The sequence below is a fragment of the Natronococcus sp. A-GB7 genome, from assembly GCF_029688865.1.
Lineage (GTDB): Archaea > Halobacteriota > Halobacteria > Halobacteriales > Natrialbaceae > Natronococcus.
On the sequence record NZ_JARUKV010000015.1, the window covers coordinates 54,220 to 109,392 of the forward strand.

Here is a 55,173-nt window from a genome sequence, read left to right on the forward strand (position 1 = left end):
GCGTGGGTCCATGTGTCACGATTCTCGTCGCTTCGGAATATCATTTTCGAATCGAAACCCCTTCCGTCGGTCATTCCTCTCGGTTCACCAGGAAGATCCCGAAGTAGATCGAGGCGACCGCACAGGCGACTCCCAGCAGGAAAATCAGGGTGAACGGCGACTCGAGCGAGAAGGCGTTCGCCTCGCCCGTCGCCCAGCCGACGAACCCGGTCACGACGAGTACGACGGCAGCGAGCCGAAGCGTGGTGAGGAGTTGCCGTACGTCCATGTCGGACGATAGCGGACCGCCGGTACATATCTTGTCACCGACGTGGGAACGTCGGCTATTTGACGGTCCGCCGGCTACCCGGTTTCATGATCGATCTGCGCTCGGACACCGTAACGAAACCCGACGACGAGATGCGGGACGCAGCTGCCGGGGCCGAGGTCGGGGACGACGTCTACGGCGAGGACCCGACGGTGAACGACCTCGAGGCCCGTGCGGCCGAACGGATCGGTACGGAGGCCGCGCTGTACGTACCGACGGGAACGATGGGCAACCAGATCGCCGCGCGGGTTCACACCGAGCGCGGCCAGGAGGTGCTCGCCGACCGTAAGAGCCACGTTGTCAAGTACGAACTCGGGGGGCTCGCCCAGCTCGCGGGACTGCAAGTGCGAATGCTCGACGCCGATCCGCGTGGCGTGCCGACGCCCGAGCAGGTCGACGCGAGCTACGTCGCGGAAGACCTGCACCGTCCGGGAACCGGCTTGCTCTGCCTCGAGAACACCCACAACGCCCGCGGCGGCCTCGCTATCGAACCCGAGAAGATCGAAGCCGCGGCCGACGCCGCACACGATCGCGACGTTCCGGTCCACGTCGACGGTGCGCGGATCTTCAACGCCGCGACGGCGCTCGACGTTCCGGTCACCGAGCTCACCGACCCCGTCGACTCGGTCATGTTCTGTCTCTCGAAGGGGCTCGGCGCCCCGGTCGGCTCGATGCTCGCAGGCCCCGAGGAGTTTATCGAACGGGCCCGCCGGGTACGCAAGCTGTTCGGCGGCGGGATGCGCCAGGCCGGGATCGTCGCCGCGCCCGGGCTGCGGGCCCTCGAGAACGTCGCGGACCTCGAGACGGACCACGAGAACGCTCGTCTGTTGGCCGACGGGCTCGGCGAGATCGAGGGGCTGGAGGTACAGCAGCCGGAGACGAACATCGTCCTCGTCGATGTCTCGGGGCTCGGCCTGGCGAGCGAGGGCGTCCTCGAGCGACTGGGCAAGGACGTTCGGGCGTCGGCGTTCGGCGAGACCACGCTGCGGTTCTGTACGCACCGCTGCGTCTCGCGAAACGACGTCGAGAACGCAGTCGAGCTGGTCGCCGAGCGCCTCGAGTAGCCTACCGTCCTTCCATCCCGTCTCGGAACTCGAGGATCGTCCGGCGCAACAGCAGGTAGGTGAAGAAGATCAGCGCGAGCAGGATCAGGACGATCGCGATGATGACCGGATCGTCGGGGACGAGACTAACCATACCCGAGCGGTACAGCGTCGGCCCGCAAAACCGTTTCGACGTTTTGTTACTTATACGATAGTGGAGAACTAAAGGTAGCTAAAATCGACCTTTCAGCTTGCATCGACTATATTGGACAGCGGTCCGTAGCGACGGTAGGCCTCGGTGCCCGATCGTCTGCCCGTCGGTCCGAGGCCGCTCCGGCCGACTTCCCTCCGCTGTGCCGGAGGCCCGTTCGGCGGCTCGCTGGACCATCGGACGGGCGATTCGCGGGGATCGCGACGCGATCCCGCTGGCGCCGATCACCCCGTCGGCGATCCCCTCTTTCGTTCTCACCGCTGAGTCGCGACGCTGATCGTCTCGAGGACGGTTCCGTCCGGTTGCCGAACCTCACCCGAGAGTCCATCGCCGTCGCGCTCGAGCACGGCGAAGCCCGGCCGATTCCCGCGGGGCTGGGCGTGGCTGCCGGGATTGAGCAGGATCACGTCGTCGGTTTCGACGACGGTCGGTCGGTGGCTGTGTCCCGAGACGACGACGTCGGCGTCCCGCGAGCGGCCGAACATCGCCAGCCCGGTCGCGCCGCCCTCGCGTCGGTGGGTGACGGCGAAGCGAACCCCCTCGGCCTCGACCGTGCGTGCCGTCGGCAGGCGGTCCCGGACCGCGGCGCTGTCGGCGTTGCCGTGGACGGCGAACAGCCGACCGCACTCGTCTCGAAAGGCCTCGAGCGCCGCCGTGCTGGTGAAGTCGCCGGCGTGGATCACCGTCTCGGCGTTCCGGGCGGCCTCGAGGGCTTCGCCCTCGAGTTCGTGGCCGTCGCTGCTGTGAGTGTCCGAGAAGATCGCGATCATAGCCGGGGTTCGGACCCGGGGATAACGTCGCTTTCGCCTTCCGGCGTTCAGCTCTCGTCCGTTCCGTCGTAGATCGCCACGATCGTCGATCCCGACGGACGATCGCCCAGCGTCGCCGACACCGTCGTCGCCTCGAGATCGACCGTCGACTCGAGGCGCTCCCAGCCCTCTTCGGTTTCGACGGCGATCCCGACGTCGGTCGGGCTCGTACCGGGCGGCAGCGCCGAGGGGTCGTAGACGAGCTCGATCCGGAACGCATCGACCGCTCGTAGCTCCTCGAGGCCGACGAACTCGACGGCATCCGCGAGTGCGGTTGCCGTCGGATCGCGGCTGCTGCGCTCGAGGCCGAACTCGTCGGGAACGACACCCGCGACGACCTCGGCGCGAGCGCCCGCGCGTTCGAGAGCGAACTCCTCGACGTCACCGGAATCGTAACCGGGGATGGCCATACTCGAGGCGAAGCCCTCGAGCGGTATGGCGCTGTAGCGCGCGCACGCCGGCTGTGGGTGTACCTCCCACGGCCCGGGTGCGTTCGGTGTCGCGATTCCGAAGCGGCCGCCGGGGTTGGAGACGAATCCTTTTATCGTAGCGGGAACCACTCACTATCGTGTCCGAGACAGCCGGGTACATGCGATTCTTCCCGTACGAGCAACCCTACGAGAACCAGCGCGAGGCGATGGACCGCATCTACAACGCGTTGGTTCGAGACCAGGACGTGCTGTTCGAGGGTGCCTGCGGGACCGGCAAGACCCTCTCCTCGCTGGTGCCCGCCCTCGAGGTTGCCCGCGAGCAGGACAAGACGGTCGTCATCACGACCAACGTCCACCAGCAGATGCGCCAGTTCGTCGCCGAGGCCCGTGAGATCACCCGCGAGGAGGACATCCACGCGATCGTGTTCAAGGGGAAAGGGTCGATGTGTCACATCGACGTCGGCTACGAGGAGTGCCAGACCCTGCGGGACAACACCCGGGCGGTGGTCGACGCCGAGCGCGACCGCGAACAGCTAGAGCGGCGCCAACGGGAGCTACTCGCCGAGAGCCAGGAGGGAAGCGACGGCTCCGCGGCGGACGCCCGCAGCGCGGTGATGGACGAACTCGAGAACATCGAGGACCGCCTCGAGGACCTGGAGGAACAGAACGTCTGTGACTACTACCGAAACAATCTCACGGAGGATACGGACGACTTCTTCGCCTGGCTGTTCGACGACGTCCGCACGCCCGAGGAGATCTACGAGTACGCCGAGCAACGCGAGTTCTGTGGCTACGAGCTCCTGAAGGAGGGGATCGAGGGCGTCGATCTGGTCGTCTGTAACTACCACCACCTGCTGGATTCGACGATCCGAGAGCAGTTCTTCCGGTGGCTGGGCCGGGACCCCGAAGACGTGATCGCGGTCTTCGACGAGGCCCACAACGTCGAGGACGCCGCTCGCGAGCACGCCACCCGGACCTGCTCGGAACGCACGTTCGACTCGGCGCTGGACGAACTCGCCGACAGCGACGACCCCCGGGCCGAGGACGCGACCAACGTCCTCTCGGCGTTTCACCGGGCGTTAGTCGAGACCTACGAGGACTCCTTCGGGTTCGGCGACCGGGAGGGGATCGGCGAGAACTGGACGGACGTTCCGATCGCCAACGAGGGTCGACGCGACGAGCTCACCCTCGAGTTCCTCCAGCGCTATTCGGGGCAGGGGATCGACGACGACCTCGAGGCCGCGATGGCGCTGGGCCAGGAGTTAGACGAGGAGTACGAGGAGGCCTACCGCGAGGGCGAGACGGCCACTCGAACGGAGTGCCAGACCCTGCAGGCGGCCGGGTTCGTCAGCGCGTGGATGGACGAGGGGACGAAGGAGGGGCTGTACCCCGTCGTTTCGGTCACTCGAGACGCGGGTACCGACGAAATCTACGGCCGCGCGGAGCTGTACACCTGCCTGCCTCGACAGGTCACCGGACGGCTGTTCGAGGAGGTCTCCGCGACGATCCTGATGAGCGCGACCCTGCAGCCCTTCGACGTCACGGAGGACGTGCTAGGACTCGAGGATCCGATCACGCTGGCCTACGGGCTCGAGTTCCCCGAGGAACACCGTCGCACGTACGCCGTCGAGACGCCGCCGCTCTTTTCGTCCGATCGGGACGACCCCGCGGTTCAGGAACAGGTCGCGGGGGCGATCGACGACGCGGTCCGGATGACCGCCGGCAACACGCTCGCCTTCTTCCCGAACTACGGTGAGGCCGAACGGTACGCAGACCGCCTCGAGCGCCGCGAGTCGGCGACGGTCTACCTCGACGAACCCGGCGTCGCCGTCGAGGAGCTCCGTCGGAAGTTCGTCAAGGACGACGACGCCGTCCTCTGTACCTCGCTATGGGGAACCCTCGCCGAGGGCGTGAGCTTCGACGGCGACGACGCGCGGACGGTGCTGGTCGTCGGCGTTCCCTACCCACACCTCGACGACCGGGCCGAGGCGGTCCAGGAGGCCTACGACGCCGCCTTCGAGGGAACCGACACTGGCTGGCGTTACGCCGTCGAGATCCCGACTGTCCGCAAGACCCGCCAAGCGCTCGGTCGGGTGCTCCGATCGCCGGAGGACATCGCGGTCCGCGCGCTGCTGGATCGGCGCTACTCGAGGGACGCAAAGTCGGACCTGGGCAAGTACAGCGTCAACGGAACCTTTCCCCACGAGGAACGCGAGGAGCTGCTCGATATCGAGCCTTCGAAGCTCAAGTTCGCGATGCGGAACTTCTACGGGGACCACGGGGCCTACGACGGCGACCCGCCCTCACCGTGATCGATGGAATCGTTCCGCCGTCGCTGTCGTCTACTCCCGTTCGAGTGTCACGTGGGCGGCGCCGTTCGTCACGGTGACGACGTGGTCGCCGCTCTCCTCGACCTCCACGTCGAAGCTCCCGCTGTCGGAAACAGAGCGGGCCTCGAGCGGTCCGTCGCCGATCTTCGCGACCTGGACGCTGACCGAGTCACCGTTCTCGACCCGTTCGACGTCGATCTCGACCGCCAGCTCCTCGCCCTCGTCGGCGCTGAACTCCGCAGTGTGTTCGTCCTCGAGCGTTTCGTCGATCTCGTCGTCGCCCACGAGATCGGTCGCGGCCGAACAGCCCGCGACCGAGACGGCGGCGGCGACGCCGAGCAGTGACCGTCGGTACATGCTCTACTACCTTCGTACAGTATTATATGTGCTTTCTGGGAGGAAAAATCCCGTCGGACGGCGGACTACGCCGATAGCACGACCCGGCTCACCGAGGGGCTATCCGTCCCGTCCCGGAACTCGAGTTCGCCGACGGTCCACTCGATCGGTTCGATCTCGCGGTCGGCTAGCCGTCTCGCGGTCGGTTCGTCGCCCCCGCGGGCCAGGGTAACGTGGGGGACGTAGTCCTCGCCCTCGAGTTCCGCGACGGTCCCGAACTCCTCGGCGAGGCGAGCGTGGATCGCCTCGAGCCCGGGGCTGTCGACGGCGAGGTAGACGACGGGCGCCGATCCAAGCGGCGGGTCGGTGAAGTAGTCGATTCCGGTGACGCGAGCCTCGACCGGGGAGATTCCCTCGAGGGCGCGGTGGGCGCGGTGTTGGAGCTGAGTGACGTGGTCGGCCTCGCCGAGGCGTTTGAGCAGACAGGAGTGATCCTCGCGAACGGTTTCGAACCCGATCAGCTCGGGGTAGAGGGCGTCCGCGAGCTCGCGGACGCGCCCGGGGACGGGAACGGTGACGCTGTACACGTTGCCGCGAGTACGAACGATCGCCGTATGAGTGTGGCGTTCGACGGCTCACCCTCGTCCCGCGGCCGTTTCCGTTCCCCGTACTCGAGGGTGACGACGGAACGGACGTCGCCGCCGTCGTCGGAAAGACCTATTTAGGCGGCTCTACCATCTTCTCGTAATGGATGTGCGGGGGCTCCGAGCCCTAGTGGTGCTCGTGGTGGTCGGATGCCTGCTCGTTCCGATGCCCGCCTCGGCCGTGGTGGCGGCCGACGGCGACGCCGGATCCCAACAGCAGGTGCTCCAGCAGACGGACGATGGACTACAGTTCGACGACGCTGACGAGATCCACATCGACATCGAGATCCACGAAAACGGGTCGGCAACGTTCTCCATCGACTACCGGTTCCCGATAAACACCGAAAACGAGTCGATCGAGGAGTGGGAACTCCTCCAGGACGATATCGAGTCGAACCCCGAGGGGTACATCGAACAGGAGGCCGAAGGCTGGAGCGAGGTCGTCGCCGACGGTGAGAACGCGACGGATCGCGAGATGGAGATCTCGAACTTCACCGTGATGACCGAGCAAAGTACCGCGCCACGTGATCTGGCCCACGTAAAGTACGAGTTCGAGTGGTCGTCGTTCGCCCACGTCGAACTCAACCGGATCGAGGCCGGCGACGCGCTGTCCGGGTTCACGCTGGTCGACGATACGACGCTCCAGCTCTTCTGGCCGGACACCTACTCCGCCTACGAGATCGATCCCGATTCGGACGACAGGGGAGACGGGTCGGTCTTCTGGGACGGCGGTGACACCGAGTTCGCCGACGATCAGCCGCGAGTCGTCCTGATCGAGGACACCGATTCCACCGGAGAGCCGACCGAGGCCGAGGAGGGGCCGGCGATGCCCTGGCTCGCGGTTCTCGGTGCCCTCGGTATGCTCACGCTGGCCGGCGCCGCCGGCTGGTGGTTCCGGTACGGACGGGAGTCGGACGCCGAAGGCGCCGGTCCAGTAGAGCCGTCGGAACCGACCGCCGGTTCCCAGCAGACCGGTCCGCCCGCGGAGCTGTTGAGCAACGAAGAGCGGGTGTTGCACCTGGTCGAGGACCGCGGCGGACGAATCAAACAACAGGAAGTCGTCGCCGAACTCGACTGGACGGAGGCCAAGACCAGCCAGGTCGTCGGCGGGCTTCGGGAGGACGGCGAGATCGAGGTCTTCCGCATCGGACGCGAGAACGTGCTCGCACTCCCCGACGAGGATATCGACGAGGAGTAGCCGAACCGCTACAATACTTGCCCACCGAGTAGGATTTAAGAGGGTGCGTTTTCATAGAGAGTGCTAATGAGCGGCTCCGCCGATAGCTCGGTTACCCTTTTTGCTACCGCTGGAGCCGCCACGCCGCGACGACCCCGACGACCGGGCCTTTGAGCCCGCACTATACCCTACCCCTCGTCCGGATCTGCTAAAAACCAAAAACTCCAGTTTTCCGCCGTAGCGTAGCCTATTGCTTTAATTTCTCAACCTAAGAACGACGAATTTAAGTCTATCCTCCCGCTCCACTCGAGTAGAACATGACACGCGTTGCACTCGCGTTCTCGGGGGGACTCGACACGACCGTCTGCGTCCCGCTGCTCGAGGAGGAGTACGGATACGACGACGTTATCGGCGTCACCGTCGACGTCGGCCAGCCGGAGTCGGAGTTCGAGGAAGCCGAGGAAACCGCGGAGGCGCTCGGGCTCGAACACTACGTCGTCGACGCCAAAGAGGAGTTCGCGGATCTCTGTTTCGAGAGCGTTCGCGCGAACGCGACCTATCAGGGCTACCCGCTGGGAACCGCGCTCGCCCGTCCGGTGATCGCCAGCGCCATCCTCGAGGTCGCCGAGGAACAGGGCTGTACGGGTATCGCCCACGGCTGTACGGGGAAAGGTAACGACCAGCTCCGCTTCGAGGCGATCTGGCGCGACTCCGACCTCGAAGTTATCGCCCCCGTGCGCGAACTCGGGCTCACACGCGAGTGGGAAAACGAGTACGCCGAGGAGAAGAACCTGCCCGTCGAGGGTGGCGGCGGCGGCAAGTGGTCGGTCGACACCAACCTCTGGAGCCGCTCGGTCGAGGGGTCGGAGCTCGAGGATCCGAGCTACGTTCCCGGCGAGGAGATCTACAACTGGACGCAGGCTCCCTCGGGCGACACCGAGGAGATCGAGATCGAGTTCGACGAGGGCTACCCGGTCGCCGTCGACGGCGAGGCGTACGAACCCGTCGAACTCATCCAGCACCTCAACGAGCTCGCGGGCGCCTACGGCGTCGGCCGCACGGACTCGATGGAGGACCGCATGCTCGGGCTGAAGGTCCGCGAGAACTACGAGCACCCCGCAGCGACGACGCTGCTCAACGCTCACGAGGCCCTCGAGGGGCTCGTCCTCACCCAGGAGGAGCGCGAGTTCAAGCAGCTGATCGACCAGAAGTGGTCGAAGAAGGGGTACGAGGGCCTCGTCGACGCGCCGCTGGTCGGCGCGCTCGAGGGCTTCATCGCCGAGACCCAGAACCGCGTCACCGGAACGGTGACGATCCGCTTCGAGGGCGGCCAGGCCCGCGCGGTCGGCCGCGACAGCGCGTACGCCGCCTACTCCGCCGAACACGCCTCGTTCAACACGGAGACGGTCGGCAAGATCAGCCAGGAGGACGCGACGGGCGTCGCGAAGTACCACGGCTTCCAGCGCCGTCTGGCAAACGAGTCGATCGCCGCGAACCAGGACGAGGAGGTCGAACTCGCGACCGACGGAGGCGAGGAGTAAGATGAGCGGAGAGGAAGCTCCCGACGCGGACGGGTCGGACGACGCAGGCGTCGTCCGACGGGATCGCTTCAGCGGCGGCCCCGCCCGGAGCTTCCTCTCCTCGCTTGCGGCCGACGAACGGATCTTCGAGGCCGACCTCGAGGTCGACCGCGCCCACGCCCTCATGCTCGCCGAGCAGGGAATCGTCGACGACGATACCGCCGGGGAGATCCTGACGGCGCTGGACGCGATCGAGGTCGACGGCCACGACTCCCTGCCCGACGGCGAGGACGTCCACGAGGCCATCGAGACTGCGGTCATCGAACGGATCGGCGAGGACGGCGGGAAGATGCATACCGCCCGCTCGCGCAACGACGAGGTCGCGACCTGCATCCGCTATCGCCTGCGCGAGGACGTCCTCGAGGCGATCGAGACGACGCTCGCGCTTCGCGAAGCGCTGCTCGACGTCGCCGACGAGGGCCGGGAGACGATCATGCCCGGCTACACGCACCTCCAGCCGGCCCAGCCGACGACCGTCGCTCACTGGGTGCTGTCCTACGAGGGGGCGGTCCGTCGCGACACCGAACGCCTGCTCGACGCCTACGGACGGATCAACGAGTCGCCACTGGGCGGTGCGGCGTTCGCGGGCACGACGTTCGATATCGACCGCGAGCGCACGGCCGACCTACTGGGCTTCAATGGAATCGTCGAGAACTCGATGGACGCCTCCTCGAGTCGGGACTTCCTGCTCGAGACGACCCAGGCGCTGTCGACCCACGCGACGACGCTGTCGGGGCTCGCCGAGGACCTGATCGTCTTCGCGAACCGCGGGTTCGTCGACCTCGCGGACGACTACTCGTCGACGTCGTCGATCATGCCCCAGAAGAAGAATCCCGACACGCTCGAGCTCGTCCGCGCGGTCGCGGGCGACGCTGCGGGCGGTGTTCAGGGGCTGACGACGACGCTGAAGGGGCTGCCCCGCGCGTACAATCGCGATCTCCAGCGGGCGACGACCCACGCCTGGGAGACCGTCGACGCCGTGACGGAGGCCGGCGAGGTCGCGGCGGGGGCGGTCGCGACGGCCGACTGGAACGAGGAGGCCCTCGCCGCGGAGGCCGGTGTGGGCTTTTCGACGGCGACCGGCGTCGCCGACCTGCTGGCGGCAAACGGGCTGCCGTTCCGAACGGCTCACGAGATGGTCGCCCATGCCGCGGAGAACGGCGGGGATTACGACGCGCTCGAGGCCGCCGCGGGGGACGTGCTGGGAGAGCCCCTCGAGTTGTTCGTCGACCCTGCCGCCGTCGAGGACGCCCTCGATCCCGAGGCGAGCGTGGCGAGTCGGGACTCGCGGGGCGGACCCGCCCCCGAGACGGTCGCCGACCAGCTCGAGTCGGCCCGCGAGGCGCTCACGGCCGACGAAACGACGCGCGCGGCGACCGACGAGGCGCTCGAGGACGCCCACGCGGCGCTTCGCGAGGAGGTGAATCGGTATGTCTAACGGGTTCGTTCCTCGAGGCCCGATTCGACCGGGCGTAGCGACCCCGCCGCCGTCCCCGCGAGGGGACAATATACAACCTGAATGATACGAGGGACAAAATCTGCCGGAAAACGACAGTCACACACCGTTAGTGTGTAGTGCAACTATTGTAATCTTTCTGTTAGGTTCGAAGGTTTTAAGGGTACTGCGCTCCCAGTTCGGAGTACAATGACAGAATGCGTCGAGTGTGGGGCGGAAGTGTCCCTGCACGACGATCTGGAAGTGGGAGAGATCGTTGACTGTACGACCTGCGGAGCCGAGTTGGAAGTCGTCGACACCGAGCCGCCAGTCCTCGAGCGAGCCCCGGAGCTCGAAGAGGACTGGGGTGAGTGACCTTGCAGATAGGAATACTCTACTCCCGGATCCGCAAGGACGAGAAGCTCCTCCTCTCGGAGCTGCGCGAGCGCGACCACGACGTCACGAAGATCGACGTCCGCAAGCAGACGTTCGACATCGGCGACGCCCCCGAGGAGTTCGCCGACCTCGACGTCGTCGTCGACCGCTGTCTGGCCACGAGCCGCAGCCTCTACGCAACGCAGTTTTTCGAGGCCTACGGCATCCCCGTGGTCAACAGCAACGAGACGGCCGAGATCTGCGCCGATAAAGTCAAAAACAGCCTCGCACTCGAGAAGGCCGGAGTCCCCACGCCCGCGACGAAGGTCGCGTTCACCAAGGAGACTGCCCTCGAGGCGATCGAGGAGTTTGGCTACCCGTGCGTGCTCAAACCCGTCGTCGGCTCCTGGGGTCGCCTGATGGCCAAGATCGACTCCCGCGACGCCGCGGAGGCGATCTTAGAGCACAAGGCGACGCTGGGCCACTACGAGCACAAGGTGTTCTACGTCCAGGAGTTCGTCGAGAAACCCGGACGGGACATCCGCGTCGTCGCGATCGACGGCGAACCCGTTGCGGGAATGGTTCGCTCGTCAGACCACTGGATCACGAACGCCGCAAAGGGTGCGGAGACGAACGTCTTCGAACCAGACGCTGACGCGAAAGAGCTGGTCCAGAAGGCCAGCGACGCCGTCGGCGGCGGACTGCTGGGCGTCGACCTCATGGAGACCGAGGACGGGTACACCGTCCACGAGGTCAACCACACCGTCGAGTTCAAGGCGCTCAACGACGCCGTCGACACCGACGTCGCCGGCGCGGTCGTCGACTGGCTCGAGGAGAAAGCCGCCGAGAACGACGGCAAGGAAGTCGAGGTGACGTTTTAATGGCCGTCGGCACCGACGCCAGCGCGGACGAATCCGCCGAGACCGTCACCGCCACGGTCATCGGCGGGAGCGGTTTTACCGGGGGAGAACTCCTCCGACTGCTCGCCGGCCACCCCAACTTCGATCTCGCGGAAGTGACGAGCCGCTCGAAGGCCGGCAAGAGCGTCGGCTCGGTTCACCCGCCGCTGCGGGGAACCGATCTGCGCTTTACGGAACCCGACGACCTCGAGAGCGTCGACGTCCTCTTTGCGGCGACGCCACACGGCGTCTCGATGGGACAGGTCGACGAGTTCTTCGAGGTCGCGGACACGGTCGTCGACCTCTCGGCGGACTTTCGGCTCGACACCGAGGAGCAGTACGACGAGTGGTACGACGGCCACACCGCACCCGAGTATCTCGAGAAGGCCGAGTACGCCCTGCCCGAGATCAACCGCGAGAACCTCCCCGGTGCGGAGCTGATCGCCGGCGGGGGCTGTAACGCAACCGCAACCATTCTCGGCCTCTACCCGCTGTTCGAGCACGGTATCCTCGAGGGCGGCGAGCAGGTCGTCGTCGACGTGAAGGTCGGCTCCTCCGAAGGGGGTGCCGGCGGGGGCGAGGCGTCCTCGCATCCGGAACGGTCCGGTGTCGTCCGTCCGTACGCGCCGACAGGCCACCGTCACGAGGCCGAGATCGAGCAGTTCCTCGACACGAGCGTCGCCTTCACCTGCCACGCCGTGGACATGATCCGCGGCGCCAGCGCGACGGGTCACGTCTTCCCGTCGGGACCGGTGTCGAAGGGCGACCTCTGGAAAGCGTACAGGGGGAGCTACGAGGACGAGCCGTTCGTCCGCATGGCCGCGGGCGGCTCCGGGGTCTATCGCTACCCCGAACCCAAATCGGTGGCGGGCACCAACCTCGCCGAGGTCGGTTTCGAACTCGATCCCTCGAACAAACGCATCGTCGTCTTCTCGGCGATCGACAACATGATGAAGGGATCGGCCGGGCAGGCGGTCCACGCCGCCAACATCGCGCTCGGTCTCGAGGAGACGGCCGGACTCGAGTTTACGGGGCTTCACCCCGTGGGGGCGCCCTGAGATGACTACGGTAGTTAAGGTCGGTGGCGCTCGCGCCGTCGACCCCGAGGGTGCGCTCGCGGACGTCGCCTCCCTCGTCGAGGACGGCGAGGACGTGGTCCTCACCCACGGCGGCTCGACGGCCGTCGACGAGACCCTCGAGGAGCTCGGGCAGGAACCCACCTACGTCGAGACGCCCGGCGGCGTCGTCGGTCGCTTTACCGACGAGGACACCATGGACGTCTTCAAGATGGTGATGCCGGGCAAGCTCAACACCGACCTCGTCGAGAGTCTCCAGAACGAGGGCGTAAACGCCGTCGGGCTCTCGGGGACGGACGGCAAGCTCCTCGAAGGGAAACGCAAGTCCGCCGTCCGGGTGAAGGAGGACGGCAAGAAGAAAATCAAGCGCGGCGACCACTCGGGGAAGATCGAATCGGTCAACGCCGACCTGCTCGAGACGATGCTCGAGGGCGGCTACACGCCCGTCGTCTCCGTCCCGATGCTGGGAAAGGAGAAGTCGAGCGGGTACACGGCCGTCAACGCCGACGCCGACCGGGCAGCCGCCGCGATCGCGGGCGCGCTCGAGGCCGACCTGGTCGTCCTCACCGACGTCTCGGGGATCTACGAGGACCCGGACGACGAGTCGACGCGGATCGACTCCGCGTCGACACCTGAGGAGTTCGAAGCCGTCGAGGACGCCGCCGAAGGGTTCATGACCAAGAAGGTGATGGCCGCGACGGAGGCCCTCGAGGGCGGCGCGTCCTCGGTGGTCGTCGCGTCCGCGAACGCGGACGCACCGATAACGAGCGCGCTCGAGGGCGAGGGGACGACTCTCGAGCCGGGTGCGCTCGCCGACGGCGAGGAGGTGGCACAGTGAGCGACCACGACTTTATCTCCGGCAGCAAACCGATCGGCATCGAACGCGGCGAGGGACCGTCCCTCTACACCGCCGACGGGACGGAGTACTTGGACGCTGGCGCGAGCTACGCCTGTACGCCGCTTGGCCACTCCCATCCCGCAGTCGTCGACGCGGTCCAGGAGCAGGTCGGCAAGCTGACGTTCGTCGACTCCTCGTTTCCCGTCCAGTCGCGCGAGGACGCCTACGCTGCGTTCGTCGCGGCGGCGCCCGACGATCTCGAGTCGGCCTGGTTCTGTAATTCGGGGACCGAGGCCAACGAGGCCGCGCTGAAGTTCGCCCGTTCTGCGACCGGCGAGTCGAAGATCATCGCGGCGACCCGCTCGTTCCACGGTCGGACGATGGGGTCGCTCGCGGCCACCTGGAAGGACAAGTACAAGAAGCCGTTCGAGCCCCTGGCCGGCGACGTGGAGTTCGTCCCGTACGGCGAAGGCAAGGAGCTCGCGGCCGCCGTCGACGACGAGACCGCGGCCGTCATTCTCGAGCCGATCCAGGGCGAGGGCGGGATCAACCTCCCGCCCGCGGGCTACCTCGAGACCGCTCGCCAACTGACCGAGGAGGCCGGTGCGGCGCTGATCTTCGACGAGGTCCAGACCGGGATGGGCCGCACGGGGTCGATGTGGGCCTGCCAGAACGCGGGCGTCACCCCCGACGTGCTCACCGCGGCGAAGGGCCTCGGTAACGGTCTGCCCGTCGGCGCCGTCGCAGTCCAGGACTGGATCGCCGACGGGGCGGCCTCGCACAACGCCACGTTCAGCGGCGGTCCGGTCGTTTCCGCCGCGGTCCACGCGACGATCTCGACGCTGGTCGAGGAGGAGTGGCCCGCCCACGCCGCCGAGGTCGGCGACTACCTCGTTGACGAGCTCGAGGCCGCTCTCGGCGACGCGGTCCGCGAGGTCCGCGGCGAGGGGCTACTCGTCGGGATCGAGCTGAAACGCGGCGCGAACCGCGTCGCCCGCGATCTGGCGATGAACCATCAGATCCTGGCGCTGCCGGCGGGTCGGACCGTCCTGCGTCTGCTCCCGCCGCTCGTGATCGACGAGGAGGAAGCGGATCGACTCGTGGACGCACTGGCCGACCTCGTCGCGCCCGAAGCCACTCCCGAATCATGAACGCGAGCGTGACCGAATCAGTCGAGGTATCGTCGGAGGACGCGCGGAACCTGCTGGTCGATCTCGTTTCGATCCCCTCGCCGACGGACGAGGAACGGAAAGCTGCCGAACGGCTCGTCGAGTTCTTCGCGGCCAACGGTCGCGAGGCCTGGATCGACGAGGTCGGCAACGTCCGCGCGCCCGCCGACGACGCGGTTCTCCTGACCTCCCACGTCGATACGGTTCCGGGAGAGATTCCGGTCGAGGTACGTCCCGCAGACGCCGAGGACGTCGAGGACGAGGTCGCCGAGGAGGAAGGCGAGGACGTCCTCTGGGGGCGCGGAAGCGTCGACGCTACGGGCCCGCTGGCCGCGATGGCGGTCGCCGCCGTCCGAACGGGCGTCTCCTTCGTCGGTGTCGTCGGCGAGGAGACCAGCTCCCGGGGTGCCCGTCACCTGGTCGTCGACCGCGAGGAACCCGACGCCGTCGTCAACGGCGAGCCAAGCGGCACGACCGGGATCACGCTGGGGTACCGGGGCTTTCTCTCCGGCACCTACGTCGCGACCAGCGAGTCGGGCCACACCTCCCGACCCGAACCCAACGCGATCCAGCACGCCACCGAGTGGTGGACCAACGTCGAGGCCGCCTTCGAACACGACGAGTACACGCCCGTCTTCGAACGGGTCACCGCCAAGCCGGTCGACATCGACGGCGGGATCAGCGAGGACGGCCTCTCCGTCGAGGCGACCCTCCAGGCCCAGCTGCGGATCCCCCCGTCCCTGGACGCCGAATCGGTCCGTGAAACGGCCGAGGCCGAACTCGAGATCGGCACCGTCTCCTGGGCCGAGCCGATCCCGCCGGTGATGGAGAGTCCTCGGACCGAGGTCGCCCGCGCGTTCCGCGCGGCGATCCGCAAGGAGGGCTGTGATCCGCGGCTGCTCCGGAAGACCGGCACCAGCGACATGAACCTCTACGCCGGCGCGTGGGGCTGTCCGATGGTGACGTACGGTCCGGGTAACTCCGAGCTGGACCACGCGCCCGGCGAACGCCTCTCGCTCGCCGAGTTCGACCGCTCGGTCGACGTGCTGACACGGGTCGCGACGACCCTCCGCGGAGGCGACGACTGATGTCGGCGTCCGACCCGCGGCACTTCCTCGAGATCGACGACCTCTCGCAATCGGAACTGCTGACCGTTCTCGACCGAGCCAGCGAGTACGAACGCGCCCAGGAGCGCGGCGAGGACCACGCCGATCTGGCGGGTCAGACGCTGGGGATGATCTTCCAGAAACCCAGCACCCGGACGCGCGTCTCCTTCGAGACCGGGATGACTCAGCTCGGCGGTCACGCGATCTTCCTCGGAGCTGACGACATCCAGCTCGGACGGGGCGAGCCCCTCAAGGATACCTCGAGAACGCTGTCGCGCTACGTTGACGTCGTGATGGCGCGGCTGTTCAGACACGAGAACGTCGAGGTGCTCGCGGAGTACGCGTCGGTTCCCGTCGTGAACGGGCTCACCAACGATGCCCACCCCTGCCAGACGCTCGCGGATCTGCTGACGATCCGTGAGGAGATGGACGGGTTCGACGGCGTCTCGGCGGCGTGGGTCGGCGACGGAAACAACGTCGCCCAGTCGTTCGTGATCGGCGCGGCGCTGGCCGACATCGACCTGACGGTCGCGACACCCGACGGATACGGCATCGACGATGCCGTTCTCGAGCGCGCTCGCGAACTCGGCGGCGATCCGACGACCACGACCGATCCCGTCGACGCGGTCACAGATGCGGACATCGTCTACACCGACGTCTGGACCAGCATGGGCCAGGAAGACGAGTACGACGTCCGGATGGACGCCTTCGAGGGGTTCCAGGTCAACGCGGACCTGCTCGAGGGCGCGAACGACGCCTCGGTGATGCACTGTCTGCCGGCCCACCGCGGCGAGGAGATCACCGACGACGTCATCGAGAGCGAGTGCTCGATCGTCTTCGACCAGGCCGAAAACCGGCTCCACGCCCAGAAGGCGCTGTTGAGCTGGCTGCTCGAGTGAGTCGTCGACCGCGAACGACGCAAGCGATCGCGTTTTTTGCCCAGTTCTTCTGTGCGAGGGGTCAGCTTCGCCGACTCGAGTGGAAAACGGGTGGGCCGTACGCATGGAAGACACTGCTGAGCTGGCTGCCCGAGTAGGCGGTTGTAGTGAGGGCCGGAACTGTTGAGGAATTGATGACTGTGACTGCTCTTGCCCCATCACTCGAGGGATTCCCGCTGCTTCGCCGCCTTCCCGAGACGGTCGGTGACGAACGACCGGCCGGCAGCGCTCACGCCAATCAGCCCACTTTTCTCCGTCGCCTCCCACGTTCCGGTAATGAGTCTCAGCCTCTCCGCCGAGGGCCCGACCGCTCCCGAGGCCGCGACCGACGGCGTCTGGCTCGAGTGTATCGACTGCGGCGAGACGTTTACCCCCTTCGAGGACGTCCGCTACACCTGCGACGCCTGCGACGGCCTGCTCGAGGTCCGCTACGCCGACCTCCCGACGTTCGACGACTTCGAGGGGCGGGGCGTGTGGCGCTATGCCGACGCCTTACCCCTCGAGTCGGGCGTCACGACCCAGGAGGGAGCGACGCCGCTGTACGAGGTCCCGCGACTCGAGGACGACCTTGGGCTCGAGGCGCTGCGGATCAAACACGAGGGGATGAACCCCACGGGCTCGTTCAAGGACCGCGGGATGACCGTCGGGGTAGCCGTCGCGAGAGAACTCGGCGTCGACCGACTCGCCTGCGCCTCGACGGGCAACACCAGCGCCGCGCTGGCGGCCTACGGCTCCCGCGGTGGAATGCAGACGCTCGTGCTCCTCCCGGCGGGCAAGGTCGCCGCGGGCAAGGTCGCCCAGGCGAGCCTCCACGGCGCCCGTATCCTCGAGGTCGACGGCAACTTCGACGCCTGTCTCGACATCGTCCAGGAGCTCGCGGCCGAGGGCGAGGCCTACCTGTTGAACTCGTTGAACCCCTTCCGGCTGGAGGGTCAGAAGACGATCGGCCTCGAGATCCTCGAGGCGTTCCGCGACGATTACGACGCGTTCCCGGATCGAATCGTTCTTCCGGTCGGTAACGCGGGCAACACCGCGGCGCTATACAAGGCGTTCCGCGAACTCCTCCAGGCCGGTGCGATCGACCGCGAGGACGTACCGAAGCTCACCGGCGTCCAGGCCGAGGGTGCCGCGCCGATGGTCGAAGCAGTCGAGAACGGCGCAGACGAGGTTCGGCGCTGGGACGACGTCGAGACGCGCGCCACGGCGATCCGGATCGGGAATCCGGTTAACGCCCCGAAGGCGCTGCCCGGGATCCGCGAGACCGGGGGGACGGCGATCGCCGTCTCCGACGAGGAGATCACCGAGGCCCAGCGCGACCTCGCCGGTGAAGGCATCGGCGTCGAGCCCGCCTCCGCGGCTTCGGTCGCCGGTCTGCGGAAACTCCGCACGGGGGGGATCGTTACCGAGGACGAACGAGTCGCCTGTCTCACGACCGGTCACCTGCTCAAGGACCCCGATGCGGCGGCTGCCGCCGGTGACGATCCCGAACCCGTCCCGGCGACGACCGAGGGCGTGCTCGAACATCTCGCGGGCGAGAGCGGCTCGGGACAGTAACTCCGCGGTCTTCGATCAGCCAGCCGCTGATCGGTTCGAACGAACGCCTAGTTGATTACAGCCATTTCTAGAGGGAATCTTATATTTTAAGTAGCAGGGCGCGACATAGTTTCTCCTAGTTGGTGAATATTACCAATAGCTGTAGACGATTCAAACGGGTGCTGTTCCGAGTGCGGCGGACGACTGCGGACGACGGAAACCGAGCTCATCTGTGAGGAGTGCGGCCTCGTCTCCGGAGAGGACGCGATCGACCGCGGACCCGAGTGGCGGACGTTCGACGACGGTCCCGACCGACGCCGAACCGGTGCACCGCTGACGCGGTCGCGCCACGACCGCGGACTCTCGACCGAGATCGGCTACGGAACCGGCTCCCGTTCCCGTCTGACCGGTCGTAAGCGACGCCAGATCGCTCGACTCCGTCGGGAACACAACCGAGCCCGGATCTCCACGAAGGCAGACCGAAATCAGGTGTACGGGTTCACTGAGATCAAACGGGTCAACGCGTTGCTCTCGCTGCCCGACTCCGTTAGAGAACAGGCCTGTTCGCTGTTCGAGTCGGCCCAGTCCGAGGGACTGCTCCAGGGCCGGTCGATCGAGGGGTTCGCTGCGGCCACAGTGTACGCTACCTGTCGGATCAACTCCTTCGCCAGAACGATCGACGAGATCGTCGCGGTCGCCCGAGCCGACGCAGCCGAACTCAAGGCCGCCTACGACGCATTGAACCGCGACCTCGAGCTACCGACGGGACCGATCGACCCGACGCAGTACCTGCCGCGGTTCGCCACGAAACTCGACCTCGAGACGACCGTCGAGAACCGGGCCCGCGAACACGCGACGACCCTGCTCGAGAACGGCGTCGTCGGCGGTCGGAACCCAAGCGGGGTCGCCGCAGCCTGTCTGTACAAGGCCGCCGACGAGCGCGAGGAGTGGCCGTCGGTAACCCAGGTCGACGCCGCCGACGTCGCCGACGTCGCGCCCGCGACGATCAGATCGACGGCTATCGATATCGACGAGCAGGAGGGGTAGCGGCCGTCGGCGTCACGTCGTCCGGAGCGTATCGGTGCTCGGCTCGTAGACCTCTCCCTTCTGTTTGAGCTTGTCGATCTCGTGTTCGGCCTTCGACTCGTCCATCCCGATCTCGTCGGCACGCTCGAGGACGATGTCGACCGGCGCACCCTCGTCGTACTCCTCCTCGATGTCGCTGATCAACCCCTTGATGTTCTTGATCCGGTCGCGCTGGGACTTCGAGGTGCCGGCCTCGACGATGTCGGCGTCGAACTCCCCCGTTTCGGGATCGACGCCGATATCCTGCAGACACGAGCGAACGATCTCGACGACCTGCTCGGCGTCTCGCTGCTCGACCGTATCGGAGAGCCGCACGCGGGCGCTGGCCTCCGAGAGCCGGACGAGCGCCTCGAGCTTTCGAGCCGTGACGGGAACGGGGGCGTCCTCGTCAGTCCCCTTCGAGCGCAGATCGACGTAGAAGTCCCGGATCGTCTCGCGGGCCTCCTCGGTCATCCGCGGGTGGCAGTTCTGTTTCGCGTAAGCGATGTACTTCCGGAGGAGTTCGGCGTCGATGACGGGGTCGACCTGCTCGGTCATCTCCTCGATCTCCTCTTCGCTGACCTCGAGGCTGGTCATCTCCTCGCGCTGGGTCGTCAGCTCCCCCGCGTAGTTGGTCGTGAGGATGTGCTCGGCGAGGTTCTTGTCCTTCTCCTCGTCGGGCTGGTCGGTGACGGTGAAGATGAGGTCGAACCGCGAGATCAGGGCCGGCTCGAGGTCGATCTGCTCGCCGATCGGTTCGTACTGGTCGAACCGGCCGTACTTGGGGTTCGCGGCGCCCAGCAGCGAGCAGCGGGACTTGAGCGTGGCATTGATCCCGGCCTTCGAGACCGAGATCTTCTGTTGCTCGAGGGCCTCGTGCATGGCCGAGCGGTCCTCCGATCGCATTTTATCGAGTTCGTCGACCGCCGCGATCCCCTGGTCGGCGAGGACGAGCGCGCCGGCCTCGAGGGTCCACTGCTGGCCGTCGCCGAAGTCGTCTCGGACCGCCGCGGCCGTGAGACCGGCCGAGGACGAACCTTTGCCCGAGGTGTAGACGGAGCGGGGAGCGATGTTTTGGATGTAACCCAGCATCTGCGATTTACCAGTACCCGGGTCTCCGATAAGGAGCATGTGCAGGTCGCCCCGAATCCGCGAGCCGTCGGGCAACTGCTTGGTTACACCCGAGAACAACTGCAAGATCATCGCGAGCTTCTCCTGCTCGTAGCCGTAGATCGAGGGCGCGATCGAGCCGACCATCTGCTCGTAGATGTCCTCGCTCGAGGAGAGCCGGACGATCTCGGCTTTGTCCTCCTCGGTGATGTCCATGTCCTCGAACTGCTCTTCGTCGATGTCGACGGACATCCCCTCCATGTAGAAGTCGAAGACGGGCGATTTGTCCTGGCCGTCGCCCTGTTGCTCGAGGCGGAGGACACCGGTCGTGGAGACGTGGTCGCCGGGGGTCACCTCGCCGGTGATATCGTCTTCGACGTGGACGTCGAGCGACTGTGGTGTCTCGCCGCCCCTGAGTCCCTCGGGACTCTCCTGAATGCGCAGTTTCTGGGAGTCGACGAACTCCGACTGGTCGAAGTTCACGCGGAAGGGGCCCTGGCGTTCACAGCCCTGGCACTCGTGGGGCTCCTGGAAGTCGCCGCTGGACTGGGGGACTCGAGTGAGGGTGCCACAGAGCTGGCACTCGAAGGCGGCCTCCTCGATTTTCGGGCGGACGTCGGTCGCCTTTCGGACGATCCCTCGAGCCTGCACGAGGGAGTTCATGTCGCGGGCGCGGATCTCCCGGATCTCGGGTGACTCGGTTTCGGGGAGGTTTCGGATCCGAACGTGGGCCTGGCCGAGGCTCACGTCGATCGGCAAGTCGTACAGCCGCAGTGCTTCCTCGGCGTAGCGTTGGAGCTGTTCGGGCTGGGCGAGGAAGTCGTCGGCCAGGTTCGGATCGTACCGGTAGAGATCCTGCCAGTCGACGTGGAGCGACCGCTGCTCGTTGGGGTACTGCTGCGCAAGCTGCTTGATCTCGTTGTCGTAGTAGTTGCGGAAGAACTGCTCGAAGGAGTCGACGAGTTCAGAATTACCCGCTTGCGCCATTGCACTCTCGTAGGGTCGCCATCGTGTATAAATGGTCGCAAAGCGGAGCGAAACTGATCGTAGGTCGGGGTCCCAGCGACCGCGCCCTCACCCTCGGCTCGAGCCGAACGGCGTGTCGTCGACTGCTCGCTGGTCCGCGTCGTCGGCCGTCTCCGCGCCGAGTTCGTCGACGGAGACGCCGAGCGTCGCGATCGACCGGACGGCTTCCTCGACGGTGATGTCGACGTCGTAAACGTTTTCGGCCGAGACGTGCATCACGTAGCCGTTCGTCGTCGGATTCGGCCCCAGCGGAACCATGATCGTCATCATTTCCCCGCTCCCGACGGTTTCTTCGATCTCCGGCGGGGTATCTGCCGTCAGAAAGCCAAACATGTAGGCGTCGTCGTGAGGGAACTCGACGAGTTTGACCTCCTTGAACTGGTCCGTCTCGTCGTCGACGAGGATGTCGCTCGCTCGCCGGACACTCTCGTAGAGCGTGCTTACACCGGGAATCGTCTCTATCGTCGCGTGAACGCGTTTCGAGAGGTGTTTCCCTGGAGTGTGCTCGGCGATGAAGCCGATCACCAGAAAGAACCCGATCAGCGACGCCAGCGTCGTCAGCTGGATCACGATTCGAGGCGGTTCGTTCGGCCAGACGTACTGCACGCCGGCGACGATCGGCGAGAGAATCCCGAGGACGAAATCGACGACGACGAGCAAGACGAGCAGCGTTACGACGAGCGGAATCGTCAGAATGATGCCGTTGACGAGCCAGCGCTTCGGTCGTTCGGAGACCGCTACCATACGGGCAGTTTCGGACGACCGGTAGAAACTGTTCGGGTTGCACGTGTCGTCCTTGATTTCCGTCTTCCGACCTTTGACTCCGGCCGTAGATGTGCTTTTGTTCGCTGGGAGCGTACCGACCGTATGACCCCTCGACCGGCATCGCGTTCGGAAGCTACCCATCAACGGGCGGTAATCAACCGTCTCGAGGAGACTACGAAACGTCTCGAGGCGGTCGAGGACCGACAGAGCCAGCTCGAGCGGACGATCGCAGCGCTGGCCCGGGAGACCGGACTCTCGGTCGGCTGTCCGTGCACCCGCTGTAGCCGGAGCTACACGCTCGTAAAATCCGGCGTCGTCTACTGCCCGGAGTGTGGGTACAGACACACCCTGTAAGCGACCGGCTTCGAGCTCGCCAGCGGGTCGTCCTACCGTCGTCACTACTCGGGTAAAGTACGTCGATCGAACGACTGCCGTTCGATCGGTGTAGAAATCGGTTCGGTCGCCGAACGGCGACCGGATACCGGGTTAGTTACTCGCGAACGACGTTCGTCGCGCGCGGACCCTTGGGGGCCTGTTCGATGTCGAACTCGATCTCGGTTCCCTCAGTCAGGTCCTCGCCGCCGACGTCTTCCATGTGGAAGAACACGTCCTCGTCAGCATCCTCAGTCTCGATGAAACCGTAACCGCCTGTGTCGTTGAAGAAGTCAACCGTACCGTTTGCCATTACGATTATTCAGTATCCCGGCACACGGTTAAGGCTTGGCTTTCGTACTTCTGAAAGCTGTTATAGGGAACAAGTGTACACCGAACGCACGGAGATCGAGATACTTGTGCGGAGGTCGTCGATTCTGGCCGGAGACGCTGCCCGATCTGTCGGCTCTGGCCGAAGCGCTCGTCGAAGTTACGGTTTCGGACGCCGAGACTCCGACGTCGCCGGTACCGTATCGAGCCGACCGGAGATCGACCGCTCTCTCACGCTCGCGACACTGCTCGACACTCTGCGGGCCGAAGCGCGCCTTTTTGCTCTCTCACGACGTATCTCCCGCATGCCAACCAGGTCGTCGGTCTTCTGTCCGGTGTGCAACGAAACGATTTCACAGGGAGGTTCCCTCGAGCATCATCTGGTCTACGAACACAGGCCACGCGAGCTGGCCAGCCGGCTCGCGTCCGAGTGGGAGGCCGAGGAACTCGGCGTCGAGGAGTGATGTGATTGGGCTACTGGCGATCGATCGCTTCGCTCGCCCGCTTCTCGAGGATGCGTCCGTCGAAGCGAATCGGTCTCGCGGAGTTTCTGGTGGTTGTCAGCGTTGGGATCGACCGGGTTTGAACTACGCCTGAGAACCTGCGCTTCGCGCAGAACCTCGTCTTACCACAGATCCGGCGACTCGGCGCGAGTTCGTCGCTCGGGATAGAACGAACGGGATCGGCCGAATTTGAACCACGCGAACGGCTCGCGGTGCTCGCCGTTCTTTAGTTCAGAACCCCGATTTTCCAATCACTGCTGCTCACGAGTTCGTTTGCAGCCGAAGTATGGGATCGCCCGGATTTGAACCGGGGTCACGGGCACCCAAGGCCCGAAGTATACCAAGCTAACCCACGATCCCGTATCACTCTTTCCGGGTGGATCGTTTAAAGGGTTTCGTTCCGGATCGAACGGCTTTCCCCGCTTCGCTCGCTACGCTCGAGTATGGTCACAGGACTCGAGATTCTCCTACTGGTACTCGTCCTCGTTGCCGTCCTTAGCGCGACGACGATCATTCAGACCGTCCGTCCGTTTATCGTCAACGCGGTCGTCGGTCTACTCGTACTGTTTCTGGCTCAGGCGGTCTTCGGCGTCTCGGTCGCGATCACGCCGATCGCGCTCCTGATCGTCGCCATCGGCGGGCTCCCGGGATCACTCCTGGTACTGTTGCTCTCGCTGTTCGGTGTCGCCTTCGTCCCCTGACTCGAGAATCAGTTCGCTTCGTCCATCGTCCTCGTTCTCACCACTCCCGTCGAGCGCCTACAGATCGTCGTCCCGAAGCTCGATATCGGCGATCAGGTCGTAGGGGTGGGCCTCCTTCCGAATCCCGTCGACCAGCGCGAACGCCTCGCCGGGCGAGAGGAAGTGCTGGGTGACGACCTGTCCGAGCGGCGTCGGTTCGAAGCCGTCGATGAAGCCGTACTCGAGGAGCTTTCCGATGGCGTGTTTGGTCGGTACCTCGCCGAGCATCCGGTTGTTGAGGCCTTTGGCGGCCTTGCCGCCGACCACGATGTTCGCCAGGGTCTCCTCGACGGCGGCGTCCTCGTCGTAGTGGGTCATCACCGACTCCATCTCCCCTTTGAGGAGCTTGAACGCGACCTCGTCCTCCGTCATCTCCATCGAGCCGTGGTACGAGCAGTCGGGCTCGACTAGCACGTACACCTTCCCCTCGTCGTGGTAGTCCGGACGACCCGCGCGGCCGAGCATCTGGTGGAACTCCTGGACGGAGAGCCACTCGATTCCCATCGCCAGCGAGTCGAAGATCACCTGTGAGGCAGGGAAGTCGACACCTGCCGCAAGGGCAGCCGTCGTTACCACGGCGGAGAGATCCTGCTCGCCGAACTGGCGCTCGACCTGTTTGCGGCGCCCGTAGTCGAGCCCGGCGTGGTACGGCGCCGCGGAGTACTCGAGCTTGCGGGAGATCTCGTGACACCGCCTACGGGAGTTGGTGAAGATGATCGTCTGCCCGCGATACCCCTTCGAGGACTCGGTGTCGAACTCCCGTTTGACGAGTTTGTTCTCGATGCGAACCTTCTCCTGGCCGTCGGCGAAGGTGACGTGGCGCTCGATCGGGACGGGGCGCTCCTCGAACTCGATCAGCGTCGACTCGAGGACCTCGGCGAGCTGTTCGGTGTTGCCGACGGTCGCCGAGAGGTAGATCCACTGGGCGCCCCCGTAGTCGTCCCGTCGGGCTGCGCGCTGCTCGGTGGTGTGTTTGAGCCGCGAGATCAGCCCGTCGAGTCGGTGGCCCCGCTCTTCCTCCTTGAGGGTGTGGACCTCGTCGATGACGACGGTACCGATGTCGCCGAGGTTCTTGCCCGTCCGCAGCGCGTGGTCGATCCCCTCGTAGGTGCCGACGATGACGTCGGCGTTGGGGTCGAACTGGTTGCCGTTGTCCGTAACCCGACTCGCACCCACCCGGAGGGAGACGTCGACGAGGTGGCCGTACTCGTCCTCGAAGTCCTCGTGTTTCTGGTTCGCGAGCGCGACGAGGGGGACGAGAAAGAGCATCTTCCCCTTCCCGTTTAGGACGCGGTTGAGCCCGGCCATCTCGCCGACGAGGGTCTTCCCGGTCGCGGTCGCGGAGACGACGAGCTGGTCCTGTCCGTCGAAAAGGCCGTTCTCGACGGAGAGGCTCTGGACCGGGAGCAGGGTCTCGAAGCGGTCCTCGAGCAGTCCCTGTAGACCGGGATGGAGGTTCAGCGAGTCGGTCCGGACGGGGTCGACCTCGTCGGTCGTCGCCGAGATGGTGTCGAACTGGGTGAGGTCGGGGTCGAGCTGCCCCTGTAGCAGGTTGACGATCCGCTGGAGGTCCTGCACTTCGAGCATCAGTTCCTCGAGTCGTTCCTTCGCGGCGCCGGTGACCGCGCCACCGCCCGAAAAGGAGAGCTGACGCTCGAGCTCCTGGCGGGCGCAGTCCCGACAGATCCAGTCGTTGTCGTCTTTGACCGCGGTGTCGGTCGTCACCGGCGAGTACCGCCCCGCGGAGGCGCAGTAGCGGCAGGTCCGGACGGCCTTGACCTTGTCCTCGAGCTGGTAGCCGGCGAACATCTCGGTGAGCTCGCGACGTTTCTCGGAGGGAGTCTGCTCGGAGATACGGATCCGCTTCGCTCGGCGGGCGAGCTCGACGAACTCGTCGGGCTGGCGGGGCTCCTCGCTCGAGCCGTCCTTCAGCCGGAACTTCGCGGGCCGAGGACCCGCGGAGGTTTCGGAGAGTCCGAGCTTCGCCCGGAACAGCCGCTTGCCGTCCCGCTGGACGACGACGAGGTAGTCGCCGCCCGTCTCGTGACAAAAGATCGTTTCGACGTCCTGGACCTGCTGCGACACGCGATAGTGTAGTCGGCTGGCGTACTTGAGCGGTTCGGACTCGTCCTCGCCTCGGTGTAATCGAACCCTCGCTCGAGCGTCACAGCAGCCCGACCAGCGGAACGACGCCGAACCAGGTGATGTAGCTCAGCGAGGCTATCATCAAGAGGTCGATGCGCTGGGCGCCCGCGTCGGGCTCGAGTCGGCTCCGAAGCAGCCAGACGACCGCGGCTGCGTGGACGAGTCCGAGGTAGATCGCGGGGCCGTAGCCGGGAACCAGCTCCAGGAACTGCCAGAGCGCGCCCGTCAGGGCGGCGAGGACGGCCGTCGTCGCGGCGACAGCCGCAGCGCCGTCGACGCCGAACCGGGCCGCGATCGTTCGTTTGCCCACGAGACGGTCGGCAGCGACGTCGGGCACACCCGCGAGGGTGATCGAGGGCAGCACCGACAGCAGGAAGGGCAGCCCCAATAGCCACGGCAGCGGATCGTGCCACGCACCGCCGAGGACGACGAACCCGAGTACCAGGACGCCGACGCTGTGGGTGACGGCGACGTCCAGTTCGCCCAGCGTGCGGTAGGCGAGTCGCAGCGGCGAAAGCGTGTACCCGAGCGCCAGCACCGCGAGGGCTCCCATCGTCCCCGCAGTTGCCGCCGTCGATCCCGCTCCCGTAAGAAGCGTGGCCCCGCCGAACGCAGCCGTCGCCGCCAGGAAGGCGGCGATCCCGGCCCGGAGCTGCCCGAACGACAGCTCGTCGTCGACCAGCACACGGGAGCCCCCGGTGAACGGCCCGGCGAAGGTGTTCCGCCGATCGGTTTCGTAGTCGGCGTACTCGTTGCTCAACACCGTCGCGGCCTCGAGGAAGAACAGAAATCCGAGCCCGAGCCAGTACGCGCCCGTCGTGAGAGCGCCCGAGCCGACCGCCGCCAGCGCGCCGATCGTGTAGGCGATCCAGGCCATCGGGTAGAACTGCAGGCGCAGCGCTTTCAGCCAGCTCGTCGCCGCGCGCTTCGTCCGCCCCAGCCGCGACTCCGGCCCCGTCTCGAGGCTTCGACCCAGTTCCCGTACGTCCTCGAGCCACGTCTCGCGCTCCTCGAGGTCGGAGTCCTCGATCGGTCCCAGGTTGGTGACCCGGGTCGTCCGAACGCCCGCGTAGCCGAGCGTCGCGCGCTTGAGGGCGTGGTTGCCGGGCTGGCGGAGCAGCCAGCGGTAGATCCGCGGGGGGACGTCCATCGTGACGATCAGCTCGGCGGTCTTGTCGTCGAGCAGCTCCTCCTTGCCCGCACCCTCGCCGTCCTCGTAGAACGAGAAGGCGAAGCCGGGTCGAAAGAGCCGGTCGAAGAACCCCTTGAGCCGGGCGGGCATCGTCCCCCACCAGTTCGGGTAGACGAAGACGAGGTGGTCGGCCCACTCGAGGTCCTGCTCGGCTTCCCGAAGATCGGGCTCGAGGGGCTGATCGCTCGGACACTCGGCGTGGACGTCGGGATCGAACTCGAGGTCCGCGACGGCGAGTTCGCGCACGTCGACGTCGGCCTCGCGAGCGCCCCCGCAGTAGGCGTCGGCCAGTGCGCCACAGAAGCTATCCGTTCGGGGATGACCCAGTACGAGGAGGACGTTCACGACTGTTCGGCCGGTTCGGCCGTCGGAAGTATATAACCGGCCGGTCGCTCACTCGAGCAGTTCGATCTCGTCGTCGCCGTTGGGGACCGCACAGAGGAACGCCCCGGGCTCGTCGCCCTCGTTGCGGTACCAGTGGACGGTTCCGGCGGGGATCAGCAGGGAGTCGCCCGCCTCGACTTCGTGTTCTTCGTCCCCGATACCGACGACGTACTTGCCCTCGAGGACGTACTGCTCGTGTTCGACCTCGTTCGTGTGTTCGGGAACCTCGGCGCCGGCCTCGAGGGTGAACCGGCGAATCGCGAAGTTCGGCGCGCCGTGGCTCTCGTCGATCAGGACGCCCCTCTCGAGGCCGTCGGCGGCGTCGACCGATTCGTACTCGATATCGTCGCCGCTACGGATCAGTGGCTCGGCCATACTGTTCGATGGGGATCGAGCTCACTAAACGTTGTATCTACGGCACTGTCGCTAAAAGATGTGAAAATACTGCAGTCAAGAGCCGATACCGTTACGAATTCCGCCTTACAGGCGCTCGACGTTCGTCGCGCGCGGGCCCTTGGGGGCCTGCTCGATTTCGAACTCGAGCTCCTGACCTTCTTCCAGGTCCGGGCCGCCGATGTCTTCCATGTGGAAGAACACGTCGTCGTCCGCGTCCTCAGTCTCGATGAATCCGTAGCCGCCAGTGTCGTTGAAGAAATCAACGGTTCCTTTCGCCATTGCTTTTGAGCAAAGGTGCGCGGAAGACATAAACCCTTTGACTCCGACTAGACGTCGAATTCCGGCAGCTCGGGACATGTGGTGTCGGTATTACCGATAGAATATGCTACTCGGTCACAGGCTGTCGCCGCCCTCGAGTCGGTGGACCGTAATCGAGACGAAGTAGACGAGCATGAACAGGCCGAAGCCGACGACGAGTCCAATCAGTTCCCGCGCACCGACGCCGCCCGGATTGAGTGCGGCGAGAACGGCGAGGCCGACGACGAACACGAGGGTGGTGAACGCGCCGATCGCGTAGTAGAAGCCGATGTCCGACTCGAGCAGTGTCCGCATACCAATCTGTTTCGGGGAGAGCGAGAAAACGATACCGATCAGTACAGTAGACTCCGAGTCGCTTCCTCGTACTCCTCCGGGATCCGTTTCGCGATCTCCTCGGGGTGGGTCTCGCCGTCGTAGTTGACCAGGTACGCGCGGCCGTACTCGTCGCCGTAGACGCCCTGGAAGTCGTAGACGAAGCCGTAGACGGCGACGTCGTCCGGAACGTCCGCGGACTCCCGAAGGAACTGCGCCTGGTAGTCGACGTTGTACTCGACGAGCTGGTTGACCACCCGTTCGTCGTCAGCCTCGTCGTCGACGAGGTCGCTCTCGAGGCCCTCCTCGACGACCGGGACGAGCAGGTCGACCCACTTGTCGACCCCGCGCGGACCGGGCCGGCCGCCGCCGGTGGCGACCTGGTAGGCGGCCGTGACGGCGCCACAGCCGGTGTGACCGACGACCGCTGCCGCCTCGGTCCCGGCGTGGTGAATGGGGTACAGCATACCCCCGTCCACGATCCGTTCGCCCTCATCGTCGTCCCACACCTGGTTGCCGATGTTGCTCGGGGTGAAGACGGCTCCCGGGTGATCGACGCTCCACATCCGCTCCTGTGGCACCCGCGAGTCCGAACAGCACACCGAGACGACGTCCGGGTGTTGGCTCGTCTGGACGTCCTCGAAGTAGTCGTCGGACAGTTCCTCGACGTGGTTCGCGTTACCGGCGAGCAGCTCCGCCAGTACGTCGTCCGCGCTCATACGATGACACGCACCGACCGCGCCCAAAACGGTTGCTCTTCCGGTCGAATTCGCACACCGTCCGAATCGGGTTCCGGGAGCCGAATACTGACTTCCCCCCGGGACCTTGGAGGCGCATGGCAGAAACCAGGCAGTGGCGGCTGGCGAGTCGTCCGTCCGGCGAACCGACCCGCGAGAACTTCGAGCTCGTCACCGTTGCTCGACCCGCGCCCGAATCGGGCGAGGTACTCGTTCGAACTCTCTACCAGTCGGTCGATCCGTACATGCGCGGGCGGATGCGCGACGCCGAGTCCTACGCGGAGCCGTGGGACGTCGGCGACCCCATGCAAGCGGGGGTCGTTGGCGAAGTTATCGAATCGAACTACGACGGGCTCGAGTCGGGCGATATCGTCGCGGGCGAACTGCTGTGGGCCGAACACGCCGTCGCGGACGGAAGCGATCTGCGCCAGGTCGACCCCGACCACGGGCCGATCTCGACCGCGCTTGGCGTCCTCGGGATGCCCGGCGTGACGGCGTACTTCGGAACGACCGACGTCGCCGAGCCGAAACCGGGCGACACGGTCGTCGTCTCGGCCGCGGCCGGCGCGGTCGGCTCGGTCGTCGGACAGCTCGCCCAGCTGAGTGGCGCTCGAGTGGTCGGAACGGCCGGCAGCGACGAGAAGACGGCGTGGCTCACCGACGAGCTCGGGTTCGACGCCGCGATCAACTACGAGACGACCGACGATCTGCCCGGCGCGGTGGCCGAGGCCTGTCCCGACGGCGTCGACGTCTACTTCGACAACGTCGGCGGGCCGATCACCGACGCCGTCTGGCCGCTGTTGAACGTTCGCTCGCGGGTCGCCGTCTGCGGCCAGATCGCGCTGTACAACGCGACGGAGATCCCGACCGGACCCCGCAAGCTCGGCAAACTTATCGAGTCTCGCGCCCGCGTAGAGGGACTTCTCGTCTACGACTACGAGAACCGCTGGGGCGAGGCGCTCGAGCGGCTGTCGGGGTTCATCGCCGACGACGAGCTTCGCTACCGCGAGGACGTCGTCGAGGGGTTCGAAAACGTGCCCGACGCCTTCATGGGGCTGTTCGAGGGCGAGAACATCGGTAAACAGCTGGTGAAAGTCGGCGACCGGAGCGACTGAACTCGAGGGTCAGTCGGTCAGTCCGTAGCCGATCTTGAACAGGTAGACGTCGACCGCGACGACGCCAATTGTGAGCAGCGTGAGCACGCCCAGCGAAGCGTACGGTGCGAACTCGGCGTAGGCTGCCGGCGCGATCTCGAGCATGTCGGAGTAGCCCAGCAGTCCGTACCGGACGCTGTCGACCATGTAGACCATCGGGTTCAGCAGGGAGACGGTCTGCCAGGTCGACGGCAGCATCGTCAGCGAGTAGAAGACGGCGCCGAAGAAGACCAACGGCCGCAGGATGAACTGGTTCATCACGGTGAGGTCGTCGAAGTCCCGGGCCACGAGCCCGCCGATGATTCCGAAGCCGGCGAACAGGGCGGCGATCACGACCATGGTGGCCACCAGAAACAGACCGTTCTCGATCGATATCGGGACGAACAGCCGGCCGATGACGGCGATGATGACGCCGACGATCAGCCCCCGGACCGCGCTGGCGCCGACGTAGGCGACGACCATCTCGACGTAGGAAAGCGGCGAGGTCAGGGTTTCGTGGATGTACTCGTTCCAGCGACCGTGGAAGATCGAGAACGAGGCGTTCTCGAAGGCGTTCGAGATCGTCCCGAGGACGACGAGTCCGGGAACGAGAAACAGGATGTAGCCGATCCCCGCGACGGGTTCGTCGATCCGACCGCCGAGGATGATCCCGAAGACGGCGAAGTAGAGGACGTTCGTGATCGCCGGCGGCATGAACGTGTTCTTGGGACGGCGGATGAACCGGAGTAGCTCGCGCTGGAAGAGCGCCCGGAAGCCGACCGAGAGCATCAGGCGATCCCCTCCTGTTCACGTGCCGGCGTCTCCTTCCCCTCGTCGCCCGCTGTCTCGTTACCCGACGCCTCCTCGTTCGTCGGCGCATCGGATCGGGTCGTCGTTCGGTCGTCCTGTCTCGTCAGGTCGACGAAGATCTCCTCGAGCGACGTGCGGGTGATTTCGAGGTCGGCGATCTCGTGGCCCGCCGCCTCGAGGTCGTTCAACAGCTGTGGCGCGGTCGAGCCGCCGTCGTCGACGCGGACCTCGAACCGGTCGCCCTCGAGGGTCGTCTCGTGGGCGTAACCGCCGACAGAGGGGGTGACCGAGGGTGCGTCCTCGAGGCGAACCGAGATCGTGTCCGTCCCTCGCGTCTTGAGATCGTCCGGCGTCGCGACGGTCACCTTCCGGCCCTCGTTCATGATCGCCACGCGGTCACAGAGGCGTTCGGCTTCCTCGATGTAGTGGGTCGTCAGCAGGACCGTCGTTCCTTCCTCGTTGAGCTCGGTCACCAGCTCCCAGAGATCGTGGCGCAGCTGGACGTCGACGCCCGCGGTCGGCTCGTCGAGGATCAGGAGATCGGGCTCGGTGACGAGCGCCCGCGCGAGCAGCAGTCGGCGCTTCATCCCTCCGGAGAGCCAGTCGAAGCGCTCGTTTCGCTTGTCGTAGATCCCGACCCGCTTGAGCACCTCGTCGGCCCGCTCCCCGGCTTCCTCCTCGGGAATCCCGTGGTAGCCGGCCTTGTGCATCAGGACCTCGCGGATGGGGAAGAAGCGGTCGACGTTGAACTCCTGGGGGGCGAGCCCGATCGCGTCCCGGGCCTGCCGGTAGTCGTCCTCGACGTCGTGGCCGAAAACGCGGGCGTCGCCGCCCGTCTTGCGGACGAGTCCGACCAGCGTGTTGATGAACGTCGTCTTCCCGGCCCCGTTGGGACCGAGCAGCCCGAAGAACTCGCCTTCCTCGACGGTGAGCGAAAGCTCCTGCAGCGCGCGCAAGTCGCCGTACTCCTTCACGAGGTCCGTCGTCTCGATGGCCGGTGGCATCGCTGACACCTCGGCCACGCCCGCGGTTAAGAATGTTGAATCCGGTACCTGGGCGGCGTTCAGTCGCCCGCTCGAGGCTGGCTCGACGGGTTGACGCTGCCGCTTTTCTGGACGATATCGAAGGCCGTCATCACGTCGGATCGCGAGATCAGGCCGACCAGATCGCCGTCGGTCCGCGGGGCCGGGTCGCCGAACGCGCCCTCGGAACCCCACTCGTCCCGGCCGTCGACGACGAGGAGCCGCCCGATACCGTGTTCCCGCATCCGTTCGATAGCCGTCATCGCGTCCGAATCGGGATCGATCGTCTTCAGGTCGGTCGTCATCACCTCCGAGACCGTGTACGCGTCGCGCTCGACCGGTTTGATGTCGCGGGCGTCCGACAGCGTCACCAGCCCCACGAGCCGCTCACCGCCGAACCCGTCGGTCTCGACGACCGGGTAGCCGGTGTGTCGCTCGGTGAACATCCGCTGGATCAGCTCCGCGACCGACGCGTCCGGCTCGACGGTGTGGAGGTCGCCCGCGGTCGTCATGATATCTCGAACCGTGACGTCCTGGAACGCGGCTTTCATCGTCACCTGCTGGGCCTCGCTCGAGGCGGCGATGTAGACGAAGAAGGCGACGCCGATGAGGATGATGTTGAACGCGAACAGCCCGAACAGTCCCATCGCGATCGCGAACAGCTTCCCGATGCTCGCGGCCTGCTGGGTCGCTCGAGGGTAGGGTCGCCCACGAGCGAGCAGCGCCCGAAGGATCCGTCCGCCGTCCATCGGGAACGCGGGGATCATGTTGAAGATCGCGAGCGCGACGTTGAGCACGGCGAGGTAGCCGAGGACGAACCGCGCGCCGCCAAACGTCTCGGGCGTGAGAAAGAAGAGTACGTAGGAGGCGACGCCGACGAGCACGGAGACGATCGGCCCGGCGATGGCGATATTGAACTCCTGTCGCCAATCCTCGGGCATCTCCGAGAGTGCAGCGATTCCGCCGAACAGCCAGAGGGTGATCGAGTCGATCGGAAAGCCGTATCGCTGAGCCGTCAGCGAGTGGCCGAGTTCGTGGAGCACGACGCCGACGAACAGTCCGACCGCGGCGGCGAAACCGAGTACCCACGGCAGTAGGCCCCCGGTCACGTAGCTGACGTCGATACCCGCGCCGAGGAACTCGTTGAGAATGTCGGCGACGGGTTCGATCTGAGCGCCGATGAGGTACGCAAACAGCGGGAGCACCAGCAAGAACGTCAGATCGAGCTTGATCGGGATCCCGAACAGGGACCCGATCCGAAAACTCTTCATCATACGGCGTAATTCCGGCGGCAGATCCTTAAACACGCCGCCGTCCTGGTGAGGCGACGAGTTCCGAGCGACTCGAGCGTGGCTGGAGCTTCGCGCCGCCCGACGTCCTCGGTCGGATAATAATACACCTTATACAAAACTCCTACTCGGATTGATAACGGTCATTGATGAACGAAACGTGATCGCTGGCCGAACGTATCCAACGACAGAAAGCGGTCACCGACGAGTGCTTACCGACGGTAACCGTTTCATCACTCTCTCTTCCACTCCGAAAGGGACCCGCTGAGAGCGACCGAAATACCCGATACTGTCCTCTAGCCGGCTGTTATCCACTGACATGAATTGGCCATATTGATATTAGGTTGATTATATCCATTCAACTATATTGCTCGAGTGTACCATAGACTTATATGGAACCTCGGTGTGGATCGTACTACGATGATGGAACAACAACTCACCACCACGCAGCTCGAGCCGCTCCCGACCGAAATCGAATCCCCGCAGGCCAAACTCGTCTACCTCTACCTCGAGGCCAGCGGCGGTGCGACGGCGTCGGACCTGAACGAGGTCCTGGCGATGAAGAAGATCGGCGTCCTCTCGGTGCTGAACTGTCTCACCGAGGAGGGACTCGTCGAGAAGAACGGCGCCGACTACGTTCCCTGCAACTAAACGACGATTTTTGACGTGCTGTCGGTCAACTCGCCGAGTAGTTCCGCCTGAACCCCCGCTGGCGCGGACGTAGCGGTTCGAAGGCTTTATCCCCACGGTAGGCTTCCGTTTTCGTAAGTAACCACAACCATGTCGGACAAACCCGCCTCAATGTACCGGGAGATCAGTAAGCCGGCCTACACGCGCCGCGAGTACATTACTGGAATCCCCGGATCGAAGATCGCACAGCACAAGATGGGCAACGTCAGCGCCGGTCCCGAGGACTACCCGGTCCAGATCAGCCTCATCACCGAGGAAGAGGTCCAGATCCGCCACGGAAGCCTCGAGGCTTCGCGCCTGTCGGCCAACCGCCACATGCTGAAAAACGCCGGTGAGAACAACTACAAGATGATTCTCCGGAAGTTCCCCCACCACGTCATCCGGGAGAACAAGCAGGCGACGGGTGCGGGCGCGGACCGTGTCTCCGACGGGATGCGCCAGTCGTTCGGGAAGATCGTCGGCACCGCCGCGCGCATCGACGCCGGCGAGCGCATCTTCACGGTCTGGTGTGACTTAGACGACGCCGAGCACGCCAAGGAGGCGTTCCGCCGCGCGTACAACAAGATCTCGCCGCCGTGCCGTATCGTCGTCGAGAAGGGCGAAGAGCAGCTGGTCTCGTAACCCCACCTTTTACTCTGGACGGCGTCGCCGTCCGTCGCCACACGGCCCAGTGCAAACGCCGCTCTCACCGACGACCCTGGAGTCGTTCGTCGTGGTTCCGGTTCGTGACCGTCCTAGCCGAGAACCGCTCGCGCTCGAGAAACCCGTCCCGTCGACTGCGAATCGAGGGCGGCGAGTCCCCGAGTGTGGGTACGCAGACTTTTGGGCCTCTACTCCCGACTCTCGAGCATGATCGATCTCGCGGTCGCGAACGCCGAGGAGACGTTCGATCGGATGTGCGACCCCCTCGCCGAGCGCGGCGTTCGCGCCCACCATGTCCCCGTCAGCGAGCGGGTCGTTCCGCTGGGCGCGGACGCCCCGTGGTCGCCCGAGGAGTACGACGTCGGGTTCGTCCACCCCGGTCGCCTGATGGAGGGCGGCGTCGCCGACGCGCTGCTCGAGATCCCGTGGCTCAACGACCGCGAGGCGATCCTCATCTCGCGGAACAAGGCAGAGGTGCTCGCCCGCCTGGAGCGGGCCGACCTGCCGGTGCCGAAGTCGGTGTACGTTTCGAACGACGTTGGTGAGGGCGAGTTGATCGAGGCGTTCGACCGACTCGAGCCGCCGGTCGTGGTGAAACCGAACTCGACGACTCGCGGAGTCGGGGTCGCGAAGGCCCACGACCTCGACTCCTTCCTGGGGATCTGTGACTACCTCTCGCTGGTCCACGACTACCGGGCGACCGGGGACCGATCCTTCCTGGTCCAGGAGTACCTCCCCGACGCCACCGACTACCGGGTGATGGTCCTCGAGGGTGAGTACGTCGGCGCCGTCGAACGCCGCCTCCCCGACGACGCGGTCCGCGAGGGTCAGTGGAAACACAACGTCCATCGCGGCGCGACGGCACGGGGGGTCGATCTCCCGACGGAGTGGCGCCGACTGGCCGAGTCGGTCGCCGACGTCCTCGAGATCCCGTTTCTCGGGGTGGACTTGCTCGAGACTGACGATCGGGTCGTGGTCAACGAGACGAACGCTCGGCCAACGATCGACGAGGCGACGAAGTACGAACCGGGATTTTACGACCGTTTAGCGGGAGTAATCTCCGATTGTGCCGACGTTTCGAGGACCGTCTAACTCCCAGACGCCCCGGGTTTCGGAAAGATACTCGTCACTGAACGAGCCGAACGGACACCGGACGACGTTCGTATCCTGGATTGATCTCGTAACGATTGGACCGGTTAATACGGGACCCTCGAATTGGCCGACGGTGGGCCACGGAGCCCGTAGATCCAGATGACAGAAGACAATACGAACACTCGTCGCGGCGTTCTCCGAATCGCTGGAGCGGCAGGTATCGGTCTCGTCGGCCTCTCGGGTGCGGTATCGGCCGGTGGGAAGGACGGCAAACACGGCCGAGACAAAGAGAACGGTCGAGACGGAGAGAACGGCAAACACGATCGAGACAAAGAGAACGGTCGAGACGGAAAGAACGGCAAACACGGCCGAGACAAAGAGAACGGTCGAGACGGAAAGAACGGCAAACACGGTCGAGACAAAAAGAACGATCGGGACCGAAAGAACGGCAAACGCGACCGAAGGGACCGCCGGGACCGCCGAGACCGCCGAGACCGCCGCGACCGACGCGGTCGCAAGGGGAAAGACGGTCGAGACAAAGGGCACGGCCGAAAACACGATCGAAAGGACGACCGAGACCGTCGCGGCGGAAAACGCGGTCGACACGGCCGACACGGCAAGCGAAAGGCTCCGGATCCGGTGACGGAGACGGAGGCCTTCATCGAGCACACGAAGAGACAGACGAAAGGCGGGTTCCGAAAGTAGTCGCGCCGTCGGTGGAGTCGCTCCTATCTTGGCGGCTCGCGTCCCGAAACGGAACTCGAGAACAAAACCGGTGTCGACCGCGAGTCGACTCTCGTATGCTTACTCGAGGCTGATTCCCGAGGAGTGTTCGGCCGACTCGAAGACGACCTCGAGGACGCCGTTGTTGTACGTCGCCGAGGCGCTGTGTTCGTTGACCCGCTGGGGGAGCGAGACGCGCTCGTCGTACTGGCGGTGGTCGCTCTGGGCCGAGATCGTGAGCGTCTTGCCGTCACACTCGAGGTCGATGTTGTCCTTCTCGACGCCCGGAAGGTCGGCGACCACGCGGATCTCGTCGTCGGTCTCGTGGATGTCAACGTGGGTGTCCATGCCGAATCCGCTGTCGACGGCGCTCGAGGAGTCGAAATCGACGTCGGCACCGCTCATCATCTCGTTCATCATCCGCTCGATTTCCCGAAAGAGATCGTCGAAGGGTTCGTCGCGGTCGTCTCGTCGCATAGCTGGTGGTAGGGAAGGGACGGCCAAAAGCTTTCCCCGACGACTCAGTCGGCGGTCTGTCGATCGACGGTGCGTTCCTCGGAGTTGTCCAGTCGGCTGAGTCCGATCCCGAGGGTCTCGTTCGTCAGTGCTCGGCTCTCGGGACCGTCGAGCAGCCCTGTCACCGAGCGGATCGCGTCGATGTTCTCGGGGACGACGTCGGACTCCTGGTGGATCGCCTGCATACAGTAGAGGTCGCGTCCTTCGACGGTAATCGACTCCTCCCAGATACAGTTCTCCCAGATGTCGCCTCGGGGGCGGCCTGCGTCGAGCGCGAGGTCCTTGAGCGTGCCGGCGCCGTCGATTCCGGCGTAGTCGGGGATCATGAGCAGTCGGTCCTCTCCGCGGAGGCGGTCGCGGATCTCCGCGACGTCGTCCGGTTCCTCCTCGAGGGTGATGTTGACCGCGTGGACGTGCATCATCGTCGTCGGGACCTTGAGTCCGATCGTGTCGATATCGAGTTCGGGGAAGACGGTCTGGACGTCCGGGCCGTGGTGGGAGGGGATGGAGACGGGGTCCGGCAGGGCGTCGTTGATCGGCCCGCGGCCGGTCTGGTCCGGGTCGCCGCCGCGTCGGACCAGCGTCGTTCGGACCTTCTCGATGCCGTAGTCCTCGTGGATCGGCGAGACGAGCCGCGAGAGACCGGTCGTGTTACAGGAGACGACGCGAACGTAGTCGGCGTCGGTCGCCTCGTCGTAGTTCGCGCGGGCGTTGAAGCTGACCTCGGCGATGGTCGCGTCCTCGCCGCCCTGGAAGAGTGCAGGGGTGTCGTGGCGCTCGTACAGCGGGCGATTCTGGGCACCGATTCCGGACGGCGTCGCGTCGACGACGATGTCGCTGTCTGCGACGAGGTCGTCGACGGTACCGGCGAGGTCGATGCCAGCCTCGTGGAACCCATCGGTACGGTCCTCGTCGACCGCGTAGAGCGGGTACTCCGCCTCGGCCGCCCCGAGTGCGACGTAGTCGGGACTGACCTTGGCGACGCCGGCGACCTCCATATCTGGCTGAGCTCGCACGGCGTCTGCGACGCGCTTTCCGATGGTTCCATAACCGTTGATTCCGACCCGGAGCATACGCGTCGACATCCACCGCCGACCGGCATAACTGTTTTGCAAGAATCTGATAGATGTTAACTCGAAATTGAGTTGTTCGGTGCAGATCGGCCGGAGAACACGTGCTAACGCATGCACACGCTAAAACATCAGAAAGTTTGAATTTTCTATGATATGTGGAACCACAACGAACCAGCCTTAGCGAACGATAGATCGAAATCCTTCCCTATCGTCAATCAACGTTTTGGAAGGGGCAAGTGATTTAATCATGGCCTGCGTAGTACTCAGATATGAGTGAACATTCGTACACCGAGAACGAGTTCGAGGGGACGCTTCGTATCGGCCTCAACGGATTCGGGCGGATCGGACGCAACGTCCTTCGCGCGTCACTTGCGTACGACGATGTCGAGGTCGTCGCGATCAACGACGTCATGGACAACGACGACATGCGTTACCTGCTGCAGTACGACTCGGTTCACGGACGCCTCGAGGACGTCTCCCTCGAGGACGACACCCTTACTCTCGAGGGTCAGGAGATCCGGCTGACCTCCGAGCGCGATCCGACCCAGCTGCCGTGGGACGAACTCGACGTCGACGTCGCGTTCGAGGCAACCGGCATCTTCCGTACGTACGACGAGGCCGCCCAGCATCTTGAAGCCGGCGCCGACAAGGTGCTGATTTCGGCCCCGCCGAAGGGTGAGAAGGAGGTCCAGACGATCGTCTACGGCGTCAACCACGACGAGTACGACGGCGAGGACGTCCTCTCGAACGCCTCCTGTACGACGAACTCGGTCGCGCCGGTCGTACAGGTCTTGGACGAGGAGTTCGGTATCGAGTCCGGACTGTTGACCACGGTCCACGCCTACACCGGGAGCCAGAACCTGATCGACGGCCCGCTCGACAAGCGCCGCCGCGGTCGCGCCGCCGCCGAGAACATCATTCCGACCTCGACAGGCGCCGCCATCGCCACCACCGAAGTGCTGCCCCAGCTCGAGGGGAAGCTCGACGGGATGGCGATGCGAGTTCCCGTTCCGAACGGCTCGATCACCGACCTCACCGTCGACCTCGAGGAGGACGTCACCGAGGAGGAACTCGCCGACGCCTTCCGCGACGCGGCCGACGGCGAACTCGCCGGCGTGCTCGGCTACACCGACGAGGAGATCGTCTCCCGGGACATCGTCGGCCTCCCGTTCTCGTCGTACGTCGACCTCGAGTCGACGATGTCACTCGAGGACGGTCTCGTCAAGGTCCTGACCTGGTACGACAACGAGTACGGGTTCTCGAACCGGATGCTCGATCTCGCGACCTACGTCGCCGCCGAGGCGGAAGCAGACGAGGCCGACGAGGCCGTCGCCCGCTGATCGCTCTTTAATCTTTAAGCGCGTTCGGCGCGCCGTCCCTGTATGTTCAAGACGATCGACGATCTCGACGCCGAGCAGCGACTGTTGATCCGCCTCGACCTCAACGCGCCCGTCGAGGACGGCGTCGTTCAGGACAACCGCCGGTTCGCGCGCCACGCCGAAACCCTTCGAGAGCTACTCGAGGACGGCCACGCGATCGCCATCCTCGCCCACCAGGGCCGCCCCGGTCGCGACACGTTCGTCTCCCTCGAAGGACACGCCGAGATCCTCGCCGATCACCTCGAGCGGGACGTCGACTTCGTCGCCGACACCTTCGGCGAGGACGCGCTGGCGGCGATCGACGACCTCGACGGTGGCGAGCTACTCGTTCTCGAGAACGCCCGAATGTGCGACGAGGAACTCCCCGAAGAGGAGCCCGAGGTCAAAGCCGACACCGAGTTCGTGCGGACCCTCGCCCCGGAGTTCGACGCCTACGTCAACGACGCCTACTCGGCGGCTCACCGCTCGCACGCCTCGCTGGTCGGCTTCCCGCGCGTGATAGACGCCTACGCGGGTCGCGTGATGGAAACCGAGTACACGGCGAACTCGTCGATCCAGGAACGGGAGTTCGACGGCACCGTCACGATGGCTCTCGGTGGAACGAAGGCCGAGGACCTGATCCCCGTCATCGAACGGGTCGACGACACGGTCGATCGGTTCTGTCTCGGCGGCATCGTCGGCGAACTCTTCTTGCGCGCGGCGGGTCACGACGTCGGCTACGACGTCGAAGGAACCGACTTCTTCGACGAGCAGTGGGACGACCAGCGCGAGACGATCGAGCGCATCCTCGAGGAGTACGACGAGTCCCTGCACCTCGCGACGGACCTCGCCTACGAGGGCGACGACGACGACCGTGCGGAGACGGACGTCGAGGGTCTCGAGAAGGAGACCTCCTACCTCGACGTCGGCTCCGACACCGCGGAGACGTACGCCGATCTCGTCCGCGAGTCCGAAGCCGTCTTCGTCAAGGGCGCGCTGGGCGTCTTCGAGGACGAACGGTTCGCCGACGGCACCGTCACGGTGCTCGAGGCGATCGCCGAAACTGAGTGCTTCTCGGTCGTCGGCGGCGGCGACACCTCTCGCGCTATCGAGATGTACGGCCTCGACGAGGACGACTTCGGACACGTTTCGATCGCGGGCGGCGCCTACGTCCGTGCGCTGACGGGCGAGCCGCTGGTCGCGGTCGAGGCCCTCGAAGACGCCGCCGAATAACGTCCCCGATAGCCGATAGCAAGATCTTTCGGCCCGCTGATCCCACTATCGCGCATGTCAGATCTTCGCGCGGCCGCAGAGACGGCCGTTCGGCAGTGTCTCGCCCTCGAGTCCTCGGAGAGCTGCGCCGTCGTCACCGACGACAAGCGCGAGCCGATCGGCGAGGCGATCTACGAGGTCGCGAGCGAGATTTCCGACGACGCCGTGATCGTTCGGTATCCGCCGGGCGAGACCCACGGCGCCGAACCCCCGGAGCCGGTCGCGGCGGCGATGGCCGGCGCCGACGTCGTCCTCGCGCCGACGACCAAGAGTTTGAGTCACACCCGTGCGCGCGGGAACGCGAACGAGGCCGGCGCCCGGGTTGCGACGCTGCCCGGGATCACCGAGGAGGTGTTTACGACCGGACTGGACGCGGACTACGAGGCGATCGCCGCCCACTCCGCCGACGTCCTCGAGCAGGTCGAAGACGCCGAGGAGATCCGCGTCACCGCCCCCGCCGGAACCGACATCACGTTCGGGATCGGCGACCGGGAGTTCCTCTCCGATACCGGCATCGTCCACGAGTCCGGCGAGATGTCGAACCTTCCCGCGGGTGAGGTGTTCGTCAGCCCCGAGACCGCCGACGGGACGTTCGTCGTCGACGGCACGATGCGACCCCATGGGCTGCTCGAGGACGGCCAGGAACTTCGCTTCGAGGTCGAGGACGGCCTCGTCACCGAGATTTCCGACGACGAGATCCGCGAGACGGTCGAGAACGCCGCTGAAGAAGTTGGCGACGCGGCCTACAACCTCGCGGAGCTCGGCATCGGCACGAACGTCGCGGTCACCGATCTCGTCGGCTCCGTGTTGCTCGACGAGAAGGCGGGCGGAACGGTCCACATCGCGATCGGGGACAACGCGGGCATCGGCGGCGACGTCGACGCACCGATCCACCTCGACGGGATCGTCCGGGAGCCGACGGTGCGGGCGGACGGGGAGGTCGTAGACCTCCCGATGGCGAACGGCGACGAGCCGTGAGCGGGCGTGGAAGTGGAACTTCCATGTAGTGAGTGAGCGGCGCCAGCCGCGAACGCGGGGAGGTCGTAAACCTCCCGACGAGCGAGCGGTGAAACCGCGAGCAGGTATCGAGATCGAACTGGCGAGCGCCGGGTAGACTCGAGCCCTCGAGCGAGCGTTCGAGGCGACTCGAACGACGACGGTGCGAGCCAGTGACGGGCTCGTGTGCGGTCCAATCGCCTTTTACGGTCGTGGCGTCTACGACGTGCTATGAACGACGTTCCAGACCGGATCCCGACGCCCTGTCCGTCGTGCTCGCCGGACCTCGAGACGGTCCACGAGGTACTGACAGAGGGCGGTGGGGCGCTTACAGTTCGGTGCAGCGAGTGCAGTCACGTCCACAAGGTACAGCCCGATCCCGAACGCGAAGTCACACTCGACGTCGTCGTCTCCCAGGAGGGTGAGTCGTTCACCGCGAACGTCACCGCGCCCGAGGACGAGACCGTCGAGGTCGGCGACGAGTTCATCCTCGAGACCGACGAGGTGCTCTCGACGGTTCGCGTGACCAGTGTCGAACTCGACGGTCACCGCCGCGTCGAGGAGGCCGACGCCGACGACATCGAGACCGTCTGGTCCCGCGAGGTCGACAACGTCGCGGTCAACGTCACCGTGCATCCCCAGGACGGCTCCCGGGACGACAGCCGGAGCATCACCGTCTACGTCCCCGGCGACTACGAGTTCGAGGTCGGCTCGATCGAGGAGTTCGGCGACGACGAGTTCGAGATCGACGCCTTCGTCGTTCGGAAGGACGCCTCGGAGTACGACCGCGATCGCTACGATATGGAGGGTGATACGGGCGTCGCGAAGGACCTCAAGCGGGTCTACGCCTACGACGAACAGACCAGCGCCTGGTCTGCCTGGTAGTCGACTCGACGATTCTCTTCCGAGACGCGGCCGACGTCCGGAGGTGCTCCGGACGAACGGACCGGCACGCAGCTGGGTCCCACAGGCTATTGCTCGCGAGCCCGTAGGCTCCGTCATGTTCGATCGGTTCAGCTCCGACGACGGAGGCGGCCGGACGGACGACTACGAACGCGCCCGCGAGCGGATGGTCCGAACGGTCGCCGACCGCGTCGACGACGACCGCGTCCTCGAGGCCCTCGAGACCGTCCCGCGCCACGAGTTCGTCCCGCCGGATCGTCGCGGCGACGCCTACCAGGATCGACCGCTCCCGATCGGCGACGGGCAGACGATCAGCGCGCCGCACATGGTCGCGATCATGGCCGATCGACTCGAGCTCGAGCCCGGCGCGGACGTCCTCGAGATCGGCACCGGCTGTGGCTACCACGCCGCCGTCACGGCGGAACTCGTCGGTGCCGAGGGCGTCTACAGCGTCGAGTACGGCGCGGAGCTCGCCGAACAGGCCAGGGAGCGGCTCGCCGAGACGGGGTACGGCGACGTCTCGATTCGCGTCGGCGACGGCCGCGAGGGGTGGGCCGAGCACGCACCGTACGACGCGGCGTACTTCACCTGCGCGACGCCAGAGCTGCCCGACCCCGTCGTCGAACAGGTCCGGACCGGTGGTCGGCTACTCGCCCCGATCGGAACCGGGTTCCAGACGCTCGTCATGGCCGAAAAACGCGAGGACGGGAGCCTCGAGCGAAGCGAACACGGTGGCGTTCGATTCGTTCGAATGCGGGGAGAGTAGTCTCGTGGTTGTGCGGGCGGGCGCGTAGTTGATAACGCTTCGTCCGCTACCCCGGGTATGGACCCTGCGGTACTCCGAGAGGACCTGGTCGACGGCCTCGAATCCCCCTCGAAGGGGGTTCTCACGGACGAGGCCGTCGCCATCGCCATGCGGGACGTGCCCCGCCACGAGTTCCTCGAGGACGACCACTCAGCCTACGCCGACCGCGAGCACGAGGTCCTCGAGACCCGCGTCCTCGCGCCGAGTACGGTCGGCCGGCTGTTCGAGGCGCTCGCCCTCGAGGAGGGCGACGACGTGTTGATCGTCGGCGCCGGCGTCGGCTACACGGCGGCCGTCGCGGCCGAAATCGTCGGCGAACAGCGCGTCCACGCCGTCGACATCTCGCGTCCACTGGTCGCCGAAGCGCGAACCAACCTCGAGCGGGCGGGATACGAGGGCGTCCTCGTCGACCGCCGCGACGGCGCTGACGGCCTCCCCGAGTACGCTCCCTTCGATCGGATCCTGCTCGAGGCGGCCGCAGTCGACCCGCCGCGACCGCTCATGGACCAGCTCGCCGATGACGGCCGGCTCGTCCTTCCCCGAGGAACTCAGCCCCAGCGGATCGCGGCCGTCGACGCCGACGGCTCGAGCGAGGTGTTCGAGGCGGTCTCGTTCGATCCGCTCCTGCTCGAGGGCGAGCAGTCCGGCGCCGTCGAACGGAACCGGACGAACCGCGAGGACCTCGAGTACGCTCGCCAACGGGCGGAGTCGCGGACGGGTTGGGAGCAGGAGTGGATCGAGTGGGACGACCGACTACGCTGATGGGGCTTTCGTCGCGTCGAGTCTCAGCGCTGGGCGCCGACGTCCTCGAGCGGAGCTTCGGAGAACGGATCGAAGCTAACGTTAGAGACGCCGGGACCGAGTACAACTTGAACTGGCTTGGGGAGGAGTGAATCAAGTTGAACAACGTGATAGAAACAGCCAACAGTACGATCAGGGACAGTTCTCGCTGAACTCGTAGTCGATCGCCCAGTTAATCGATGGGTGGTCGATAGCAGCGTCGAACCGTAGCTCCATTTTTTGCGTCGTTGCCTCATCAACCGGTATCCAGTAGAGCTGATCCGTTTTCGGATACCGAACACAGAACGCATCGATTGCCTCCTGATAGGTCTGTTCGTGATAGTCTCCGTCTTTAGTCGTCTGTGAATGCGTGTTAAATCGAATCGTCTGTGACTTGTTCTGCCATGCGGTTTTGCACTGAACTCGATACAACGTCGTACCATCATCGACTACGAGATCGTACTTGTCGTTGTCACCGAACGGAATTGAAACGCTGTATCCGGTTTCTATGAGCCGTGAGGCGACCTTTATCTCCGTTTTGTCTCCTCTCTCTTTCGAGTTCCGCATCGTATCCGTAAGTAATAGGTGATACTACTAATGGTATCCGGGAATGCTACGACTGCCGATACGGTAGAGTAGCGTGCGCTTGCGGACAGAAGGGAACGCTCCCTCCACTCCTCGGTTCTGGACTGCTTCTTTCAGGATCTTTGCTCGTGTAGGAGAAACGGACCACTCGCGATATTGAGAAAGCGCCCGGAGCGGGATTTGAACCCGCGTCACAACCGTGACAGGGTTGTATGATGGGCCACTACACCATCCGGGCAGACAAGTCGCAAGGAAGCGCCCGGAGCGGGATTTGAACCCGCGTCACAACCGTGACAGGGTTGTATGATGGGCCACTACACCATCCGGGCTTGCTTGCGGCGTCTTACGACGCATTTCTCAGTTTCCCGGTGAGAGTATTAAGGCTTTCCAATCGTGGAACGTGTGGTAGGACGAACCGGGACACGTCCGCTCCAGCGGCCTCCACTTCTACTCCCCACAAGGAATATAACCGAGAACGGGCTACGTACGAACGTGACAGACAGTTCCGGTCAAGTTCGCCAGGCCGGATAGCCGCGCCTTTGAGTCGAGTTAGTAACCGTTAAATGCGTCCCGCCGCTACGTGCCTGTAGTATCTCGTGACAGCCGCTTCTCTCCCGATAGCCCGCACCAACACATGGTAGACGTAAGCCAACACGAACTCGTTCCGGAGCACACCGTTCTCGAGGAGGACGTCCTCGAGGAGGTCCTCACGGAGTACGACATCGACCGTACAGACCTGCCGAAAATCAAGCGCAACGACTCCGCTCTCCCGGACGAGGCGGAAGTCGGCGACGTCATCAAGATCGTTCGGAACTCACGCACAACCGACCAGGCAGTCGTATACCGACTTGTGGTAGAATAAATGTCAACAGAACTTAATCGCTCGAAACGACGGGACATCTCGCGCGAATACTTCTCGAAGGAACGGCTCGCCGAACACCACTACCGATCGTTCAACGCCTTCCTCAACCGGGGGATGCAGGAGGTCGTCGACGAGAAGGAGACGATCGATACGGATATCGGCGACAAGGAGGGCGAGGAACCGGTTCACGTCGAACTGGGCGACGTCCGTGTCGTCACGCCCCGCGTTCGGGAGGCCGACGGCTCCGAGGAGCTGCTGTACCCCCAGGAGGCCCGACTCCGGAACATCACCTACTCCGCGCCCGTTTTCATGGAGATGTCGATCGTCAAGGGCGAGGAGGGCGACGAGCGGGTCGTCGACTCCACTGAGACGAAGATCGGCCGGATGCCGATCATGGTCGGCTCCGACAAGTGTAACATCGCCGGCTTCAGCGACGAGGAGCTGATCGAGATCGGCGAGGACCCCGCCGACCCCGGCGGCTACTTCATCGTCAACGGCTCCGAGCGCGTGCTGATGACCAGCGAGGACCTCGCGCCGAACAAGATCCTCGCGGAGTACGACACCAAGTACGGCGACGAGATCCAGGTCGCCAAGACGTTCTCGCAGCGCCGTGGCTACCGCGCGCTCGTGCTGTGTGAGCGAACCCGAAACGGGTTGCTCGAGGTCTCGTTCCCCTCCGTGTCGGGATCGATCAACTTCGTCACGCTCGTTCGGGCGCTGGGCCTCGAGAGCGACGAGGAGATCGTCCACAAGGTCTCGAACGACCCCGAGGTCGTCAAGTACATGCTCGAGAACCTGGAGGAAGCGGAGGTCCAGACCGAGGAGGAAGCGATCGAGGAACTCGGAAAGCGCGTCGCTTCCGGCCAGGGGAAGAACTACCAGCTCAAGCGGGCCAACTACGTCATCGACCGCTACCTCCTGCCACACCTCCACGAGGAGGGTGTCGACGAGGAGGACGTCCGGATCAACAAGGCCCACTACCTCTGTCGGATGGCCGAGGCCTGCTTCGAGCTCGCACTCGGCCGCCGCGAGGCCGACGACAAGGACCACTACGCGAACAAGCGACTGAAGGTCAGCGGCGACCTGATGCGGGACCTGTTCCGGACCGCGCTGAACAAGCTGGCCCGGGACGTGAAGTACCAGCTCGAGCGCGCCAACATGCGGAACCGAAACCTCTCGGTGAACACCGTCGTTCGATCCGACGTGCTGACCGAACGCCTCGAGCACCCGATCGCGACGGGTAACTGGGTCGGCGGCCGTTCGGGCGTGAGCCAGCTGGTCGACCGCACCGACTTCATGGGCGTCCTCAGTCACCTGCGCAGGCTGCGCAGCCCGCTGAGCCGCTCGCAGCCCCACTTCGAGGCGCGGGACCTGCACGCGACCCAGTGGGGTCGCATCTGTCCCTCCGAGACGCCGGAGGGTCCGAACTGTGGACTGGTGAAGAACTTCGCCCAGGCGATGGAGCTCTCCCAGAATATCGAGGACGAACAGGAACTCAAACGCGAACTCGCCTCGATGGGCGTCGAGGGGATCCCCGGTCTCGAGGGTATCGAGCGATCGACCGCAGACGACTGATCAACAATGAGCAGCCAACAACGAGAAGCGAAAGTCTACGTGAACGGGTCGCTGGTGGGGACCCATCCCGATCCGCACGAACTGGCCGAACAGATCCGCGAAGCGCGACGCATCGGCGACGTCAGCGAGATGGTCAACGTCTCCGTCAAGGACCGCACCCGCGAAGTGATCGTCAACGCCGACGCGGGTCGCGCGCGCCGACCGCTGCTGGTCGTCGAGGACGGCGAGCCCCGCATCTCCGAGCAGGAACTCGAGGCGCTCCAGGACGGTGACCTCGAGTTCGAGGATCTGGTCGAGCACGGCTACATCGAGTTCATCGACGCCGAGGAGGAAGAGGACATCTACGTCGCCGTCGACGAGGACGACCTGAACGCGGACCACACCCACCTCGAGATCGACCCGCAGCTGATCTTCGGGATCGGTGCAGGGATGATCCCCTACCCCGAGCATAACGCGTCGCCCCGAATTACGATGGGCGCGGGGATGATCAAGCAGTCGCTCGGACTCCCGAGCGCGAACTACCGGATCCGTCCCGACACGCGCCAGCACCTGCTGCACTACCCGCAGCTCTCGATGGTCAAGACCCAGACCACCGAGCAGATCGGCTTCGACGAGCGACCCGCCGCCCAGAACTTCGTCGTCGCCGTCATGAGCTACGAGGGGTTCAACATCGAGGACGCGCTGGTCATGAACAAGGCCAGCGTCGAGCGCGCACTCGCCCGTTCACACTTCTTCAGAACGTACGAGGGCGAGGAACGTCGCTACCCCGGCGGTCAGGAGGACCGCTTCGAGATCCCGAGCCAGGACGTTCGTGGTGCCCGCGGCGAGGAGGCCTACACGCATCTCGACGAGGACGGACTGGTCAACCCCGAGACGAAGGTCGACGAGAACTCCGTCCTGCTGGGGAAGACGAGCCCACCGCGGTTCCTCGAGGAGCCCGACGACATGGGGGGTCTCTCGCCCCAGAAGCGCCGCGAAACGTCGGTGACGATGCGCTCCGGAGAGAGCGGCGTCGTCGACACCGTCACCCTGATGGAGGGCGAGGACGGTTCGAAGCTCTCGAAGGTCTCCGTACGCGACGAACGAATCCCCGAACTCGGGGACAAGTTCGCGAGCCGCCACGGCCAGAAGGGGGTCGTCGGCCACCTCGCACCCCAGGAGGACATGCCGTTTACCGAGGAGGGCGTCGTCCCCGACCTCGTCCTGAACCCCCATGCCCTGCCGTCGCGGATGACCGTCGGTCACATCCTCGAGATGATCGGCGGCAAACTCGGCGCCATGGAAGGGCGTCGCGTCGACGGCACCCCCTTCCTCGGTGAGGACGAGGACGAACTCCGCGAGGGGCTCGAGCAGAACGGATTCAATTCCGCCGGGAAGGAGACGATGTACTCCGGGATCTCCGGCGAGAAGATCGAGGCCGAGATCTTCGTCGGGATCATCTTCTACCAGAAGCTCTACCACATGGTCTCGAACAAGCTCCACGCCCGCTCGCGCGGTCCCGTGCAGGTGCTGACCCGCCAGCCGACCGAGGGTCGCGCCCGCGAGGGCGGACTCCGTATCGGGGAGATGGAGCGCGACGTCTTCATCGGCCACGGCGCTGCGATGACGCTGAAGGAGCGACTGCTCGACGAGTCCGACCGCGAGTTCATCCACATCTGCGGACAGTGCGGAATGAGTGCGGTCGAGAACGTCGAACAGCGCCGCGTGTACTGTCCGAACTGCGACGAGGAGACGGACATCCACGAGATCGAGATGAGCTACGCCTTCAAACTCCTCTTGGACGAGATGAAGGCTCTGGGTATCGCGCCGCGACTGGAACTGGAGGACGCCGTCTAACCCACCATGCAAAACAGCACACCAAAAGATATCGGATCGATCAACTTCGGGCTCATGGAGCCCGAGGAGTACCGCGAGATGAGCGCGACGAAGATCATCACGGCCGACACCTACGACGACGACGGCTTCCCCATCGACATGGGACTGATGGATCCCCGACTCGGCGTCATCGACCCCGGGCTCGAGTGTAAGACCTGCGGGAAGCACTCGGGATCGTGTAACGGTCACTTCGGTCACATCGAACTGGCCGCACCGGTCATCCACGTCGGCTTTACGAAGCTCATTCGTCGGCTTCTGCGAGGGACCTGCCGCGAGTGCTCGCGGCTCCTGCTGACCGAGGACGAGCGCGGCGAGTTCTACGACCAGATCGACGAGTCGCGAAAGCTCGGCCGGGACCTGAACGACGTGACGAAGGCCGCGATCCGACAGGCTCGCAAGAAGGATCGGTGCCCCCACTGTGGTGAGGTCCAGTACGACATCGATCACGAGAAGCCGACGACCTACTACGAGGTCCAGCAGGTCCTGACCAGCGAGTACTCCCAGCGCATCGCGGGCGCGATGCAGGGCGACGAGGAGGCCGGCGTCGAACGGACGACGCCCGACGAGCTCGCCGAGAAGACCGAGATCGACATCGGCCGGATCAACGAGATCCTCTCGGGCTCGTTCCGACCGCGCGAGAGTCAGCGCAAGGCCATCGAGAAGGCCCTGGACATCGACCTCACCGAGGAGGACACGAACAAGCTGATGCCGAGCGACATCCGGGACTGGTTCGAGGCCATCCCGGACGAGGACATGGAGGTCCTGGGGATCAACCCGGAGCGCTCCCGCCCCGAGTGGATGATCCTGACCGTCCTCCCCGTCCCACCGGTAACCGCCCGTCCGTCGATCACGCTGGACAACGGCCAGCGCTCCGAGGACGACCTCACGCACAAGCTGGTCGACATCATCCGGATCAACCAGCGGTTCATGGAGAACCGCGAGGCCGGTGCCCCCCAGCTGATCATCGAGGACCTCTGGGAGCTGCTGCAGTACCACGTGACGACGTTCATGGACAACGAGATCTCGGGGACGCCCCCGGCTCGCCATCGCTCCGGGCGACCGCTCAAGACCCTCTCGCAGCGCCTGAAGGGTAAGGAGGGCCGGTTCCGGGGCTCGCTGTCCGGGAAGCGCGTGAACTTCTCGGCCCGAACCGTTATCTCGCCGGACCCCACCCTCAGCCTGAACGAGGTCGGGGTTCCCGACCGCGTCGCAAGCGAGATGACCCAGACGATGAACGTCACCGAGCGCAACGTCGAGGAGGCCCGCCGATACGTCTCGAACGGTCCCGAGGCCCACCCCGGCGCGAACTACGTGCGCCGTCCCGACGGTCGTCGGCTGAAGGTGACCGAGAAGAACTGCGAACAGCTCGCCGAGAAGGTCGACGCCGGCTGGGAAGTCAACCGCCACCTCGTCGACGGCGACATCGTCATCTTCAACCGCCAGCCGTCGCTGCACCGGATGTCGATCATGGCCCACGAGGTCGTGGTCATGCCGTACAAAACGTTCCGGCTGAACACCGTCGTCTGTCCGCCGTACAACGCCGACTTCGACGGCGACGAGATGAACATGCACGCGCTGCAAAACGAGGAGGCCCGCGCGGAGGCCCGCGTCCTCATGCGCGTCCAGGAGCAGATTCTTTCGCCGCGCTTCGGCGAGAACATCATCGGCGCCATCCAGGACCACATCTCGGGGATGTACCTGCTGACCCACGACAACCCCCGATTCAACGAGACACAGGCGCTGGACCTGCTGCGCGCGACCCGGATCGACGAGCTGCCCGAACCTAGCGGTATCGACGACGAGGGCGAGCCGTTCTGGACCGGGTACGACGTCTTCTCGGAACTGCTGCCCGACGATCTGAACCTCGAGTTCACCGGCACCGTCGGCGACGACGTCGTCGTCGAGGACGGCCAGCTGCTCGAGGGAACGATCGCCGAGGACGAGGTCGGCGAGTTCGGCGGTGAGATCGTCGACACGATCACGAAGGTCTACGGCAACACTCGCGCCCGGATCTTCATCAACGAGGTCTCGACGCTCGCGATGCGAGCGATCATGCACTTCGGGTTCTCGATCGGGATCGACGACGAGACGATCCCGGAGGAGGCCCAGGCCCGGATCGACGAGACGATCGAGGACGCCAACGACCGCGTCGAGGAGCTCATCGAGGCCTACGAGCGCGGCGAACTCGAGAGTCTGCCCGGCCGAACGATCGACGAGACCCTCGAGATGAAGATCATGCAGACGCTCTCGCGTGCGCGTGACAACGCCGGGAACATCGCTGACGAACACTTCACCGACGATAACCCGGCCGTCGTCATGGCCGAATCCGGCGCCCGTGGATCGATGCTCAACCTGACCCAGATGGCCGGCTGCGTCGGCCAGCAGGCAGTTCGGGGCGAGCGGATCAACCGCGGATACGAGGATCGCACCCTGAGCCACTACAAGCCCAACGACCTCTCCGCAGAGGCACACGGCTTCGTCGAGAACTCCTACACCAGCGGGCTGACTCCGCGGGAGTTCTTCTTCCACGCGATGGGTGGCCGCGAGGGGCTAGTCGACACCGCCGTCCGTACCTCGAAGTCCGGTTACCTCCAGCGCCGACTGATCAACGCCCTCTCCGAGCTCGAAGCGCAGTACGACGGCACCGTCCGGGACACCTCGGACACCATCGTCCAGTTCGAGTTCGGCGAGGACGGCACCTCGCCGGTCAAGGTCTCTTCCGGCGACGACAACGATATCGACGTCGAGCGAATCGCCGATCGAGTGCTCGACTCGGAGTTCGAATCCGACGCACAGCGCAAGGAGTTCCTCGGAATCAAGACCGAGCCGACCAACCTCTCGGAGTACGCCGACGACCGACTCGTCGAGGGCACGGAGGTGACCTCCGATGACTGAGGTCGACTACGCCGTCGACGACGACACCGTCGCCGTCGTCGAGGACACCGACCTTCCCCGTCGGCTCAAGGACAAGGTCTACGCGACCCTCGAAGGCCGCACCGACGCCACCGTCGAGGACGCCGACGAGCTCGCGAAGGCGGTCGAGGCGCGGTACCTCGATACGCGCGTCGACCCCCTCGACCCCGTCGGCACCGTCAGCGCACAGTCGATCGGTGAACCCGGAACGCAGCTGACGATGAACACGTTCCACTACGCTGGCGTCGCGGAGATCGACGTCACGCAGGGGCTGCCCCGGCTGATCGAGCTGGTCGACGCCCGGAAGACCCCGGACACGCCGATGATGACGATCCACCTCGAGGACGAGTACGCCACCGAGCGAGAGAGGGCCCACGAGGTCGTCTGGAAGATCGAGGCGACGAAGGTCCTCGCGCTGGGTGACGTCTCGACGAACGTTGCAGATATGCGAGTTCAGATCTCGCTCAACGAGGACACCCTCGAGGAGCGAATGATCACGCCCGAGGAAGTCGCGGAGATCATCCAGGACAACCTCGGCGTGAAAGCGATCCAGCAGGGCACCCAGATCGAGTTCGGCCCCGAAGAGCCGTCGTATCGGGACCTGCTCCAGCTCGTCGAGGAGCTGCGCGAGATCACGTTCAAGGGGATCGAGGACATCTCGCGGGTCGTCATCCGACGGGAGGAACTCGACGACGGCAACGAGGAGTTCGTCCTCTACACCGAAGGGTCGGCGTTCGGAGACGCCCTCGAGATCGAGGGCGTCGACGCCTCCCGATCGACGTGTAACAACATCCACGAGATCCACCGCAACCTCGGTATCGAGGCCGCCCGCGAGGCGATCATCGAGGAGACGAACAACACGCTGGCCGAACAGGGTCTCGACGACGTGAACGTCCGTCACCTAATGTTGGTCGCGGACATGATGACCAACCGCGGCGAGATCGAGTCGATCGGTCGCCACGGGATCTCGGGCTCGAAGGACTCCGTCCTCGCCCGTGCGGCGTTCGAGGTGACCGTCAACCACCTGCTCAACGCCGCGATCCACGGCGAAGTCGACGATCTCGACGGCGTCACGGAGAACGTCATCGTCGGCAAACCGATCAAGCTCGGCACCGGCGACGTCGATCTGCGGATGGGATCGACGAGCTCCAGCGGCGGTGGGCAGGCGGACTGATCGATGGCGGTAACCCTCGACGACGACGCTCGCCAGTACCTCGCCCGCTTCGAGGACGTGACGGACGTCGCCGGCCAGGACTGCCTCGTCGACGAACGCAACGGCGAGAAGCGGCTGATACTCGTCGTCGAAAGCGGCCGGATGGGCGATGCGATCGGCCCCGGTGGTCGGACCGTCCGTCGCTTCGAGGAGGAAGTCGACAGCTCGGTCCGGCTCGTCGAGAACGCCGCGGACTCCGAGACGTTCGTCGCGAACACGCTCGCTCCGGCGGCGGTCTACAACGTCACGATAAGCGAGAACGACGACACCGTCGCCTACGTCGAAGTCGCCGACGAGGACCGAGGCGTCGCGATCGGTGCCGACGGCCGCACGATCGACGCCGCTCGACGTCTCGCCGCCAGACACTTCGACATCGACGACGTCCAGCTGCTCTGACTCCCACCTCGCGAGAAGTTCTTTCGAGCTCCGAAACGCCCTGAGATTCCTTCGTTACCCCCAATAGAGCGTTCTCGTGGCGTAATCGCGTCTCCAAACAGGGACGTTTAAGTGTCTCCGACCGATAGCGACGAGCATGGCAAACGGCAAGTACGCCGCGCGCAAGCTCAAGAAGGACCGCCAGAACCAGCGGTGGTCCGACTCGGACTACGCGCGCCGCGCCCGCGGACTTCGCGAGAAGTCCGACCCCCTCGAGGGGGCTCCCCAGGCTCGAGGTATCGTACTCGAAAAGGTCGGCATCGAAGCGAAACAGCCCAACTCGGCGATCCGAAAGTGCGTTCGCGTCCAGCTGATCAAGAACGGCAAACAGGTCACCGCGTTCTGTCCCGGTGACGGCGCAATTTCGTTCATCGACGAGCACGACGAAGTGACCATCGCCGGTATCGGTGGAGCGAAGGGTCGTGCGATGGGTGACCTCTCGGGTGTCAACTACAAGGTCGAGAAGGTCAACGGCGTCTCGCTCATCGAACTGGTTCGTGGAAACGCTGAAAAGCCGGTGCGATAACGATGGCTGCAGAAGACCAACCCGACCCCGACGCACCTGCCGGCGACGCGGACGTCTCCGCGAAGCTGTTCGGAACGTGGGAGATGGGCGAGATCGAGTACGCCGACCCGTCGACCGAACGCTACATCCAGGTGACACCGGTCGCTCACACCGCTGGCCGTCACGCCAGCAAGCAGTTCAAGAAGTCCCAGATCTCGATCGTCGAGCGGTTCATCAATCGCTTGATGCAGACCGAGGATAACACGGGCAAGAAACAGCAGTCGCTGAACTTCGTTCGCGACGCGTTCGAACTCATCCACGAGCGCACCGAGGAGAACCCGGTGCAGGTGCTCGTGACGGCTGTCGAAAACGCCGCGCCGCGCGAGGAGACAGTTCGACTGAAGTACGGTGGGATCTCGGTGCCGAAGGCGGTCGACGTCGCACCGCAGCGTCGTGTCGACCAGGCGTTGATGA

The 55,173-nt window shown here is 65.1% G+C and carries 58 protein-coding genes and 3 tRNA genes (2 of these 61 cut by a window edge); 36 read left to right on the forward strand and 25 right to left on the reverse strand.

Translation table 11 applies throughout. The annotated features are described in order from the left end of the window. A protein-coding gene (locus tag QA609_RS14435) for an aminopeptidase (RefSeq protein ID WP_278303319.1) crosses the window boundary here: on the reverse strand, nucleotides 1–12 show its 5' end (the start). Its footprint begins 1,092 nt before the window's first position; only the first 12 of its 1,104 coding nucleotides appear in the window; its start codon is at nucleotides 10–12; its stop codon lies beyond the left edge, outside the window. Nucleotides 13–70: 58 nt separating this feature from the next. Then, nucleotides 71–268, reverse strand: a complete 198-nt coding sequence (locus tag QA609_RS14440) for a hypothetical protein (protein ID WP_278303320.1) — start codon at nucleotides 266–268, stop codon at nucleotides 71–73. Between the two features lie 86 nt (nucleotides 269–354). Between QA609_RS14440 and QA609_RS14445 the strand changes: the two genes are divergently transcribed. Then, complete coding sequence (locus QA609_RS14445) at nucleotides 355–1,371, forward strand: low specificity L-threonine aldolase (RefSeq protein ID WP_278303321.1); 1,017 nt, start codon at nucleotides 355–357, stop codon at nucleotides 1,369–1,371. 1 nt (nucleotide 1,372) lies between these two features. Here QA609_RS14445 and QA609_RS14450 read toward each other — a convergent pair whose 3' ends face one another. The 3 genes from QA609_RS14450 to QA609_RS14460 form a co-directional block, all read right to left on the reverse strand. After that, nucleotides 1,373–1,504 (reverse strand): hypothetical protein, encoded by a 132-nt coding sequence (locus QA609_RS14450; RefSeq protein ID WP_005554633.1) that lies wholly within the window; start codon nucleotides 1,502–1,504, stop codon nucleotides 1,373–1,375. 311 nt (nucleotides 1,505–1,815) lie between these two features. Then, nucleotides 1,816–2,331 (reverse strand): metallophosphoesterase, encoded by a 516-nt coding sequence (locus QA609_RS14455; protein WP_278303322.1) that lies wholly within the window; start codon nucleotides 2,329–2,331, stop codon nucleotides 1,816–1,818. Nucleotides 2,332–2,378: 47 nt separating this feature from the next. After that, entirely contained in the window at nucleotides 2,379–2,780 is a 402-nt protein-coding gene (locus tag QA609_RS14460; protein ID WP_278303323.1) for a hypothetical protein, read from the reverse strand. Nucleotides 2,781–2,938: 158 nt separating this feature from the next. Between QA609_RS14460 and QA609_RS14465 the strand changes: the two genes are divergently transcribed. Continuing rightward, nucleotides 2,939–5,113 (forward strand): ATP-dependent DNA helicase, encoded by a 2,175-nt coding sequence (locus QA609_RS14465; protein WP_278303324.1) that lies wholly within the window; start codon nucleotides 2,939–2,941, stop codon nucleotides 5,111–5,113. 30 nt (nucleotides 5,114–5,143) lie between these two features. Here the strand turns inward: QA609_RS14465 and QA609_RS14470 are convergent, their stop codons facing one another. Further along, nucleotides 5,144–5,488 (reverse strand): hypothetical protein, encoded by a 345-nt coding sequence (locus QA609_RS14470; RefSeq protein WP_278303325.1) that lies wholly within the window; start codon nucleotides 5,486–5,488, stop codon nucleotides 5,144–5,146. Nucleotides 5,489–5,553: 65 nt separating this feature from the next. Continuing rightward, on the reverse strand, nucleotides 5,554–6,054 hold the full coding sequence (locus QA609_RS14475; protein ID WP_278303327.1) for a 2'-5' RNA ligase family protein: 501 nt from the start codon (nucleotides 6,052–6,054) through the stop codon (nucleotides 5,554–5,556). A gap of 160 nt (nucleotides 6,055–6,214) precedes the next feature. Between QA609_RS14475 and QA609_RS14480 the strand changes: the two genes are divergently transcribed. The 12 genes from QA609_RS14480 to QA609_RS14535 all read left to right on the forward strand — a co-directional run bounded on the left by QA609_RS14480 (nucleotide 6,215) and on the right by QA609_RS14535 (nucleotide 19,284). Beyond that, nucleotides 6,215–7,309 carry a hypothetical protein gene (locus QA609_RS14480; protein ID WP_278303328.1) on the forward strand — a complete coding sequence of 365 codons (1,095 nt, stop codon included), beginning with the start codon at nucleotides 6,215–6,217 and terminating at the stop codon, nucleotides 7,307–7,309. 296 nt (nucleotides 7,310–7,605) lie between these two features. Then, a complete protein-coding gene (locus tag QA609_RS14485; RefSeq protein ID WP_278303329.1) occupies nucleotides 7,606–8,829 on the forward strand; it encodes an argininosuccinate synthase in 1,224 nt (407 codons plus the stop codon). A gap of 1 nt (nucleotide 8,830) precedes the next feature. Next, nucleotides 8,831–10,306 carry an argininosuccinate lyase gene (gene argH, locus QA609_RS14490; RefSeq protein ID WP_278303330.1) on the forward strand — a complete coding sequence of 492 codons (1,476 nt, stop codon included), beginning with the start codon at nucleotides 8,831–8,833 and terminating at the stop codon, nucleotides 10,304–10,306. 207 nt (nucleotides 10,307–10,513) lie between these two features. After that, nucleotides 10,514–10,678, forward strand: a complete 165-nt coding sequence (lysW, locus tag QA609_RS14495; protein WP_005554620.1) for a lysine biosynthesis protein LysW — start codon at nucleotides 10,514–10,516, stop codon at nucleotides 10,676–10,678. After that, nucleotides 10,675–11,559 (forward strand): lysine biosynthesis protein LysX, encoded by an 885-nt coding sequence (gene lysX, locus QA609_RS14500; RefSeq protein ID WP_278303331.1) that lies wholly within the window; start codon nucleotides 10,675–10,677, stop codon nucleotides 11,557–11,559. The genes lysW and lysX overlap by 4 nt, the downstream gene beginning before the upstream one ends. Beyond that, complete coding sequence (gene argC, locus QA609_RS14505; protein WP_278303332.1) at nucleotides 11,559–12,635, forward strand: N-acetyl-gamma-glutamyl-phosphate reductase; 1,077 nt, start codon at nucleotides 11,559–11,561, stop codon at nucleotides 12,633–12,635. Before lysX ends, argC begins: the two co-directional genes overlap by 1 nt. A 1-nt stretch (nucleotide 12,636) precedes the next feature. Continuing rightward, a complete protein-coding gene (locus tag QA609_RS14510; RefSeq protein WP_278303333.1) occupies nucleotides 12,637–13,491 on the forward strand; it encodes an acetylglutamate/acetylaminoadipate kinase in 855 nt (284 codons plus the stop codon). Beyond that, complete coding sequence (locus tag QA609_RS14515; protein WP_278303334.1) at nucleotides 13,488–14,642, forward strand: aminotransferase class III-fold pyridoxal phosphate-dependent enzyme; 1,155 nt, start codon at nucleotides 13,488–13,490, stop codon at nucleotides 14,640–14,642. Before QA609_RS14510 ends, QA609_RS14515 begins: the two co-directional genes overlap by 4 nt. Next, on the forward strand, nucleotides 14,639–15,748 hold the full coding sequence (locus QA609_RS14520) for a [LysW]-lysine hydrolase (RefSeq protein WP_278303335.1): 1,110 nt from the start codon (nucleotides 14,639–14,641) through the stop codon (nucleotides 15,746–15,748). The genes QA609_RS14515 and QA609_RS14520 overlap by 4 nt, the downstream gene beginning before the upstream one ends. Next, nucleotides 15,748–16,665, forward strand: coding sequence for an ornithine carbamoyltransferase (gene argF, locus QA609_RS14525; protein WP_278303336.1), 918 nt, complete (start codon nucleotides 15,748–15,750; stop codon nucleotides 16,663–16,665). Before QA609_RS14520 ends, argF begins: the two co-directional genes overlap by 1 nt. 315 nt (nucleotides 16,666–16,980) lie before the next feature. Continuing rightward, entirely contained in the window at nucleotides 16,981–18,258 is a 1,278-nt protein-coding gene (gene thrC / locus QA609_RS14530; RefSeq protein WP_278303337.1) for a threonine synthase, read from the forward strand. 135 nt (nucleotides 18,259–18,393) lie between these two features. Beyond that, entirely contained in the window at nucleotides 18,394–19,284 is an 891-nt protein-coding gene (locus tag QA609_RS14535; protein WP_278303372.1) for a transcription initiation factor IIB family protein, read from the forward strand. Nucleotides 19,285–19,296: 12 nt separating this feature from the next. On the opposite strand, the gene QA609_RS14540 is transcribed toward QA609_RS14535, so the two are convergent. Both QA609_RS14540 and QA609_RS14545 read right to left on the reverse strand, forming a co-directional pair. Beyond that, nucleotides 19,297–21,399, reverse strand: coding sequence for a minichromosome maintenance protein MCM (locus QA609_RS14540; protein ID WP_278303338.1), 2,103 nt, complete (start codon nucleotides 21,397–21,399; stop codon nucleotides 19,297–19,299). Nucleotides 21,400–21,486: 87 nt separating this feature from the next. Next, nucleotides 21,487–22,182, reverse strand: a complete 696-nt coding sequence (locus QA609_RS14545; RefSeq protein ID WP_278303339.1) for a DUF502 domain-containing protein — start codon at nucleotides 22,180–22,182, stop codon at nucleotides 21,487–21,489. Between the two features lie 123 nt (nucleotides 22,183–22,305). On the opposite strand from QA609_RS14545, the gene QA609_RS14550 reads away from it, so the two are divergent. After that, complete coding sequence (locus tag QA609_RS14550) at nucleotides 22,306–22,557, forward strand: hypothetical protein (RefSeq protein WP_278303340.1); 252 nt, start codon at nucleotides 22,306–22,308, stop codon at nucleotides 22,555–22,557. Nucleotides 22,558–22,693: 136 nt separating this feature from the next. On the opposite strand, the gene QA609_RS14555 is transcribed toward QA609_RS14550, so the two are convergent. Continuing rightward, the gene (locus QA609_RS14555) at nucleotides 22,694–22,888 is read right to left on the reverse strand and encodes a cold shock domain-containing protein (RefSeq protein ID WP_005554594.1); all 195 of its coding nucleotides are present in this window, start codon (nucleotides 22,886–22,888) and stop codon (nucleotides 22,694–22,696) included. 322 nt (nucleotides 22,889–23,210) lie between these two features. Between QA609_RS14555 and QA609_RS14560 the strand changes: the two genes are divergently transcribed. Further along, nucleotides 23,211–23,369: a hypothetical protein gene (locus QA609_RS14560; RefSeq protein ID WP_278303341.1), complete on the forward strand. Its 159-nt coding sequence runs from the start codon at nucleotides 23,211–23,213 to the stop codon at nucleotides 23,367–23,369. A gap of 326 nt (nucleotides 23,370–23,695) precedes the next feature. Here QA609_RS14560 and QA609_RS14565 read toward each other — a convergent pair. After that, nucleotides 23,696–23,768: transfer RNA gene (locus QA609_RS14565), tRNA-Pro, on the reverse strand. A gap of 83 nt (nucleotides 23,769–23,851) precedes the next feature. On the opposite strand from QA609_RS14565, the gene QA609_RS14570 reads away from it, so the two are divergent. Next, on the forward strand, nucleotides 23,852–24,109 hold the full coding sequence (locus tag QA609_RS14570) for a pro-sigmaK processing inhibitor BofA family protein (protein ID WP_278303342.1): 258 nt from the start codon (nucleotides 23,852–23,854) through the stop codon (nucleotides 24,107–24,109). Between the two features lie 57 nt (nucleotides 24,110–24,166). Here the strand turns inward: QA609_RS14570 and QA609_RS14575 are convergent, their stop codons facing one another. The 6 genes from QA609_RS14575 to QA609_RS14600 all read right to left on the reverse strand — a co-directional run bounded on the left by QA609_RS14575 (nucleotide 24,167) and on the right by QA609_RS14600 (nucleotide 29,614). Continuing rightward, nucleotides 24,167–26,233: a DEAD/DEAH box helicase gene (locus QA609_RS14575; RefSeq protein ID WP_278303343.1), complete on the reverse strand. Its 2,067-nt coding sequence runs from the start codon at nucleotides 26,231–26,233 to the stop codon at nucleotides 24,167–24,169. Nucleotides 26,234–26,312: 79 nt separating this feature from the next. Beyond that, nucleotides 26,313–27,830, reverse strand: a complete 1,518-nt coding sequence (locus tag QA609_RS14580; protein ID WP_278303344.1) for an NAD(P)H-dependent oxidoreductase — start codon at nucleotides 27,828–27,830, stop codon at nucleotides 26,313–26,315. A gap of 48 nt (nucleotides 27,831–27,878) precedes the next feature. Then, nucleotides 27,879–28,244, reverse strand: a complete 366-nt coding sequence (locus tag QA609_RS14585; RefSeq protein WP_278303345.1) for a cupin domain-containing protein — start codon at nucleotides 28,242–28,244, stop codon at nucleotides 27,879–27,881. 105 nt (nucleotides 28,245–28,349) lie between these two features. After that, entirely contained in the window at nucleotides 28,350–28,544 is a 195-nt protein-coding gene (locus QA609_RS14590; RefSeq protein WP_004267330.1) for a cold-shock protein, read from the reverse strand. 114 nt (nucleotides 28,545–28,658) lie between these two features. Beyond that, on the reverse strand, nucleotides 28,659–28,877 hold the full coding sequence (locus tag QA609_RS14595) for a hypothetical protein (protein WP_278303346.1): 219 nt from the start codon (nucleotides 28,875–28,877) through the stop codon (nucleotides 28,659–28,661). A gap of 38 nt (nucleotides 28,878–28,915) precedes the next feature. Next, nucleotides 28,916–29,614, reverse strand: a complete 699-nt coding sequence (locus QA609_RS14600) for a carbonic anhydrase (RefSeq protein ID WP_278303347.1) — start codon at nucleotides 29,612–29,614, stop codon at nucleotides 28,916–28,918. A 116-nt stretch (nucleotides 29,615–29,730) separates the two neighbouring features. Between QA609_RS14600 and QA609_RS14605 the strand changes: the two genes are divergently transcribed. Next, complete coding sequence (locus QA609_RS14605; protein ID WP_278303348.1) at nucleotides 29,731–30,747, forward strand: NADP-dependent oxidoreductase; 1,017 nt, start codon at nucleotides 29,731–29,733, stop codon at nucleotides 30,745–30,747. A gap of 9 nt (nucleotides 30,748–30,756) precedes the next feature. Here QA609_RS14605 and QA609_RS14610 read toward each other — a convergent pair whose 3' ends face one another. Genes QA609_RS14610 through QA609_RS14620 form a run of 3 tightly spaced genes read right to left on the reverse strand, consistent with a single transcriptional unit; the run spans nucleotide 30,757 to nucleotide 33,871 of the window. After that, entirely contained in the window at nucleotides 30,757–31,554 is a 798-nt protein-coding gene (locus QA609_RS14610; protein ID WP_278303349.1) for an ABC transporter permease, read from the reverse strand. Next, entirely contained in the window at nucleotides 31,554–32,579 is a 1,026-nt protein-coding gene (locus tag QA609_RS14615; RefSeq protein ID WP_278303350.1) for an ABC transporter ATP-binding protein, read from the reverse strand. Before QA609_RS14615 ends, QA609_RS14610 begins: the two co-directional genes overlap by 1 nt. A 59-nt stretch (nucleotides 32,580–32,638) precedes the next feature. Beyond that, nucleotides 32,639–33,871: a CBS domain-containing protein gene (locus QA609_RS14620; RefSeq protein WP_278303351.1), complete on the reverse strand. Its 1,233-nt coding sequence runs from the start codon at nucleotides 33,869–33,871 to the stop codon at nucleotides 32,639–32,641. 435 nt (nucleotides 33,872–34,306) lie between these two features. On the opposite strand from QA609_RS14620, the gene QA609_RS14625 reads away from it, so the two are divergent. From QA609_RS14625 to QA609_RS14640, 4 genes are all read left to right on the forward strand, one after another. Continuing rightward, on the forward strand, nucleotides 34,307–34,537 hold the full coding sequence (locus QA609_RS14625) for a MarR family transcriptional regulator (protein ID WP_278303352.1): 231 nt from the start codon (nucleotides 34,307–34,309) through the stop codon (nucleotides 34,535–34,537). Nucleotides 34,538–34,666: 129 nt separating this feature from the next. After that, the gene (locus tag QA609_RS14630) at nucleotides 34,667–35,197 is read left to right on the forward strand and encodes a 50S ribosomal protein L16 (RefSeq protein WP_005554570.1); all 531 of its coding nucleotides are present in this window, start codon (nucleotides 34,667–34,669) and stop codon (nucleotides 35,195–35,197) included. A gap of 228 nt (nucleotides 35,198–35,425) precedes the next feature. After that, entirely contained in the window at nucleotides 35,426–36,310 is an 885-nt protein-coding gene (locus QA609_RS14635; RefSeq protein ID WP_278303353.1) for a RimK family alpha-L-glutamate ligase, read from the forward strand. 256 nt (nucleotides 36,311–36,566) lie between these two features. After that, nucleotides 36,567–36,953: a hypothetical protein gene (locus QA609_RS14640; RefSeq protein WP_278303354.1), complete on the forward strand. Its 387-nt coding sequence runs from the start codon at nucleotides 36,567–36,569 to the stop codon at nucleotides 36,951–36,953. 161 nt (nucleotides 36,954–37,114) lie between these two features. Here the strand turns inward: QA609_RS14640 and QA609_RS14645 are convergent, their stop codons facing one another. Further along, on the reverse strand, nucleotides 37,115–37,510 hold the full coding sequence (locus QA609_RS14645; protein WP_005554564.1) for an Hsp20/alpha crystallin family protein: 396 nt from the start codon (nucleotides 37,508–37,510) through the stop codon (nucleotides 37,115–37,117). Between the two features lie 44 nt (nucleotides 37,511–37,554). Continuing rightward, nucleotides 37,555–38,622, reverse strand: a complete 1,068-nt coding sequence (locus QA609_RS14650; RefSeq protein ID WP_278303355.1) for a type II glyceraldehyde-3-phosphate dehydrogenase — start codon at nucleotides 38,620–38,622, stop codon at nucleotides 37,555–37,557. Nucleotides 38,623–38,891: 269 nt separating this feature from the next. On the opposite strand from QA609_RS14650, the gene gap reads away from it, so the two are divergent. From gap to QA609_RS14680, 6 genes are all read left to right on the forward strand, one after another. Next, on the forward strand, nucleotides 38,892–39,962 hold the full coding sequence (gene gap, locus QA609_RS14655; protein ID WP_278303356.1) for a type I glyceraldehyde-3-phosphate dehydrogenase: 1,071 nt from the start codon (nucleotides 38,892–38,894) through the stop codon (nucleotides 39,960–39,962). Between the two features lie 42 nt (nucleotides 39,963–40,004). Continuing rightward, entirely contained in the window at nucleotides 40,005–41,213 is a 1,209-nt protein-coding gene (locus tag QA609_RS14660) for a phosphoglycerate kinase (protein WP_278303357.1), read from the forward strand. A 54-nt stretch (nucleotides 41,214–41,267) separates the two neighbouring features. Beyond that, nucleotides 41,268–42,230, forward strand: coding sequence for an aminopeptidase (locus QA609_RS14665; RefSeq protein WP_278303358.1), 963 nt, complete (start codon nucleotides 41,268–41,270; stop codon nucleotides 42,228–42,230). 249 nt (nucleotides 42,231–42,479) lie between these two features. Beyond that, nucleotides 42,480–43,133: an HVO_0476 family zinc finger protein gene (locus tag QA609_RS14670; protein ID WP_278303359.1), complete on the forward strand. Its 654-nt coding sequence runs from the start codon at nucleotides 42,480–42,482 to the stop codon at nucleotides 43,131–43,133. A gap of 115 nt (nucleotides 43,134–43,248) precedes the next feature. Then, nucleotides 43,249–43,917, forward strand: coding sequence for a protein-L-isoaspartate(D-aspartate) O-methyltransferase (locus QA609_RS14675; protein ID WP_278303360.1), 669 nt, complete (start codon nucleotides 43,249–43,251; stop codon nucleotides 43,915–43,917). Between the two features lie 57 nt (nucleotides 43,918–43,974). Next, the gene (locus tag QA609_RS14680) at nucleotides 43,975–44,718 is read left to right on the forward strand and encodes a protein-L-isoaspartate O-methyltransferase (protein ID WP_278303361.1); all 744 of its coding nucleotides are present in this window, start codon (nucleotides 43,975–43,977) and stop codon (nucleotides 44,716–44,718) included. A gap of 171 nt (nucleotides 44,719–44,889) precedes the next feature. On the opposite strand, the gene QA609_RS14685 is transcribed toward QA609_RS14680, so the two are convergent. From QA609_RS14685 to QA609_RS14695, 3 genes are all read right to left on the reverse strand, one after another. Beyond that, nucleotides 44,890–45,303, reverse strand: coding sequence for a group I intron-associated PD-(D/E)XK endonuclease (locus tag QA609_RS14685; RefSeq protein ID WP_278303362.1), 414 nt, complete (start codon nucleotides 45,301–45,303; stop codon nucleotides 44,890–44,892). A 183-nt stretch (nucleotides 45,304–45,486) separates the two neighbouring features. After that, nucleotides 45,487–45,559 (reverse strand) — tRNA-Asp (locus QA609_RS14690). Nucleotides 45,560–45,577: 18 nt separating this feature from the next. Then, nucleotides 45,578–45,650, reverse strand: a tRNA-Asp gene (locus QA609_RS14695). Nucleotides 45,651–45,955: 305 nt separating this feature from the next. Here QA609_RS14695 and QA609_RS14700 point away from each other — a divergent pair. The 8 genes from QA609_RS14700 to QA609_RS14735 all read left to right on the forward strand — a co-directional run. Beyond that, on the forward strand, nucleotides 45,956–46,183 hold the full coding sequence (locus tag QA609_RS14700; protein WP_278303363.1) for a DNA-directed RNA polymerase subunit H: 228 nt from the start codon (nucleotides 45,956–45,958) through the stop codon (nucleotides 46,181–46,183). Then, nucleotides 46,184–47,758 (forward strand): DNA-directed RNA polymerase subunit B'', encoded by a 1,575-nt coding sequence (locus QA609_RS14705; RefSeq protein ID WP_278303364.1) that lies wholly within the window; start codon nucleotides 46,184–46,186, stop codon nucleotides 47,756–47,758. A gap of 6 nt (nucleotides 47,759–47,764) precedes the next feature. Further along, nucleotides 47,765–49,594 (forward strand): DNA-directed RNA polymerase subunit B, encoded by a 1,830-nt coding sequence (rpoB, locus tag QA609_RS14710; protein WP_278303365.1) that lies wholly within the window; start codon nucleotides 47,765–47,767, stop codon nucleotides 49,592–49,594. Between the two features lie 6 nt (nucleotides 49,595–49,600). After that, nucleotides 49,601–52,528 (forward strand): DNA-directed RNA polymerase subunit A', encoded by a 2,928-nt coding sequence (locus QA609_RS14715; RefSeq protein WP_278303366.1) that lies wholly within the window; start codon nucleotides 49,601–49,603, stop codon nucleotides 52,526–52,528. Beyond that, a complete protein-coding gene (gene rpoA2 / locus QA609_RS14720; RefSeq protein ID WP_278303367.1) occupies nucleotides 52,521–53,720 on the forward strand; it encodes a DNA-directed RNA polymerase subunit A'' in 1,200 nt (399 codons plus the stop codon). Before QA609_RS14715 ends, rpoA2 begins: the two co-directional genes overlap by 8 nt. Nucleotides 53,721–53,723: 3 nt before the next feature. After that, nucleotides 53,724–54,155: a NusA-like transcription termination signal-binding factor gene (locus QA609_RS14725; RefSeq protein ID WP_278303368.1), complete on the forward strand. Its 432-nt coding sequence runs from the start codon at nucleotides 53,724–53,726 to the stop codon at nucleotides 54,153–54,155. A 136-nt stretch (nucleotides 54,156–54,291) separates the two neighbouring features. Further along, nucleotides 54,292–54,720: a 30S ribosomal protein S12 gene (locus QA609_RS14730; RefSeq protein ID WP_005554545.1), complete on the forward strand. Its 429-nt coding sequence runs from the start codon at nucleotides 54,292–54,294 to the stop codon at nucleotides 54,718–54,720. 2 nt (nucleotides 54,721–54,722) lie between these two features. After that, nucleotides 54,723–55,173, forward strand: partial view of a 30S ribosomal protein S7 gene (locus QA609_RS14735; protein ID WP_005554544.1) — the 5' portion only. It continues 158 nt past the right edge of the window; 451 of the gene's 609 nt are visible here — the first part of the coding sequence; its start codon is at nucleotides 54,723–54,725; its stop codon lies off the right edge, out of view.

What these genes read in the sequence shown, in the direction of transcription:
- rpoB (WP_278303365.1), top strand. Translation starts at nt 47,765, where the DNA reads ATGAGCAGCCAACAACGAGAAGCGAAAGTCTACGTGAACGGGTCGCTG.
- QA609_RS14545 (WP_278303339.1), bottom strand. Translation starts at nt 22,182, where the DNA reads ATGGTAGCGGTCTCCGAACGACCGAAGCGCTGGCTCGTCAACGGCATC.
- QA609_RS14585 (WP_278303345.1), bottom strand. Translation starts at nt 28,244, where the DNA reads ATGGCCGAGCCACTGATCCGTAGCGGCGACGATATCGAGTACGAATCG.
- QA609_RS14470 (WP_278303325.1), bottom strand. Translation starts at nt 5,488, where the DNA reads ATGTACCGACGGTCACTGCTCGGCGTCGCCGCCGCCGTCTCGGTCGCG.
- QA609_RS14730 (WP_005554545.1), top strand. Translation starts at nt 54,292, where the DNA reads ATGGCAAACGGCAAGTACGCCGCGCGCAAGCTCAAGAAGGACCGCCAG.
- QA609_RS14555 (WP_005554594.1), bottom strand. Translation starts at nt 22,888, where the DNA reads ATGGCAAACGGTACGGTTGACTTCTTCAACGACACAGGCGGTTACGGT.
- gap (WP_278303356.1), top strand. Translation starts at nt 38,892, where the DNA reads ATGAGTGAACATTCGTACACCGAGAACGAGTTCGAGGGGACGCTTCGT.
- QA609_RS14615 (WP_278303350.1), bottom strand. Translation starts at nt 32,579, where the DNA reads ATGCCACCGGCCATCGAGACGACGGACCTCGTGAAGGAGTACGGCGAC.
- QA609_RS14550 (WP_278303340.1), top strand. Translation starts at nt 22,306, where the DNA reads ATGACCCCTCGACCGGCATCGCGTTCGGAAGCTACCCATCAACGGGCG.
- QA609_RS14510 (WP_278303333.1), top strand. Translation starts at nt 12,637, where the DNA reads ATGACTACGGTAGTTAAGGTCGGTGGCGCTCGCGCCGTCGACCCCGAG.
- QA609_RS14725 (WP_278303368.1), top strand. Translation starts at nt 53,724, where the DNA reads ATGGCGGTAACCCTCGACGACGACGCTCGCCAGTACCTCGCCCGCTTC.
- QA609_RS14660 (WP_278303357.1), top strand. Translation starts at nt 40,005, where the DNA reads ATGTTCAAGACGATCGACGATCTCGACGCCGAGCAGCGACTGTTGATC.
- QA609_RS14440 (WP_278303320.1), bottom strand. Translation starts at nt 268, where the DNA reads ATGGACGTACGGCAACTCCTCACCACGCTTCGGCTCGCTGCCGTCGTA.
- argC (WP_278303332.1), top strand. Translation starts at nt 11,559, where the DNA reads ATGGCCGTCGGCACCGACGCCAGCGCGGACGAATCCGCCGAGACCGTC.
- QA609_RS14460 (WP_278303323.1), bottom strand. Translation starts at nt 2,780, where the DNA reads ATGGCCATCCCCGGTTACGATTCCGGTGACGTCGAGGAGTTCGCTCTC.
- lysW (WP_005554620.1), top strand. Translation starts at nt 10,514, where the DNA reads ATGACAGAATGCGTCGAGTGTGGGGCGGAAGTGTCCCTGCACGACGAT.
- QA609_RS14520 (WP_278303335.1), top strand. Translation starts at nt 14,639, where the DNA reads ATGAACGCGAGCGTGACCGAATCAGTCGAGGTATCGTCGGAGGACGCG.
- QA609_RS14650 (WP_278303355.1), bottom strand. Translation starts at nt 38,622, where the DNA reads ATGCTCCGGGTCGGAATCAACGGTTATGGAACCATCGGAAAGCGCGTC.
- QA609_RS14590 (WP_004267330.1), bottom strand. Translation starts at nt 28,544, where the DNA reads ATGGCGAAAGGAACCGTTGATTTCTTCAACGACACTGGCGGCTACGGA.
- QA609_RS14685 (WP_278303362.1), bottom strand. Translation starts at nt 45,303, where the DNA reads ATGCGGAACTCGAAAGAGAGAGGAGACAAAACGGAGATAAAGGTCGCC.
- QA609_RS14635 (WP_278303353.1), top strand. Translation starts at nt 35,426, where the DNA reads ATGATCGATCTCGCGGTCGCGAACGCCGAGGAGACGTTCGATCGGATG.
- QA609_RS14570 (WP_278303342.1), top strand. Translation starts at nt 23,852, where the DNA reads ATGGTCACAGGACTCGAGATTCTCCTACTGGTACTCGTCCTCGTTGCC.
- QA609_RS14665 (WP_278303358.1), top strand. Translation starts at nt 41,268, where the DNA reads ATGTCAGATCTTCGCGCGGCCGCAGAGACGGCCGTTCGGCAGTGTCTC.
- thrC (WP_278303337.1), top strand. Translation starts at nt 16,981, where the DNA reads ATGAGTCTCAGCCTCTCCGCCGAGGGCCCGACCGCTCCCGAGGCCGCG.
- QA609_RS14700 (WP_278303363.1), top strand. Translation starts at nt 45,956, where the DNA reads ATGGTAGACGTAAGCCAACACGAACTCGTTCCGGAGCACACCGTTCTC.
- QA609_RS14715 (WP_278303366.1), top strand. Translation starts at nt 49,601, where the DNA reads ATGCAAAACAGCACACCAAAAGATATCGGATCGATCAACTTCGGGCTC.
- QA609_RS14620 (WP_278303351.1), bottom strand. Translation starts at nt 33,871, where the DNA reads ATGATGAAGAGTTTTCGGATCGGGTCCCTGTTCGGGATCCCGATCAAG.
- QA609_RS14600 (WP_278303347.1), bottom strand. Translation starts at nt 29,614, where the DNA reads ATGAGCGCGGACGACGTACTGGCGGAGCTGCTCGCCGGTAACGCGAAC.
- QA609_RS14605 (WP_278303348.1), top strand. Translation starts at nt 29,731, where the DNA reads ATGGCAGAAACCAGGCAGTGGCGGCTGGCGAGTCGTCCGTCCGGCGAA.
- QA609_RS14610 (WP_278303349.1), bottom strand. Translation starts at nt 31,554, where the DNA reads ATGCTCTCGGTCGGCTTCCGGGCGCTCTTCCAGCGCGAGCTACTCCGG.
- QA609_RS14680 (WP_278303361.1), top strand. Translation starts at nt 43,975, where the DNA reads ATGGACCCTGCGGTACTCCGAGAGGACCTGGTCGACGGCCTCGAATCC.
- QA609_RS14645 (WP_005554564.1), bottom strand. Translation starts at nt 37,510, where the DNA reads ATGCGACGAGACGACCGCGACGAACCCTTCGACGATCTCTTTCGGGAA.
- QA609_RS14480 (WP_278303328.1), top strand. Translation starts at nt 6,215, where the DNA reads ATGGATGTGCGGGGGCTCCGAGCCCTAGTGGTGCTCGTGGTGGTCGGA.
- rpoA2 (WP_278303367.1), top strand. Translation starts at nt 52,521, where the DNA reads ATGACTGAGGTCGACTACGCCGTCGACGACGACACCGTCGCCGTCGTC.
- QA609_RS14560 (WP_278303341.1), top strand. Translation starts at nt 23,211, where the DNA reads ATGCCAACCAGGTCGTCGGTCTTCTGTCCGGTGTGCAACGAAACGATT.
- QA609_RS14455 (WP_278303322.1), bottom strand. Translation starts at nt 2,331, where the DNA reads ATGATCGCGATCTTCTCGGACACTCACAGCAGCGACGGCCACGAACTC.
- QA609_RS14625 (WP_278303352.1), top strand. Translation starts at nt 34,307, where the DNA reads ATGATGGAACAACAACTCACCACCACGCAGCTCGAGCCGCTCCCGACC.
- QA609_RS14630 (WP_005554570.1), top strand. Translation starts at nt 34,667, where the DNA reads ATGTCGGACAAACCCGCCTCAATGTACCGGGAGATCAGTAAGCCGGCC.
- argH (WP_278303330.1), top strand. Translation starts at nt 8,831, where the DNA reads ATGAGCGGAGAGGAAGCTCCCGACGCGGACGGGTCGGACGACGCAGGC.
- QA609_RS14705 (WP_278303364.1), top strand. Translation starts at nt 46,184, where the DNA reads ATGTCAACAGAACTTAATCGCTCGAAACGACGGGACATCTCGCGCGAA.
- QA609_RS14485 (WP_278303329.1), top strand. Translation starts at nt 7,606, where the DNA reads ATGACACGCGTTGCACTCGCGTTCTCGGGGGGACTCGACACGACCGTC.
- QA609_RS14450 (WP_005554633.1), bottom strand. Translation starts at nt 1,504, where the DNA reads ATGGTTAGTCTCGTCCCCGACGATCCGGTCATCATCGCGATCGTCCTG.
- argF (WP_278303336.1), top strand. Translation starts at nt 15,748, where the DNA reads ATGTCGGCGTCCGACCCGCGGCACTTCCTCGAGATCGACGACCTCTCG.
- QA609_RS14675 (WP_278303360.1), top strand. Translation starts at nt 43,249, where the DNA reads ATGTTCGATCGGTTCAGCTCCGACGACGGAGGCGGCCGGACGGACGAC.
- QA609_RS14670 (WP_278303359.1), top strand. Translation starts at nt 42,480, where the DNA reads ATGAACGACGTTCCAGACCGGATCCCGACGCCCTGTCCGTCGTGCTCG.
- QA609_RS14445 (WP_278303321.1), top strand. Translation starts at nt 355, where the DNA reads ATGATCGATCTGCGCTCGGACACCGTAACGAAACCCGACGACGAGATG.
- QA609_RS14595 (WP_278303346.1), bottom strand. Translation starts at nt 28,877, where the DNA reads ATGCGGACACTGCTCGAGTCGGACATCGGCTTCTACTACGCGATCGGC.
- QA609_RS14540 (WP_278303338.1), bottom strand. Translation starts at nt 21,399, where the DNA reads ATGGCGCAAGCGGGTAATTCTGAACTCGTCGACTCCTTCGAGCAGTTC.